At 28.4% G+C, this 57,671-nt stretch carries 48 protein-coding genes, 1 pseudogene, 1 riboswitch and 1 other annotated feature (2 of these 51 only partly in view); of the genes and pseudogenes, 8 read left to right on the top strand and 41 right to left on the bottom strand.

Translation table 11 applies throughout. The features are described from left to right. A protein-coding gene (gene clpB / locus psyc5s11_RS04885) for an ATP-dependent chaperone ClpB (RefSeq protein ID WP_224036514.1) crosses the window boundary here: on the bottom strand, nt 1–181 show its 5' portion. The gene continues 2,432 nt to the left of window position 1, outside the view; 181 of the gene's 2,613 nt are visible here — the first part of the coding sequence; it begins with the start codon at nt 179–181; its stop codon lies off the left edge, out of view. A 305-nt stretch (nt 182–486) separates the two neighbouring features. Between clpB and psyc5s11_RS04880 the strand changes: the two genes are divergently transcribed. Continuing rightward, the gene (locus tag psyc5s11_RS04880) at nt 487–864 is read left to right on the top strand and encodes a CBS domain-containing protein (protein WP_224036513.1); all 378 of its coding nucleotides are present in this window, start codon (nt 487–489) and stop codon (nt 862–864) included. A 112-nt stretch (nt 865–976) separates the two neighbouring features. On the opposite strand, the gene psyc5s11_RS04875 is transcribed toward psyc5s11_RS04880, so the two are convergent. From psyc5s11_RS04875 to psyc5s11_RS04745, 27 genes and pseudogenes are all read right to left on the bottom strand, one after another. Then, nucleotides 977–2,242, bottom strand: a complete 1,266-nt coding sequence (locus psyc5s11_RS04875; RefSeq protein WP_224036512.1) for a helix-turn-helix transcriptional regulator — start codon at nt 2,240–2,242, stop codon at nt 977–979. Nucleotides 2,243–2,262: 20 nt separating this feature from the next. Further along, nucleotides 2,263–3,564, bottom strand: coding sequence for a helix-turn-helix transcriptional regulator (locus psyc5s11_RS04870; protein WP_224036511.1), 1,302 nt, complete (start codon nt 3,562–3,564; stop codon nt 2,263–2,265). 289 nt (nt 3,565–3,853) lie between these two features. Next, the gene (locus psyc5s11_RS04865) at nt 3,854–4,027 is read right to left on the bottom strand and encodes a YtxH domain-containing protein (protein ID WP_224036510.1); all 174 of its coding nucleotides are present in this window, start codon (nt 4,025–4,027) and stop codon (nt 3,854–3,856) included. A 196-nt stretch (nt 4,028–4,223) separates the two neighbouring features. Beyond that, nucleotides 4,224–5,186, bottom strand: a complete 963-nt coding sequence (locus psyc5s11_RS04860; protein WP_224036509.1) for a ribonuclease H1 domain-containing protein — start codon at nt 5,184–5,186, stop codon at nt 4,224–4,226. A 65-nt stretch (nt 5,187–5,251) separates the two neighbouring features. Beyond that, nucleotides 5,252–6,214 carry a YkvA family protein gene (locus psyc5s11_RS04855; protein ID WP_224036508.1) on the bottom strand — a complete coding sequence of 321 codons (963 nt, stop codon included), beginning with the start codon at nt 6,212–6,214 and terminating at the stop codon, nt 5,252–5,254. A 220-nt stretch (nt 6,215–6,434) separates the two neighbouring features. Continuing rightward, a complete protein-coding gene (locus tag psyc5s11_RS04850; protein ID WP_224036507.1) occupies nt 6,435–7,274 on the bottom strand; it encodes a MetQ/NlpA family ABC transporter substrate-binding protein in 840 nt (279 codons plus the stop codon). An 11-nt stretch (nt 7,275–7,285) separates the two neighbouring features. Then, on the bottom strand, nt 7,286–7,924 hold the full coding sequence (locus psyc5s11_RS04845; RefSeq protein ID WP_224036506.1) for a methionine ABC transporter permease: 639 nt from the start codon (nt 7,922–7,924) through the stop codon (nt 7,286–7,288). Further along, nucleotides 7,924–8,886 (bottom strand): methionine ABC transporter ATP-binding protein, encoded by a 963-nt coding sequence (locus psyc5s11_RS04840; protein WP_224036505.1) that lies wholly within the window; start codon nt 8,884–8,886, stop codon nt 7,924–7,926. The genes psyc5s11_RS04845 and psyc5s11_RS04840 overlap by 1 nt, the downstream gene beginning before the upstream one ends. A 94-nt stretch (nt 8,887–8,980) precedes the next feature. After that, nucleotides 8,981–9,096, bottom strand: a riboswitch (SAM riboswitch). Nucleotides 9,097–9,445: 349 nt separating this feature from the next. Next, the gene (locus psyc5s11_RS04835) at nt 9,446–11,362 is read right to left on the bottom strand and encodes a 5'-nucleotidase C-terminal domain-containing protein (protein ID WP_224036504.1); all 1,917 of its coding nucleotides are present in this window, start codon (nt 11,360–11,362) and stop codon (nt 9,446–9,448) included. Between the two features lie 60 nt (nt 11,363–11,422). Beyond that, nucleotides 11,423–13,072: pseudogene (locus psyc5s11_RS04830) on the bottom strand (bifunctional metallophosphatase/5'-nucleotidase); the annotation flags it as partial. A 441-nt stretch (nt 13,073–13,513) separates the two neighbouring features. After that, complete coding sequence (gene smpB, locus psyc5s11_RS04825) at nt 13,514–13,981, bottom strand: SsrA-binding protein SmpB (protein ID WP_224036503.1); 468 nt, start codon at nt 13,979–13,981, stop codon at nt 13,514–13,516. A gap of 173 nt (nt 13,982–14,154) precedes the next feature. Then, a complete protein-coding gene (gene rnr / locus psyc5s11_RS04820) occupies nt 14,155–16,365 on the bottom strand; it encodes a ribonuclease R (protein ID WP_224036502.1) in 2,211 nt (736 codons plus the stop codon). A gap of 318 nt (nt 16,366–16,683) precedes the next feature. Further along, the gene (secG, locus tag psyc5s11_RS04815) at nt 16,684–16,917 is read right to left on the bottom strand and encodes a preprotein translocase subunit SecG (RefSeq protein WP_224036501.1); all 234 of its coding nucleotides are present in this window, start codon (nt 16,915–16,917) and stop codon (nt 16,684–16,686) included. A 343-nt stretch (nt 16,918–17,260) separates the two neighbouring features. Next, nucleotides 17,261–18,553, bottom strand: coding sequence for a phosphopyruvate hydratase (gene eno / locus psyc5s11_RS04810; RefSeq protein WP_224036500.1), 1,293 nt, complete (start codon nt 18,551–18,553; stop codon nt 17,261–17,263). A gap of 352 nt (nt 18,554–18,905) precedes the next feature. Continuing rightward, nucleotides 18,906–19,505 (bottom strand): protein kinase family protein, encoded by a 600-nt coding sequence (locus psyc5s11_RS04805; RefSeq protein ID WP_224036499.1) that lies wholly within the window; start codon nt 19,503–19,505, stop codon nt 18,906–18,908. 554 nt (nt 19,506–20,059) lie between these two features. Continuing rightward, complete coding sequence (gpmI, locus tag psyc5s11_RS04800; protein WP_224036498.1) at nt 20,060–21,586, bottom strand: 2,3-bisphosphoglycerate-independent phosphoglycerate mutase; 1,527 nt, start codon at nt 21,584–21,586, stop codon at nt 20,060–20,062. A gap of 262 nt (nt 21,587–21,848) precedes the next feature. Next, nucleotides 21,849–22,595: a triose-phosphate isomerase gene (gene tpiA / locus psyc5s11_RS04795; RefSeq protein ID WP_224036497.1), complete on the bottom strand. Its 747-nt coding sequence runs from the start codon at nt 22,593–22,595 to the stop codon at nt 21,849–21,851. 217 nt (nt 22,596–22,812) lie between these two features. Next, nucleotides 22,813–23,991 carry a phosphoglycerate kinase gene (locus psyc5s11_RS04790; protein WP_224036496.1) on the bottom strand — a complete coding sequence of 393 codons (1,179 nt, stop codon included), beginning with the start codon at nt 23,989–23,991 and terminating at the stop codon, nt 22,813–22,815. A gap of 140 nt (nt 23,992–24,131) precedes the next feature. Continuing rightward, nucleotides 24,132–25,133 (bottom strand): type I glyceraldehyde-3-phosphate dehydrogenase, encoded by a 1,002-nt coding sequence (gap, locus tag psyc5s11_RS04785; RefSeq protein WP_224036495.1) that lies wholly within the window; start codon nt 25,131–25,133, stop codon nt 24,132–24,134. A 51-nt stretch (nt 25,134–25,184) separates the two neighbouring features. Continuing rightward, on the bottom strand, nt 25,185–26,264 hold the full coding sequence (locus psyc5s11_RS04780) for a sugar-binding transcriptional regulator (RefSeq protein ID WP_224036494.1): 1,080 nt from the start codon (nt 26,262–26,264) through the stop codon (nt 25,185–25,187). A 389-nt stretch (nt 26,265–26,653) separates the two neighbouring features. Then, complete coding sequence (gene rpoN, locus psyc5s11_RS04775) at nt 26,654–28,048, bottom strand: RNA polymerase factor sigma-54 (RefSeq protein WP_224036493.1); 1,395 nt, start codon at nt 28,046–28,048, stop codon at nt 26,654–26,656. Nucleotides 28,049–28,437: 389 nt separating this feature from the next. After that, nucleotides 28,438–29,274, bottom strand: coding sequence for a DegV family protein (locus psyc5s11_RS04770; RefSeq protein WP_224036492.1), 837 nt, complete (start codon nt 29,272–29,274; stop codon nt 28,438–28,440). 20 nt (nt 29,275–29,294) lie between these two features. Continuing rightward, complete coding sequence (locus psyc5s11_RS04765) at nt 29,295–29,756, bottom strand: tRNA (cytidine(34)-2'-O)-methyltransferase (protein ID WP_224036491.1); 462 nt, start codon at nt 29,754–29,756, stop codon at nt 29,295–29,297. Between the two features lie 334 nt (nt 29,757–30,090). Then, nucleotides 30,091–31,608 carry a VanW family protein gene (locus psyc5s11_RS04760; RefSeq protein ID WP_224036490.1) on the bottom strand — a complete coding sequence of 506 codons (1,518 nt, stop codon included), beginning with the start codon at nt 31,606–31,608 and terminating at the stop codon, nt 30,091–30,093. Nucleotides 31,609–31,954: 346 nt separating this feature from the next. Further along, on the bottom strand, nt 31,955–32,896 hold the full coding sequence (locus psyc5s11_RS04755; protein WP_224036489.1) for a glycoside hydrolase family 25 protein: 942 nt from the start codon (nt 32,894–32,896) through the stop codon (nt 31,955–31,957). A gap of 79 nt (nt 32,897–32,975) precedes the next feature. After that, nucleotides 32,976–34,490 (bottom strand): ATP-binding protein, encoded by a 1,515-nt coding sequence (locus psyc5s11_RS04750; protein ID WP_375542004.1) that lies wholly within the window; start codon nt 34,488–34,490, stop codon nt 32,976–32,978. Then, nucleotides 34,474–35,187 carry a response regulator transcription factor gene (locus psyc5s11_RS04745; protein ID WP_224036487.1) on the bottom strand — a complete coding sequence of 238 codons (714 nt, stop codon included), beginning with the start codon at nt 35,185–35,187 and terminating at the stop codon, nt 34,474–34,476. The genes psyc5s11_RS04750 and psyc5s11_RS04745 overlap by 17 nt, the downstream gene beginning before the upstream one ends. 550 nt (nt 35,188–35,737) lie before the next feature. Here psyc5s11_RS04745 and psyc5s11_RS04740 point away from each other — a divergent pair. Then, nucleotides 35,738–37,156 carry a sensor histidine kinase gene (locus psyc5s11_RS04740; RefSeq protein ID WP_224036486.1) on the top strand — a complete coding sequence of 473 codons (1,419 nt, stop codon included), beginning with the start codon at nt 35,738–35,740 and terminating at the stop codon, nt 37,154–37,156. Nucleotides 37,157–37,669: 513 nt separating this feature from the next. After that, nucleotides 37,670–39,238, top strand: coding sequence for a MutS-related protein (locus psyc5s11_RS04735; protein WP_224038121.1), 1,569 nt, complete (start codon nt 37,670–37,672; stop codon nt 39,236–39,238). Between the two features lie 188 nt (nt 39,239–39,426). On the opposite strand, the gene psyc5s11_RS04730 is transcribed toward psyc5s11_RS04735, so the two are convergent. Then, nucleotides 39,427–41,346 (bottom strand): ABC-F family ATP-binding cassette domain-containing protein, encoded by a 1,920-nt coding sequence (locus psyc5s11_RS04730; RefSeq protein WP_224036485.1) that lies wholly within the window; start codon nt 41,344–41,346, stop codon nt 39,427–39,429. Nucleotides 41,347–41,688: 342 nt separating this feature from the next. Between psyc5s11_RS04730 and psyc5s11_RS04725 the strand changes: the two genes are divergently transcribed. Next, nucleotides 41,689–42,303 carry a TetR/AcrR family transcriptional regulator gene (locus psyc5s11_RS04725; protein WP_224036484.1) on the top strand — a complete coding sequence of 205 codons (615 nt, stop codon included), beginning with the start codon at nt 41,689–41,691 and terminating at the stop codon, nt 42,301–42,303. Nucleotides 42,304–42,478: 175 nt separating this feature from the next. Here psyc5s11_RS04725 and psyc5s11_RS04720 read toward each other — a convergent pair whose 3' ends face one another. Next, the gene (locus psyc5s11_RS04720) at nt 42,479–42,955 is read right to left on the bottom strand and encodes a hypothetical protein (RefSeq protein ID WP_224036483.1); all 477 of its coding nucleotides are present in this window, start codon (nt 42,953–42,955) and stop codon (nt 42,479–42,481) included. 228 nt (nt 42,956–43,183) lie between these two features. Between psyc5s11_RS04720 and psyc5s11_RS04715 the strand changes: the two genes are divergently transcribed. Next, complete coding sequence (locus tag psyc5s11_RS04715; protein ID WP_224036482.1) at nt 43,184–44,488, top strand: aminotransferase class V-fold PLP-dependent enzyme; 1,305 nt, start codon at nt 43,184–43,186, stop codon at nt 44,486–44,488. A gap of 144 nt (nt 44,489–44,632) precedes the next feature. Here the strand turns inward: psyc5s11_RS04715 and psyc5s11_RS04710 are convergent, their stop codons facing one another. Next, nucleotides 44,633–45,850 carry a 6-phosphofructokinase gene (locus psyc5s11_RS04710; RefSeq protein ID WP_224036481.1) on the bottom strand — a complete coding sequence of 406 codons (1,218 nt, stop codon included), beginning with the start codon at nt 45,848–45,850 and terminating at the stop codon, nt 44,633–44,635. 189 nt (nt 45,851–46,039) lie between these two features. Between psyc5s11_RS04710 and psyc5s11_RS04705 the strand changes: the two genes are divergently transcribed. After that, nucleotides 46,040–46,591 (top strand): manganese efflux pump MntP, encoded by a 552-nt coding sequence (locus psyc5s11_RS04705; RefSeq protein ID WP_224036480.1) that lies wholly within the window; start codon nt 46,040–46,042, stop codon nt 46,589–46,591. Between the two features lie 58 nt (nt 46,592–46,649). After that, nucleotides 46,650–47,063 (top strand): Fur family transcriptional regulator, encoded by a 414-nt coding sequence (locus psyc5s11_RS04700; protein WP_224036479.1) that lies wholly within the window; start codon nt 46,650–46,652, stop codon nt 47,061–47,063. Nucleotides 47,064–47,175: 112 nt separating this feature from the next. On the opposite strand, the gene psyc5s11_RS04695 is transcribed toward psyc5s11_RS04700, so the two are convergent. The 10 genes from psyc5s11_RS04695 to psyc5s11_RS04650 all read right to left on the bottom strand — a co-directional run bounded on the left by psyc5s11_RS04695 (nt 47,176) and on the right by psyc5s11_RS04650 (nt 56,988). Beyond that, nucleotides 47,176–47,523 (bottom strand): DUF6483 family protein, encoded by a 348-nt coding sequence (locus psyc5s11_RS04695; RefSeq protein ID WP_224036478.1) that lies wholly within the window; start codon nt 47,521–47,523, stop codon nt 47,176–47,178. A gap of 70 nt (nt 47,524–47,593) precedes the next feature. Then, nucleotides 47,594–48,310, bottom strand: coding sequence for an ABC transporter permease (locus tag psyc5s11_RS04690; RefSeq protein WP_224036477.1), 717 nt, complete (start codon nt 48,308–48,310; stop codon nt 47,594–47,596). Then, a complete protein-coding gene (locus psyc5s11_RS04685) occupies nt 48,310–49,155 on the bottom strand; it encodes an ABC transporter ATP-binding protein (protein WP_224036476.1) in 846 nt (281 codons plus the stop codon). The genes psyc5s11_RS04690 and psyc5s11_RS04685 overlap by 1 nt, the downstream gene beginning before the upstream one ends. A gap of 276 nt (nt 49,156–49,431) precedes the next feature. Further along, on the bottom strand, nt 49,432–50,448 hold the full coding sequence (locus psyc5s11_RS04680; protein ID WP_224036475.1) for a LytTR family transcriptional regulator DNA-binding domain-containing protein: 1,017 nt from the start codon (nt 50,446–50,448) through the stop codon (nt 49,432–49,434). Nucleotides 50,449–50,814: 366 nt separating this feature from the next. After that, nucleotides 50,815–51,720: a D-alanine--D-alanine ligase gene (locus tag psyc5s11_RS04675; protein ID WP_224036474.1), complete on the bottom strand. Its 906-nt coding sequence runs from the start codon at nt 51,718–51,720 to the stop codon at nt 50,815–50,817. A gap of 190 nt (nt 51,721–51,910) precedes the next feature. Continuing rightward, nucleotides 51,911–52,546 (bottom strand): endonuclease III, encoded by a 636-nt coding sequence (gene nth / locus psyc5s11_RS04670; RefSeq protein ID WP_224036473.1) that lies wholly within the window; start codon nt 52,544–52,546, stop codon nt 51,911–51,913. 41 nt (nt 52,547–52,587) lie between these two features. Continuing rightward, a complete protein-coding gene (locus psyc5s11_RS04665; protein WP_224036472.1) occupies nt 52,588–53,292 on the bottom strand; it encodes a lysophospholipid acyltransferase family protein in 705 nt (234 codons plus the stop codon). Nucleotides 53,293–53,690: 398 nt separating this feature from the next. Next, entirely contained in the window at nt 53,691–54,281 is a 591-nt protein-coding gene (epsC, locus tag psyc5s11_RS04660) for a serine O-acetyltransferase EpsC (protein ID WP_224036471.1), read from the bottom strand. Nucleotides 54,282–54,328: 47 nt separating this feature from the next. Beyond that, on the bottom strand, nt 54,329–55,240 hold the full coding sequence (gene cysK, locus psyc5s11_RS04655) for a cysteine synthase A (RefSeq protein WP_224036470.1): 912 nt from the start codon (nt 55,238–55,240) through the stop codon (nt 54,329–54,331). Between the two features lie 104 nt (nt 55,241–55,344). Continuing rightward, nucleotides 55,345–55,627 (bottom strand) — a binding site (T-box leader). A gap of 110 nt (nt 55,628–55,737) precedes the next feature. Next, nucleotides 55,738–56,988 (bottom strand): magnesium transporter MgtE N-terminal domain-containing protein, encoded by a 1,251-nt coding sequence (locus psyc5s11_RS04650; protein WP_224036469.1) that lies wholly within the window; start codon nt 56,986–56,988, stop codon nt 55,738–55,740. Nucleotides 56,989–57,632: 644 nt separating this feature from the next. Between psyc5s11_RS04650 and psyc5s11_RS04645 the strand changes: the two genes are divergently transcribed. Further along, a protein-coding gene (locus psyc5s11_RS04645) for a YgiQ family radical SAM protein (RefSeq protein ID WP_224036468.1) crosses the window boundary here: on the top strand, nt 57,633–57,671 show its start. 2,016 nt of this gene lie beyond the right edge of the window; the window shows 39 of its 2,055 coding nt (coding positions 1–39); the start codon lies at nt 57,633–57,635; the stop codon falls past the right edge of the window.

The following is a 57,671-nucleotide window of genomic DNA, read 5'->3' as shown; positions in this document are numbered from 1 at the left end:
TTATACTCTTTATTGAGATACCCATCTTAGTGAAAATATTTGGTACCAATCCATCATCTTGTTCCACAAGAGCAGAAAAAAGATGCATTAAATCAATTTGTTGATGATTAAATTTAACTGCTGTGACATTTGCATCATTTAATGCTTGTTGTACTCTTAATGTCATTTTATCAATATTCATACTTGTTCCTCCTCACATTTATAGCTCTATTTACTTTTTTATTAAGCTCTTGGTTATGCTTAATGAGTCCTTAATTATATAATAATACATAGGTCAAAGAAAGTCAAAGTGTATTTGACTTTTATATATAATTTTTTATTAATTAATATGTATTTTATAAATTACATATTAATTTCATATATATATAAACTCCTGTTTAAAAACTTGTTGTTTTGTAGTAAAATGTTAGTATAATTATCTATTTGCTTTCCATTTTTAAATTATTATAGATTGAAAATACTAAACTTTTTAAAAGAGGTGATTTTATGAAAATAAATTCTATTATTAAACAAAGTTTTCATACTATTAATGTGAATGATCCAATAGATAAAGCTCTAGATATGATGGATAAATTTGATATTAATGGTATGCCAGTAGTAAATGACAAAGACGCCTTAGTCGGAATGATTGTTAAAGCTGATATATATAGATTTATGATTCACCCTGGTCATTATGTTAGTTGCCCTGTTGAATGGGTTATGTCTAAAGAAGTAATACTTGCTCAATCTGATGAAGATTTATTGGTTGTAGCTAATAGATTACGAAAAAATGATATTATCTCTATGCCTATAGTTGAAAATGATAATATTGTAGGTGTCATAAGTATTGAAGATTTATTAGATTATTTTATCAATATAGATTAAAGACTTTAGGCACAATCAAAACATGAATAAAAAAAATAGAAGGATACTTGTTTTTACTTTTTCAAACAAATATCCTTCTATTTTCATATCTTCTTATTTAGCTTAGTAGTTACTATATTTTCTTATCTACTGCCAATGCTAAATTAAAATACTTTAATGAATCTGTAGCCATTCCAAGGTTATAATAAAGATTTCCCATATCTATATATCTATTTTTTCTTTCATCTCTTGTACCAAATTTAAATAATGAATCTAACGATAAATTCATATATTTTTCTGCTTCAGCATACTTGTCCATTTTTTGAAGAATCATTCCTTTTAGGTAATATGATTTTTCAATTAGCTTTATATTGTCTGTAATAATCGCCATATTTAATGCTTCTTCTGTAATTTTATAAGCTATTTCATATTCTACATTATCAATTAATATTCTAGTACAATAATTTAAGAATTCTACATTTTTTTCTATATTGTCTTGTGGGAATATTTTAATTCCATTTTCTATTTCTGCAATTGCCTTTTCCTTTTCGCCTACCTCAAAATAATATTTTCCATAGTTTCCATGTGATAATGCTAATGAAATAGGATTATGTTTTTGATATTCAAATGCTTTCTTTTTATATTCCTCTGCATAATCTTTCTTCAACTTAATACATACAGTAGCATAAATATGATATATTTTACCTTTACTCTCATCTGTTTTAAGTTTATCAACATATCCTATAATGTCTGATAAAATACTATATGCTTCTTCTGTTTTTCCTAGATTCTGATAACCTAATGCTTCATTATAACCTATTAAGCAATATTCCGCTTTATCAAATTTTTCTTTCTTTTGTTGACACATTTCTCTAAGCTTACTGTAATATGATATAGCCTCTATATATTCTCCATTTTGTGAAAGATATATTGCCATATCTTTGAAATATGTAACTGTATTTTCTTCTGTATTATTTCTTTGAAATAAATCATAGTATTGAGAAACTATCAATTGAATATTTTCCGCCTTATTTTCTTCCACATAATAATAAAATAATATATGTATTAATTTAAATGCTAAATCATAGTATTTATATTTTAGTGCATAACTTAAATTATCTTTCAGCTTACTTTCCGAATCATTATCACATGAAATATTCTTTTTTATCGTTTCTAAATTATTTAATATTTGTTCATAAACATCTTCTATTAAATAATTAAAATCTATTTCAATTTTTTCTGATATATATTTAAGCAACTCCTTATCTGCCTTAATTTTGCCATTTTCTATACAACTCATTTTAGCAATAGAAATTTTATTTTCGCATAGTTGCTTTAATGTAATTCCTTTGAATATTCTAGCCCTTTTTATTTTTTCGCCAGTAGATAGTATTTCCAATTATATCACCCATTTACCTCTTAATTTTTTAATTTTTCTGCCTCATTAAATAATTGTATTCCTTGATTCAAATAGTATGAGGCTTCCTCTTCTTCCTTCTTATCTATAAAGTATTTTCCAACTCTCATAGCTAATTCACCGGCTTTAGCTAGTCTTCCACTATTTTTTGCCAACATATATGTATCAATTAATACGCTCTCTGCTTGTTCCATTTTTTCATCAATATTAAATATAGTATATTTAATTAATTTACATTCAATTTTTCTGTCAATATCATTTTCTTCAATACTGTTTTCAATATTTTTTAATAACTTACTACATTCTTCAGTATTTTTCAATTTTAAATGATTTTTACAAATATCTATCAATATATCATTTATATAGCCCACATGATTTTGAGCACTAACACTTTTTGATATTTCATAATGCTTAAGTGATTCTTCCAAATGCCCTAATTCATAGAATAATCTTCCTAAATTATGTTCTATATTAACTATACCTTTGTTATATTGTATTTTTTTATAAACTTCCAACGTTTTCTTTGAATACTTTATAGCATTTGGCAAATCACCCTTTTTATTAAAATCTTCAGCTAAACAAAATAAGTTTTTTGCATAATCCTCATCATTATATATTTGTTCAAATCTACTCTTTGCTAGATATGAATATTTTAATGCTAAATCTAACTCTTCTATATTATAATATGTTCTAGCCATATTATAATGTATTTCACCCATTAGAAAATCATCTACAATATTATTATCTAAATATACTTTTTCAGCTTGTTTCAAATAACTGCTAGCTGAATGATATGCTTTTAGTTCTAAAGCTACATTAGTTAAATGTAAAAAAGTTTTTATTATTTTTTCATAATTATTATTTTTAATAAAAATTACATTTGCCGACAAAAAAATCTTTTGTGCCATCGGAAAATCTGTCTTATACATATATGATTTTGCTGTTATGAAATATATAATTGCTTTTCTATATTCTAAGTTATATTTTTCACAATAATATAAAGCATTATCAATATATCTTTGTCCTTTTTCATAATCACCTTGCAATATACATGATTCTCCTACTTGTTCATAATAAAGACTAATTTTTTCTGCTTGGCTTTCTTCTGATTCCATTAAATATTCGACAGTTGTATTTAATGCATCTGCTAAATATTCTAATAAGTCAACTGAGGGGTTTGAGCGCCCCGATTCAACTAAGCTTATTTGTCCTGGAGTTATTCTGTCTTTAGCCAAATCTTTTAAGGTCATATTTAATTGTTTTCTTTTTCTTTTAATTTTTTCTCCTAATGATAGAATTTCCATTTCTTCAATCCTTCTCTATTCAACAAATTATTTAATTAAGTTAATATAATTTCCTTAATTATAACATAAATTCATAAAAAACTGCATAAAAATATAAATGCTCCCCAAATTTTATATAATTTAATTTTTTTATCCATTTTTACACTAAAAATTATAAGCTCAAAATATTTTCTTACATTATTTGTACATAAATTAAAAAGATATGAAATTAATTATTAAAAAATTTATTTCATATCTTCTCATATTAAATTAAATTCAAAATTTTATGAAAACGTTAATAAGACAATATTTATCTCATCCAATCTTGCATGCCACTATAAGTAGCTTCAGCCATATTTCTCATTTTTCTTCCTGCTCTTTTCATTGTTCTTTGAGTACTTCTGTCATACATTGGCATCATAGCCATTTCAACAGCTACTCCAATTAAAATTCCTGCCATCATTCCTTTTGAAAATCTTTGCATAATTAACACCTCTTTAATATTAATTTATTTTCTAAATATAGATTGTGCAGAAATTAAAAAGTTATCCAAGTTAATTTTTTCTACATTTATTATCTATTTCAAACTTAGGAATCTGAAAGAAAATAAATAATAACTAAATGTGCTAGTTATAAACATTCAAAAAATAATAATTCAGCATTCTAGGCAATTTTTTGCCTTATTTATTATGACTTAGTAAATATAAAATAAAGCTTTCTTTTTGCTTACTTAGTAGTTTTGAAATCACCTTTTTTCCTTCTTTGTAATTAGTTTTATATAAATTTACAATTTGTTCAAATCTAAATTCATCATCAATTTGATCATTTTCATTTGTTGTTTTATCAATTTCTATAACATCTATACTCTCATCAATAAATTTATTCTCACCACTTATTATTATATTATTAGCACAATTAGGCGCTATGCTTAAAATTTCAGCTTTCACTTCATTATTAGCAACTTCTATAATATTTTTATTAAGCCATTTTTGAACTATTTTATCAGAAGTTATGCCTAAACATTGCTTACATTTTTCATCCACAAGTTCGTTAAATAAATCTCCTGTATGACTGTCCACTTTAACAAATATAACTTCAATTCCAGAACTCATTAATTTTTGCATTTTATCATAATATTCCATAGATGACTCTTCTTTCCTATCCCAAGCACCAGTTGCATGATGTGCTATGCCTTCATAATCATGAAATAAAACTATCTTTGTCCTATTATTGCTTGAAGCATATTCAACAGCTCTAACAGCGCCCTTAAGCTCTCCTGCAACTTGTCTTACATTCTTTTCTGATGTATCCTTCGCAGCATTACTTTCTATGTATTCTACAACATTATTACTAACACAAACTACACCATAAGAATATCTTCCATCAGAAGAATTATAACTACCATCGACATAAGCATGAAGGCAATCTTTAGGATACTTGTTATCACTTTTTTTAAGCATTCTATTTCCTTCATTTAGATATGCCTTTGCATCATCAATACTTTCAAAGCTCTTATATTTAGCTCCTTTTACGCCTTTTACATATTTTAAACATTCGTCCCAAGTATTAACTATAATATTTTCTACTTTCTTATTGTTCTTAACATCAAATCCACATTGTATTGCATAAACTTTCTTTGCCATTGCTTTGTTCCTTTCTTCTTCAGATCCTTATTCATCTATATTATATCCAAATATCACAAGTTATTTTACAATGTAGACAATTCTCTCACTACATCACATAATTTACTTACATTTCTAGCCCCTGTAAAATCAACTAAATATTCAACTCCATTTTTTAATACTAAAAGTAACTCATTTTTACCTTGCCAATTTTCTATTATTATGGCTAATGGCACATCTGCAAGAACTTTGTTTAAAGCAAAAAATGCAACTCCAATATCATCAATTGCGCCTATAAATGGTATGCTACTCGGTATTATATCTGTAGGAATTGCTATGTATGCAATAGCTGCTGACATTATTAACTTAGTTTTCAAAGGTACTCTTTTATCTCTAAGTAATCTATAAATTAGAGAAATTACATCTGGTAATATAAATATATATTCTTTATATTCCTTAACGCTTCTTGGTAGCTTGTCCTCTAAAATCTCTCTTCCTCTAGAATAATTGTCTTGAGTCTTATTTACAATTTCTAATTCAGCTATATTGTCTTCATTTTCTTCCTTAACTTCTTCTGCTTCAACTTTCTTTATTAATTCTCCGGCTATTGAAATATTAACATTACTAGCTTCAACCCATAATTCTGATCTCTTCATAAAAATCTCGGTAATATTTAGCTCGACATAAGGCACACCTTTAAGTAACGTATTTATATTAATTATTACTTTATCCTTTTGGCTCTCTATTCCATATTCCTTGAATGCTTTTGCTAGCTGCTTTAGTGCAAAACTTCTTAGAATTCTAAAAATTCCAAGATTTAGAATTTTAGCTTTAACAATTCTAGCTACAATTATATTATGAGCACACTCGATTAATTCTACTTTTACAAAAAAATCTATCTTTATTCCCTTTTTAAGACTTCCTTCTAATATTATTCCATCTTCAATAAATACATTATTTAAAATCAATCCATCAACTTTAACAAACTCATTAATAATACTTAATATGTCACTCCCAACTAACTTAACATTAACCTCTGATATGTTCATAACTCATTCTCCTTTTAAGAAAAATTCTACTTTTTTATATTTAAACATCTTAATACTGTTGTTTACAATTAAAAACATTATTTGCCTAATTATAATTAAAAGTATACATTATTTTTATCAAATGATAAAGCTAAAGAAAAAATCCCTTACAAGCATTTGATGTACTTGTAAAGGATATTTTACCTAATTAAATTACATATATTTTTTATTCTATATTTCATTAAAATACTGGAATTACTGCTCCACTATATTCCTTTTCTATGAATGCTTTAACTTCTGGTGAAGTCAATGCTTTATATAAAGCTTGAATTTTTTCTTGTTTTTCATTACCTTCTTTTACAACAACTATATTTGCATAAGGCTTAGCAGCTTCTGAATTCTTATCTTCAATTATAATTGCATCTTTTGTTGGATTGAATTTAGCATCTATTGCATAGTTACCATTTATTACAGCTGCATCAACATCATCTATTGCTCTTGGAACTGCTGCCGCTTCTAATTCGCTAAACTTTAAGTTTTTTGAATTTCCACCATCTTGTATTATATCCTTTGGTGTAACTAATTCACCATCTTTAATTTTTATTATTCCCTTACCTGCGAGTAGTTTTAATGCTCTAGCTTCATTTGATGGATCATTAGGAATAGCAATTGTAGCTCCATCTTTAAGTTCATCTAGGCTCTTAATTTTCTTGGAATATAACCCCATTGGCTCTAAGTGAACAGCTCCTACTGAAACTAATTTAAATCCTTTTGATTCATTTTGTTCCTTCAAATAAGGCATGTGTTGGAAGAAATTCGCATCCAACGACCCCTCTGATACCGCAGTATTAGGTTGAACATAATCATTGAATTCAGTTATTTCTACTGTATATCCTTCTTTTTCAAGTAATGGTTTAGCTATTTCTACTATTTCCTTATGTGGTTTTGGTGTTACTCCAATTTTTATTACCTTGTCATTTTTAGAATCTTTACTTCCTGTATTAGTTCCAGACCCACAACCTACTAATCCGAGTGCCACTATTCCTGCTAAAACTACTGATAAAATTGATTTCTTTTTCATATTTTTTCCCCCTATTTTGATAATTTATTATAAAAATAATTTCCTAAAAATTGTAGTCCTTGTACTACTATAATTAAAATAATACACGTTACTATCATTACATCTGTTTGGAATCTTTGGTATCCATAGCTTATTGCAACTTGACCAAGTCCTCCACCTCCAATAGCCCCTGCCATTGCTGAATATCCAACAATACTTATTATTGTTAAAGTTATTCCTGACATTATTGAAGGAACTGCTTCTTTAAGCATGACCTTAAATATAATTTGAAGATTTGATGCTCCAAAAGATCTTGCTGCTTCAATCACACCTTTATCAACTTCTCTTAATGATGCTTCTATAACTCTTGCAACAAAAGGTGCTGCTGCAATTGTAAGTGGAACCATAGCTGCTTCTGTACCTATAGATTTGCCAGCAATTAATCTAGTTAAAGGTATAATTATTACCATCAATATAATAAATGGAAAACTTCTTAATGTATTAACTATAAAATCTAAAATATTATAAATAATTTTATTTGGCTTTAATCCATCATTGGCAGTAATTGTTAATATAATTGCAGGTATAAATCCTAAAATAACTGCAAAAGTAGTTGATACAAAAACCATTTCTAACGTTTCTATTAAAGCTTTTCCTATTATCTCATTCATTATTCAATCACCTCCAATAGAATATCCTTACTTTCAAGGTATTTTATAACCTTATCCTTATCTTCTTCTTTTATATTTATTACAAGTCCCCCTAGTATGTCCTCTCTAAATTTTTCAAGTTTTCCCCAAACTATTGAAAAATCTATTTCAAGTTCTCTAGCCATTTTAGTTATAAGTGCATTTTCTGAAGAATTGCTTGGAAAAAATAATTTAATATTAACTCCATCATCTGGTAACAGTTCATCTTCTTCCCCTAAAAACTTTTTTAATGAAGTTCCAGGTTTTAAAAATAAATCTTCTGCTTTTCCTTCTGCCTTTATTTCTCCTCCATCTAATAAAGCAACCCTTTCACAAACTTCTTTTATAACTTCCATTTGGTGGGTAACTACTACTATTGTTATACCTAATTCTTTATTGATTTTAGAAAGTAAGGCTAAAATATCTTTTGTTATTTTAGGATCTAATGCTGATGTTGCTTCATCACAAAGTAATATTTTAGGATCTAATGAAAGCGCTCTTGCTATGGCTACTCTTTGTTTCTGCCCTCCACTTAGTTCTGATGGCTTGCTTAATCTTTTGTCTTCTAACCCAACTAACTTAAGTAAATCTAACACCTTCTCTTCTATTTCACTTTTATTGTAGCCCCATATATCAAGAGGAAGTGCAATATTATCAAAAACATTTTTTCTTTTCATAAGATTAAAGTTTTGAAAAATCATTCCTAAATCTTTTCTAAATTCCCTAAGACTTCTACCTGTTAATGAAGAAACTTCTTTCCCCATTACATTAATAGATCCTCCATTATACGATTCAAGTCCATTTATACATCTAAGCAGTGTAGATTTCCCTGCTCCACTATGTCCTATTATCCCATAAATTTCGCCTTCTTTAATGCTTATTGATACATCTTTTATAACTTGTGTTTCACCAAAACTTTTAATTACGTTTTTAATTTCTATCAAAACACTTTTCCTCCTTTGACATTGTTTCCAGATAACTAAAATAAAAGCGCTAGAGAATAAATCTCTAGCGCTTAATACACTATACAAATTTATCTTCTCATCTGTCAGCTAAAGCTGCTGGAATTAGCACCATACAAATATCGATAAAATAACCAACATTTCGGTTGCCGGGTTTCACAGGGCCAGTCCCTCCACCACTCTTGATAAGATACACGATTATTTAATTTAGTTTCTGACATGATTATATAAGCATTTTTTTCATTTGTCAATATCTAAAAAATAACCATAAATTTCTCAATCCTTAGTATTGTCATCGGATTAGTTTTATTATATATACTTATTAATAATATTGCAAGTATTTTTATAAATTATTATGATTATCATAATTTATCTTAAGTTTTGCGTACAGAAACGTTATTTAAGCCTGAAAACTTCATCTCAATATTCTTGATTCCATATGTTTATATCAATTCCATTTCACATTAAAAACTTAATTTCATAGAAAAAGAGATGCTATTATATAGCACCTCTTAATCCTACAATACAATTTTTCTATTTTTTAAGCTATCCATTCTCCATTTGAGCCTAATGCGTATCCATCAGCTGTAATGGTATTGGAAGCCATTGAACCATCTCCGTTTAAGTAGTACCAATTGTTATTAGTATTTACCCAACAACCAGTAGACATACTTCCGTCATCATTTAGGAAATACCATTTTCCATCCACTTGATTCCACATTATTTGCATTACTCCTGTTGAATCCATTAGATACCATTTCCCATTGATTTCATTCCATCCACTAACAGCTTTTCCATCTTTCATATATTTCCAAGTTTGTCCTTCATTTTTCCAAGTTCCTATGCTACTTGTTACTTGATTAACCATTCTTTTAACATCTACATTTGATATTGTGTTTTTATCATTTTTATCTTTATTAGATTTACACCAATCTATAAAAGTATCTCTTATTACAACATGAGTATCATTTGCAATATTTAATCCACCGCATTTTCTAAATGCAGTAAATGAATCTCCACCTTGAGCTACAAAATCTGGAACTGCTACAGATAATCTTTCAGTATCATTAATTGCTGTTCCGTCTTCTCTTATTATAGACTTAACTCTTTGCCCCTCTGTAAGACTTGAGTCATAAGTAAACTTAATTCCAGATACTTGTAACCCCTTACTTTTATCTGCAACTGCTTGCTCTAAAACTTCTTTTAATTGAGCCTTTGTCATATTTAATTTATAAATTGTATTATCAAAAGGCATAAATTGCCACATTGTACCTACTGTAATATCGCCTTGTTGTATATCTATTCTAAGTCCTCCATTATTTTGAAAACCAACATCAGCATTAACTGCACTTCTTGTAATATCAGATGCCCAATTACCCAAAACTGATGAACCATATGGAGATTCATCTAATGTTCTTGTTAAAATTTTATCTTTATTATATCCTATAACTACCTTTGTCATTGGATCTATTTCCTTATTAGCCTCATCTACAATCTTATTAATAGAACTATCTGCTTGTGGATTACTAGCTTTATATCCATTCTCATTATCTAAAGCTATATAGCTAGCTGTAAGACTTGGTACATCGAATATAATTTTCTTGTCACTAGTGATTTTAAATTTAGCATCTATATATCCCTTACCATTAGAAGCTGCAATATAAACTGGAATATTAGTGGTTTTAGCTATTGTAGCAGTTTTAGTATGACTATGTCCGCCAAACACTGCATCTACATTTTTAAGATTATTGGCTAAATCAAATAATGGTCCTGTAGCATTATCACCTTTATCTCCCTCATGTACTAACGCTATTGTAACATCTGCCAATTTATCTTGCTTGATTTGTGCTGCAACCGAATTAATTTCATTTGCAAGGTCCTTAAATTCAAAATCTTTTACATATTTAGGTGTTACACTAGTTTCTGTTTCACGTGTTATTCCACCAATAATTGCAATTCTTAAGCCATCTTTAGTTATAATTTTATATGGTTCAAATACTCTCTTACCAGTTTCTTTACTATAAAGATTACTACAAACTATTGAATAAGTTGCATCTTTCATAGTTGTATTTATAGTTGTATCTAATCCCCAATCAAATTCATGATTTCCAAGGGTTGTTATTTCCATGCCAATTTGTGACATAACTTTTTGAACTGGAACCCCTTTCATAATGTTGGATACTGCAGAACCTTGATATAAATCTCCGCCCCCAAAAATTAGTGTTCTATCAGAATTAGATTTTTTTACATTACCTATTCTATCTGCTAAAACTCCTGCAACTGGATTTCCTGATGAATCTTTCAATGTTCCATGAAAATCTGTTATCTCAATAATATCAAAAGTTTTTTCATTCTCTGCAGCATATCCCATTACTGGAAAAGCTGTAAATAATGTAATTGCTAAAAACAAGCTAGTTAATAAAGCTATATTTTTTTTAGCTCTTAATAAGTTTTTCATTATAAATCCCCCCTAAATTGATTATTATCATGATATACATGAACTTTTTATAGGTCTAAACTACTTTTTTTGTGTATTACCTGTTACTATGTTCCAGTTATTTGAACATTCTGGTTTAATTTCTCCATGCTTTTGAATATAATTTGTCATCAAGCTTCTTACTTGTCCATCATCTCCAAGAGCTTTACCTGAGTCATAAGTTACAATGCTTGGATCAGTACTACTTAATCCTATAGCTTTCATGAAGCCTCCACCACCATTGTATCTATAGTTATTAATTGCAACTGTAAATTGATCTGAATCTTTTACTTCTATACCATTAACTTTTAAATTCTTTATTCTATTTCCTGAAATTACTTTTCCTGTTGTCTTATCAACTGTACATGCTGGTTGTGTTAAGTCTATATCATATGTGGTACCATATAATTGGTCCAAATTGTAATCCGGAACATTTAGTATTGAATCTTTAGCTACTGTTGTATTACCACCTGTTGTTTGAGCATAATATCTAGCCGAATATTCCATCCAATCTTTTACTTGCTTACCGCTCATCTTTACTCCATATAAGAAGTTTTCAAATACATAAACTGACATCATATTTTTAATTGTAATATCACCTTTTGGTATATATGCACTTGAACTTAAAGGAGCTGCAATTGATAATTGTGTACCTGCGCTTTCCTTTTGAACCTTATTAATTAACTCCATAATTGCTGTAGGATTATTTGTTTGTCCGCTTCCTGTAAATTCTCCAGTTGAAGTTCCAATCTTTGTGTCTACATATTTTAATGTTGTATCTTCATAAGGTTTAATTAAACTAACTATTTCTTGGTCTTCTGGTATAGTCTTATCAATATCAACATTCTTTGTTGCTATTCCAGAAAGCTTTCCATTAGCATCAATATTTATATCAACTTGTGCAAGACCTGTAGCTCCTTTAGTTGATTCAACTATTGGAACAATCTTACCTTCTGGGTTCTTTTTAGTTAAGTCATTTGTTTTTGTGTGAGCATGACCTGCAATAATTGCATCTATACCACTAACTTGTGTTGCTATTGCATTAACTTCATTTTCAGGCAACACATCTGCCGCAGTTTCTTGACCACTATGTGCTGAAACTATAACAACATCTGCACCCTTACTTTTTACTTCTTTAACCCATTTTTTTGCTTCATCTACAAGATCATTAAATTGTAAACCATCATAATGTTTTTTATCTTCCCAGCTAGGTATACATTTATTTTCTAATCCTATAACTGCAACCTTTACTTCTTTATCATTAACCTTAAAACTCTTTATTATATAAGGATCAACAAAATTTGTTGCATCTTTCTTATATATATTAGCTCCAAGTACTGATATTCCTTCTGACTTATAATCTTTAATTACTCTATTTAATACGTCTAAACCATAATTAAATTCATGATTACCTAATGTCCATGAGTCATATTTCATAGCACCCATTACTTTTGCTGTAGGATACTCTGTTTTTGTATCTAAAATGTCATAATAATATGAAAGTGGAGTTCCTTGAATAGTATCTCCATTGTCAATTAACATAACATTCTTATTATTTTGTCTTACACTTTTAACATATGATGAAACTTTAGCTAACCCTTGATCCTTTGCTGGTGCTTTCCCTGTTCCATAATCATAATTTAAAACTGTGCCGTGTACATCAGTAGTTGCAAGTAATGTTATAGTATTACTTCCATCTGCTGCATATCCCCTAACTGGAACAGCTGTAAATAATGTTATGGCTAAAGATAAGCTAGTTAAAAAAGCCATACTTTTTTTTGCTCTTAATAAATTTTTCATTATAATCCCCCTTATATTATCATGTTATAAATATGTTTCCATAATATGAATTGTATACCATTACTTCTTAAAATTCTATACTTTTTATATGTTTTTTGCTAATATTTCTATTGATTGTAAATATTCGTATAGCTATAAAAAAGTCTTGTATTCAAAATACTACCAAAATAATAACTTTAAATAAAAAACTACCTAGGAAATTATTTTCACAAATTTCCCAGGCAGTTTATTTTTTACATACGGCATATGAAAGAAAATAGTAAGTCTAATATAACACTATACTTTTGTGCATTAAATTTGTTTAACATTGAAATCCTAATGAAATTTTATTGGCTATTGATATTTCTCTTTCATTGCTCTATCTATATTTCTTTTCGCATCTTTTTCCAGCATAGAATCTCTCTTATCATAGTTTTTCTTACCTTTACATACTCCAAGTGCAACTTTAACCTTGCCTTCTTTTAAATAAAGTGATAATGGTATTAAAGTATACCCATCTTGAGATACTAAACCATCAAGTCTTTTTATTTGATCTTTATGAAGTAGTAATTTTCTTTCTCTTATAGGATCAACATTAAATATATTGCCTTGTTCATAAGGACTTATATGCATACCTTTTATAAATATTTCACCATTTGAAATATCTGCATAACACTCTTTAAGATTAACTCTACCTTTTCTTATAGATTTAACTTCGGTTCCAACTAACACTAGTCCAGTTTCCATTGCTTCTTCCACAAAATAATCATGTCTTGCTTTTCTATTTTCTGCTAAGGAATTTTCATTCTTTTTTCTTGCCATTTTAATCACCCACTTAATTCAGTTAACAGTTAACAATTAGCAGTTAACAGTTTATGTTAATAAAATTATATTACACCTATCTTTTTAAATCAACAAATGTATACTAAATAAAATAACAAACTGAAAATTAAATTTAGGTGGAGTATTAAAGTCCACCTAAAAGCTTCACTTTATTATTCTACTTCGTCTATTTCATTTTTTAATTTTTCTGTACTATTTTTTGGTATCTTTACTTCTTCGTCTTCATCTCTTTTAGGTTCTTGCGTAATTTTAAAGAATATTTCTCTATTTGCTATATCTACATTTACACATTCCACTTTTACTTTCGCTCCAAGTTTATAAATCTTCTTAGTTCTCTCACCCATTAAACTAAGGTTAGCTTCATTAAATATATAATAATCATCATCTAAATCAGTAATATGAACTAAACCTTCAATTGTATTTGGTAATTCAACAAATAGTCCAAAAGTTGTAACTGAAGATATAACTCCTTCAAATTCTTCTCCAATTTTATCTTCCATATATTCAGCTTTTTTAAGATCATCAACTTCTCTTTCCGCATCTTGCGCTTTTCTTTCCATTTCTGATGATTGCTTAGCTGCATACCCTACTATACTTTTCAATTTATTTATTCTCTTTTCATCTATCTCTCCATGCAAATGTTCTTTTATTATTCTATGAATTTGCAAGTCTGGATATCTTCTTATTGGAGAAGTAAAGTGACAATAATACTCTGCTGCAAGGCCAAAGTGACCAGTACATTCTGGTGCATATCTTGCTTGCATCATAGAACGTAGCAATAATGTACTTACAACAGTTTCTTCATTTTTTCCTTTAACTTGTTCTAGAACGTCTTGGAAACTCTTTGGACGTATTTCCTCTGTCCATTGAACTGTATATCCTAAATTATAAACAAATTCTTTAAACTTAGCCAATTTCTCCTCATTTGGATTCTCATGTATTCTATATACAAAAGGTACATGAGTCCCAAACATATGCTCTGCAACTGTTTCATTAGCAGCTAACATAAATTCTTCTATCATTCTATTAGATATTTCACGATCATAAGGTTTAATTTCAATTGGTTTTCCAAGGTCATTTAATGTTATTTTTGCTTCTGCTATTTCAAAATCAATAGCACCTCTTTTTGTTCTCTTTCTTCTTAATATACTACAAAGTTCTTCCATATTCTTAAAGTCGTCATAAAGATAATCATATCTCTTTATTAATTCCTCATCATTATCCTTTAAAATCTTTGTAACATCTGTATATGTCATTCTTTCATTAGTTTTAATAATAGATTCTACTATTTCATGTTCCACTATTTTTCCTTTAGGATCTATTTCCATAAAACAAGTTAATGTTAATCTATCTACTTTAGGATTCAAAGAACATATACCATTAGATAATTTTCTAGGTAACATTGGAACCACTCTATCTATTAAATAAACCGAAGTTGCTCTTTTTAATGCTTCTTTGTCTAGAGGGTTATTTTCTTTTACATAATTAGTTACATCCGCAATGTGAACCCCTAGTTTAAAGTTTCCATTGCTTAATTTTTCAATAGATACCGCGTCATCTAAATCCTTCGCATCTTCTCCATCTATTGTAACCATCTTTAAATCTCTTAAATCTCGTCTACCTTTATATTCTTTTTCATCTATTTCCTCGGAAATACCCTCAGCGAAATTCAACACTTTATCACTAAATTCTTCAGGAAGTCCAAGTTTCTTTATAATCATTAAGATATCTATTCCTCTATCGCCTTTTCTCCCTAGAACTTCCGTTATAACACCCTCTGCCTTTCTTTTTTCATCTGGCCATTTAGTTAATTTTACTGTAACAACATCTCCATCACTCGCACCATTTCTATCCTTCTTTGAAATAAACACATCTTTAGATAATCTAGTATCTTCTGAAACTACAAATCCGAAGTTCTGGCAATCTTGATATATACCTACTATATTAGTTGTATTTCTTTCAAGAACTTCAACTACTTCGCCTTCTCTTTTCTTTGTATTTGTATCTTCCCTAGTTACTTTAACAGATATTTTATCTCCATTCATAGCGCCATTCATAGCAGTACTTTGAATAAATACATCCTTTTGACCTTCTTCGTCTGGAATTAAAAATCCAAATCCCTTTGCATGTGCTTGAAGTTTTCCTATAACTAATCCTTCTTCTTCAACACTGCTCTCAGCTATCATATATTTATTTTTCTTTGTTCTCATAATAAGACCTTCATTTTCCATCACTTTTAAAGTCTTTTTAAAAGCATTATATTCATTTCTCTTTATATTAAATACAGCAACCAATTCTTCAATATCCATTGGTTTATACTCAGATTCTTTCATAAAATTTACTAAAGTTTTCTTAATTCCCATAATACTACCTCCATTATACAATTTACTATGTATTATTACTTTATATCTATATACTACCACATTAATGTTCTGCAACATAGATTTTATCTTATTATATTATTGACATATATATATTATTTTATGTACAACTATTATTTGTTGACTTTAAAATATTTATTTACAACTAGTTGAATTTTTAAACCACCCAACAAATTCGATATGCTCATCACGCAAAAAAGTGCCTCTCAATCAATTCTACCCATTGAGGCACAACATTTCATTTTTATAAATACTATTAAACAACAAAAAAAGCTACTTAAATAAAGTAGCTCAAATTTATTATTTTACTAAATTTAATACAATCGAATTTATTGCAAAAAGTGCCATAAACATAACTGTTAATCTTACAAGAATTACTTCTTTTGTTCTTGATTTATTTTTTGAAAAGAATGTTTCTTGTGTACTTCCTTGTATTAAACCACTTAAAGCATCAGATTTACTAGGTTGCATAAAAATTGATACAATAACACCTAATCCAAGTAACACCTCAAAGACTAATAATATATTTTGCATAGATAACACCTCCTAGAATGATCAATAACATCAATCTAAATAATATCACATTTGTCGATTCATTACAACTTTCTACAGTAAAAATTTCATTCTATTACAATGAAAACTTATATATATAAAAAATAGTTGATAATACATAACCTATACTATCAACTACATTTTTAAATTATTTTATTTTTTAATTAAATTCAACTGTAATGTAAAATCCCTCCTAAAAAGTTTCACTTTATCTGATGTCTAGTCGTTCTAAAGCTCTCATCCTTCGGATGATAGCTAAGAACGTCACAACCCTAGATAAGTTCAACTAAATTTAGCTGTAATGTAAAATTCCACCTAAAAAGTTTCACTTTATGTTAAAGAAAGCTTTCTTACCTCTATATTCAGCTACATCATCTAATTCTTCTTCTATTCTTAATAATTGATTATATTTTGCAACTCTTTCAGATCTAGCTGGTGCACCAGTCTTTATTTGACCTGCATTTACAGCTACAACTAAATCAGCTATTGTTGTATCTTCTGTTTCACCTGACCTATGAGAAACAACTGCTGTATATCCAGCTCTATTTGCCATTTCTATAGCATTCAAAGTTTCTGTTAATGTACCTATTTGATTTAACTTAATAAGAATCGAGTTAGCTACTCCAAGTTCAATACCCTTTTCAAGTCTTTCAGTATTAGTAACAAATAAATCATCACCAACTAACTGAATTTTCTTTCCTAGTCTTTCAGTAAGTAGTTTCCATCCATCCCAATCTTCCTCATCCATGCCATCTTCTATTGAAATAATTGGATATTTATCAACCCATTCTTCAAAGAAATCAACCATCTCAGCAGATGTTAATGTTCTTCCTTCATTTTCTAATACATACTTACCATCTTTATAATATTCTGATGAAGCTGCATCAATTGCAATAAATATTTCTTCACCTGCTTTATATCCAGCTTTTCCTATTGCTTCAATTATAACATCAAGTGCTTCTGCATTTGACTTTAAGTTTGGAGCAAATCCACCTTCATCACCAATACCAGTTGAATATCCTTTATCCTTTAAAATTTTCTTTAATGTGTGATAAACTTCAGCACACATTCTTACAGCTTCACTAAATGTTGGTGCTCCAGCTGGCATAATCATAAATTCTTGTAAATCTACAGAGTTATCAGCATGTGATCCTCCATTTATTATATTCATCATAGGAACTGGTAATACTTTTGCATTTACTCCGCCTATGTATCTATATAAAGGCATATTCAACGAATTGGCAGCTGCGTTTGCAACAGCTAATGATACTCCTAAAATAGCGTTAGCGCCTAATTTTTCTTTGTTATTAGTTCCATCTAATTCAATAAGCATCTTATCAATATAAGTTTGTTCATATACATTAGTTCCTATTAATTCTTCTGCAATAGTATCATTTACATTCTTAACTGCATTTAAAACGCCTTTTCCTAGAAATTTATCTTTATCGCCATCTCGGAGTTCTACAGCTTCATACATTCCAGTTGATGCACCTGATGGTACTGCTGCTCTTCCCATAGTTCCATCTTCTAAATATACTTCTACCTCTACTGTAGGAAAACACCTTGAGTCTAAAATTTGCCTTGCAACTACGTCTACGATTTCTAAATAATCTTTCATTTAATATTACCTCCTCATTTTATAATTATATTGAGAATTATTCTCAATATAATTATAATACATAATATTCAAATTTAAAAGCTTTTTTTTCATTTACCATAATATTATTAGTAAATTATCAAATGAATATTCATATTAATATAGAATATTCATATGATTTAAAATTATATAGATACCTGCACTGCAAGTTTTGCTTATATGTATCATTGATTTCTATACCCAACATGCTTAGGATCATAAACAAACAGAAAAATTGATACATATTTTTTCCGTAGGAATAAACATGTATCAATTTAGTGGGTTATCCACATAAGTAAGATTTCTACTGTGGATATATATTTAATCTTTATTTCTATTCTATTCTAGATAAATTTGACCTTTCACAATACCTTTTAAATTTCAATTCCCATGATATTGTTATCTTTGAATCTATTTTTCTTATACCATTAAAAAATTCTTCTAATACTCCAATTCTATTTAATCCTTTCATTAAATGCCTTGGATGATCAACTTTTCTAGTATATGCTTTTTTAGGGTCTATTATCATAATCTTTTCATTATCTGATACATAAATATCTTTGCATCTAATATCTATTTTTTTAAATTCAAGCCTTTTAAATTCTAATAGTAAATCATATATATTTTCGATTAATCTTTGACTCAGCCCATTTTTCTTTATATATTTGTCAAGTCTGTTGCCTTCTACCATGTCTCTTATGACATAGAATTTCCCCCTTTTATACAAATGCGGAAAATATTTAGATCCATTAGTTTTAGCAAGAATATTTCCTTCATCATTACATACCTTTTTTCTCAAAAATATTTTAATAGCTTTTTTATTTGGTAATTCGTACACCACTCCATTATTCCCTTGCCCGAGATAATTAGCTTCTCTAAATAAATTTTCAGTAATTTCATCAAAATCAGCAGAGTATGCAAAATTTTTTTTCATATCATCAACCTTAAATCCTTTTTATAAATATATTAATCTAAGATTTAGTTTATGCAATTTTACTCAAATCATTCTTTAAAATCCTACAAGTTTTATTCCTTTAAAATTCTGTGGATTACTATTTTCAAATACATAAAAACTGCCCTAAAATAATTTTATAATTATTTTAAGGCAGTAATATTATATAGGCACATGAAAATAAATAACAAATCCAAAGTTGCGATGAATATTTTTTATCAAGCAAGGAGACAAATTGCCCTCATAGCAGGCCTATTAGGTCAATTTCTCGATGAGCAGATAAGTGAGAGCCCAAATTTTATATTTGGCTCTTCGAACTTAGTTAACAACCAAAGGGTGTTAATATCATTAAAAAATGATTTTGTGTGAATCGCTTACTCAAGAAGAGCGTAGCGAGTCGAGCTTCATTTATGATGGAAAATAGGCTGGCAAATGGACTTGTTATTTTTTGATTGTGCCTTAAGGCCTTTTGACTATGATAAATCCAATATTGTAATTTATGTTAGACTTATTATATTCTTTAATATGCCTTAAATTTATTTATTTACTACTAAATTGTCTCCAGTCATCTCAGCAGGTACTTCAAGACCTAATTGATTTAACATTGTTGGTGCAATATCAGCAAGTTTTCCATCATTTAACTTCTTATTTTCTGCATGATTTGATACCCAAACAAATGGTACTGGTTGTGTAGTATGAGCTGTGAATGGAGTTCCTGTTGAGAAATCTATCATAGTTTCAGCATTACCATGGTCTGCAGTAATAAACACACATCCATCCTTTTCTAATACCTTATTTACAACATTACCCACACATTCATCAACTGCTTCTATTGCTTTAACAGCTGCTTCAACAATTCCTGTATGACCAACCATATCTGGATTTGCAAAGTTTAAGATTATCATGTCATATTTATCACTATCTAATCTAGCTAATAATTCTTCTGTTACTTCATATGCACTCATTTCTGGCTTTAAGTCATAAGTTGCAACCTTTGGTGAAGGAATTACTATTCTATCTTCACCTGGATTTTCTTTTTCTACTCCTCCATTAAAGAAGAAAGTAACATGGGCATATTTTTCAGTTTCAGCAATCCTTAATTGATTTAACCCCTTACTACTTACATATTCTCCAAGAGTATTAGCTAAAGTTTGTGGAGTATATGCAACATTTACGCCTTCTAAAGTCTTATCATATTGAGTCATTGTTACAAAAGTAAGATTTAAAGTTTCTCTCTTAAATCCAGCAAATTCTTTATCGTTAATAGCTCTAGTTATTTCTCTAGCTCTATCTGGTCTAAAGTTAAAGAATATAACTGAATCTTCATTTTTAATTTTCCCACCTTCAATTATTACTGTTGGTAGAACAAATTCATCAGTTTTATTATCGTGATATGAATTTTCCATAGCTTCTACTGCGCTATTTGCAGTTTCACCTTTTCCTAAAACTAATGCATTATATGCAAGTTCAACTCTTTCCCATCTGTTATCTCTATCCATAGCATAATATCTACCACTTATAGTAGCAATCTTACCTACGCCTACTTCAGCCATAATTTTCTCAGTTTTTTCTACAAATTTTTTTCCTGATGAAGGTGGTACATCTCTTCCATCCATAAAGGCATGAAGATAAACATTTTGAACTCCTTCTTTTTTAGCAAATTCTAATAGTCCTCTTAAATGATCAATATGCGAGTGAACCCCACCGTCTGATAAAAGTCCCATTAAGTGCAAAGCTGATCCACTTTTCTTTGCATTATCCATAGCTATCTTAAGAGCTTCATTTTCAAAGAAATCTCCATCTGAAATTGCTTTTGTAATTCTAGTTAATTCTTGGTATACTATTCTACCTGATCCAATATTTAAATGTCCAACTTCTGAATTACCCATTTGACCTTCTGGTAATCCAACTGGCATTCCACTTGCTTGTAATTGTGAAGTAGGATATTTTTCAAATAATTTATCTAAATTAGGCTTCTTTGCTAAAGTTACAGCATTTCCTTCTGATTTTGGTGCAATTCCAAAACCGTCTAATATCATTAACATAACAGGTTTTTTTGACATTTCCTATCCCTCCAAATTTCCTTAATTTTAGATCATAATATATTAATTTTACTTTTTATATACTATATTTCATCTATTAAATTATATTATTTTTTTGCATTTATTGCAACTTATAAACATTACAAGTGCTAAGTATAAACTAATTATATAAAATTCAGCTTAAACTAACTTTTATTGTATTGAAATACTTTTTTAAATGTTAATAAAAAAGCTATCTCGAAATGATTTATAATCATTTCAAGATAGCTTTTAAAAGATAATATTAATAATTAGCTATTGCAGAGAAATCAGCAGCAATTAAACTAGCTCCACCAACTAATGCTCCGTCTATATCAGACATTTCCATTTGAGCTTTAATTGTGTTTGGTTTAACTGATCCACCGTATTGGATTCTAACTTTATCAGCAACTTCTGATCCATACATTTCAGCAACCATAGCTCTTATAGCTTTAATTGTTTCATTTGCTTGTTCATCAGTAGCAGTTTTACCTGTTCCTATTGCCCAAATTGGTTCGTAAGCTATAACAAGTTTTTCTGCTTGATCATTCTTTAATCCAGCTATATCAACTTTGATTTGAGCTTCTATAACTGTATTTGTAGTTCCATTTTCTCTTTGTTCTAAAGATTCTCCACAACAAAGGATTGGAGTAATATTGTGTTCAAAAGCTTTTTTAACTTTTTTGTTTAATGCTTCATCGGTTTCATTGAAGTATTCTCTTCTTTCACTGTGACCTAAAACAACATAATCAATTTTCATGGCTTCTAACATACTTGGAGAAACTTCTCCTGTGAAAGCTCCATTTTCTTCAAAGTGCATGTTTTGTGCTGCAACCTTTATGTTTGATCCAGCTACTGCTTTTTTAACAGCATCTAAGCATACAAAAGTAGGACATACAACTACATCACATGTAGCATCCTTAACTAATGGCTTTAATTCTTCTACCATTTTAACTGCTTCTAGAGCAGTTTTGTTCATTTTCCAGTTTCCTGCAATAATCGCTTTTCTCATTATATTCACCTCATGCTTAAATTTTTATAAGAAGCTTCCGGCCGAAAGCTTCCTAAATTTCATAAAGATTTTCTTCTTATCTACTAATTAAATGATTTATTAATTATACTTTTATTAGTAATTACTATTTTGAATTTACTTACATTAAGTATACCAGTTATTATTATTATTATTATTATTCAAAAAATAATAACTAACACTATAATTAGGTTTACTACTACTTATTGTTTAATGCTGAAATCCCTGGTAATTCTTTACCTTCTAAGAATTCAAGTGATGCTCCACCACCAGTTGAAATATGAGTCATCTTATCTCCAAATCCCAAAATATTTACAGCTGCAGCTGAATCTCCACCACCTATAATAGTAGTAGCATCAGCATCTGCCATAGCCTTAGCTACTGCAATTGTACCCTTATTGAAGTTTTCGAATTCGAATACTCCCATTGGTCCATTCCAAATTACTGTCTTAGCATCTTTAATAGCATCAGCATATAAAACGTCTGTCTTTGGTCCGATGTCTAATCCCATGCTTCCAGCTGGAATGTTTTGGTCTTCTGTAACTACAGCTTCAACATCTTTGAATTCTGCAGCAATTCTGTGATCTACTGGTAATAAGAACTTAACGCCCTTTTCTTTAGCTTTTGCAATCATTTCTTTAGCATAGTCAAGTCTGTCTTCTTCAACTAAAGAAGTTCCAATTTCATATCCTTGAGCTTTTAAGAATGTATAAGCCATTCCACCACCAATGATTATTGTGTTAACTTTATCTAAAAGGTTATTGATAACAGCAATCTTATCTGAAACTTTTGCTCCACCTAAGATAGCAACAAAAGGTTTTACTGGACTTTCAACTGCATTTCCTAAGAATTTCAATTCTTTTTGAATTAAGTATCCACATACAGCAGTTTTAAGATAATCAGTTACTCCAACTGTTGAACAATGAGCTCTATGAGCTGTTCCAAATGCATCATTAACAAATACATCAGCTAATGAAGCTAATTCTTTAGAGAATTCTGGAAGATTCTTAGTTTCTTCTTTTCTACATCTAGTGTTTTCTAATAATACGATGTCTCCATCTTTCATGTCAGCAACAGCTTTTTTAGCGTTTTCACCAACAACTTCTTCATCTCTAGCAAAAATAACTTCTTTACCTAGCATTTCAGTTAATCTTACAGCTACTGGAGCTAATGATTTAGAAGCATCTTTTCCTAAATGTGAGCAAAGGATAACCTTTGCATTGTGTGCAACTAAATACTTTATTGTTGGAAGTGCTCCAGCTAATCTGTTTTCATCAGTTATAACACCATCTTTTAATGGTACATTAAAGTCACATCTAACTAAAACTTTCTTTCCGTTTACATCTATATCTTCAATTGTTTTTTTATTGAAATCCATTAAAATTCACCTCAAAAATTTATTTTAATTTTATCTGAATATTTTAAAATAGTCTGGCTTTATAGCCTTATACTACAAAACCAGACTTATTCTTTTTAACATAAATTTGCGCATTATGTTTAAAATTAGTTTAATTTAAATTACTTTAAGTTAGCAAAGTATCCTAAAGTTCTTACTAATTGGTTAGTGTATGACATTTCATTATCGTACCAAGAAGCTACTTTAACTAATTGTTCTCCATTAACTTCCATAACCTTAGTTTGAGTTCCATCGAATAATGATCCGAAGCTACTTCCGATAATATCACAAGAAACTATTGGATCTTCAGTATAACCAAATGATTCAGTTGCAGCAGCTTTCATAGCAGCATTAAGTTCATCTACAGTTACTTTCTTATCTAAAGTACAAACTAATTCAGTTAATGAACCAGTTATTGTTGGAACTCTTTGAGCTCCTCCATCTAATTTTCCAACTAATGCTGGAATAACTAATCCGATTGCTTTAGCAGCACCAGTTGAGTTAGGAATTATTGAAGCTGCAGCAGCTCTAGCTCTTCTTAAATCACCATTTCTGTGTGGAGCATCTAAAGTATTTTGATCGTTAGTATAAGAATGGATTGTAGTCATGAATCCTTTTTGTAATCCAAATTGATCGCTTAATACTTTAGCAAATGGAGCTAAACAGTTAGTAGTACATGAAGCACCTGAAATAACTGTATCTGATGCCTTTAATATTTCGTGATTTACATTAAATACTACTGTTGGTAGATCATTTCCTGCTGGAGCTGATATAACAACTTTTTTAGCACCTGCTTTAATATGAGCTGAAGCCTTTTCTTTTGTTGCAAAGAATCCAGTACATTCTAAAACGATATCTACTTTTAATTCTCCCCATGGTAAGTTTGCTGGGTTAGAATCAGCAGTTACTTTGATTTCCTTTCCGTTTACTACGAAAGCTCCTTCTTTAACTTCAACTGTTCCATCGAATCTACCTTGAGCTGAATCATATTTGAATAAGTGAGCTAACATTTTAGCATCTGTTAAATCATTGATTGCAACCACATTAAATTCAGGGTTTTTAATCATTAATCTTAAAGCCAATCTTCCTATTCTTCCAAAACCATTAATTGCTACGTTTACCATTACAATTACCTCCTAATATTTTTTCTTTTTTATAAAAATAAATTTTACAAACTACTTTAATAACTGAATTTTATTATCTAGCCTCTTTAGTATTCCATAGGCTGTTGCCTCATCTGTAACTAATACTCCATTTACGTCATTAAATTCAGTTGATATTATCGACTCAACTTTATTCTGCCCACCAGCCACTGCAATATGTGTTTTTATTTGTCTTGCTTCATTAATTTTGATTCCAACGGCGGTAGTTTCTGAGATTATTTCTGAGTCTTTGTTAAAATAACATCCAAATGCTTCTCCAACAGCTCCTTGATTAATTAAATTATCTATTTCAAGCTGCGGAACTCCTCTTTTTCTTGCCATCTGAACAGCATTACCTATACCATATATCAATATATCTGCTTTATGTATAGTATCTATTACTGCTTTAACAGCTTCTTCCTTAAGTAATGTATCTATTATATCTAAACTTAAGTTTTCTGAAATATGAAGCATTTTATAAGTACCATTTAGCTTTTTGGCTAAGGTAGCAGCTAAAGTATTTGCTTGAGTTTCAACCTTTTTACCCATTCCACCTCTTGCTGGTACTACTTGGATTTTTGATAAACTTGTTATTTTAGGAAATGCTTCTACAACTTCTTTTAATGTGCTTCCACCTGTTAAAGCTATAATAGAATTATCTTCTAAAACATCTTTTACATAATTTGCACAAGCTTTACCTAAATCCTTTAATACTAAAGGATTTTCTTCAATATCTCCTGGGACTATGATTACTTTTTTTAAATTAAGAAAAGATTCTATTTTCTTTTCAACTTCCGAAAGACCTTTTATTTCATGAATAAAATCATTTAATTTAAATATAATTTCTATTCCTTCACTTGTAACTGTCATTCCAGAAGTATTTATTTCAATTAATCCTTGTTCCTTTAAAAAACCTATTTCTGTTCTTGCTGTTCTTTCCCCAACATTTAACATTTCAGCAAGGACTCTTCTTCCTATTGGTTCATTATGACAAATTGTTCTGAGTACGTTATACCTTTTTTCTAATGTATTTACGAGCTCAGGAACTATCTTTTTCTGCAATTCTAATATTTCCTGCAACTCCAGCACTCCCTTGGTCACTAAGTGTCCCATATCATTTCATTATGTCCCACATCTATTATTATAAAACACCTTGATGAAATTTTAAAGGCTTTAGTGAAATTTTTTTTATAATATTTCAAAAATAACAAAAAAATCTATTAAAACTGGTTATTACAACTCTTTTTTTATAATATTTCACAATTATTTTCTTCTTAACTATATAAGTTGTGATTAATCCTTTATAGTGAATTATAAAATTTCAATCAATACCTAAATAACATGGATATTGGGATAAAATGTATTACAAAGTCATTAGTGCAACTTATATAGAACTGATTCAAAAAAAATTTTTAACTTTTATTATATGAAGAACCCAAATATAAATTAGGGTCCTCACTTTTCCTTTTGTTTTTTAATAATTTCACATTTTTCATTTATAACTAAAGTCTTTTTCTCATAGAAGAAGCTTTAATTCCTATTTCTTCTCTGTATTTAGCAACTGTTCTACGTGATATATTTATATTTTTCTCACCTAACATAGAACTTATTATTTGATCTGAAAGAGGTTTACCTTTATTCTCTTCGTCAATTATTCTCTTTATCTCATTTTTTATTTTTATAGTTGCCATATCATCATCATTATTATTTGAAGATACTCCACTTGCAAATAAGTCTTTTATTTTTACAGTTCCGTAATTTGTTAATACATACTTATCTTTAATTGCTCTGCTTACTGTAGAGTCATGAACTTCGAGTATTTCTGCAACTTCTTTTAACATTAAAGGTTTTATATATTGCTTACCAAATTTAAAGAAATCCTTTTGTTTATCAATTACGCATTCTAAAACCCTATGTAATGTATTCTTTCTTTGCTCTATTGATTTAATTAAAAACAATGCTTGATTTATTTTATCTTTAACATACGCATTTGTTTCTGAATCTTGATTATTTTGCAAGACATCTTTATAAGTTTTATTTATCATAAGTCTAGGTAAAACACTTTCATTCATTAAAATAAAAAATTCACCATCTATGTTTTTTATTTCAGCATCTGGAATTATGTAATTAACTTCTTCCCCTGTATAAAATCCGCGTGATGGTTTAGGCTCTAATTTCTTAATTAAATCTCCATATCTCTGTGCTTCCCTTGGTGATATGTTAAGATCCTTTCCAACTACTTCATATTTGTTATCTGCAACATTTTCTAAATGATTTAAAATCATTTGCTCTATTATGTTATCTAAAATATTCAACTTTAAACTCTGAATAAGCAGGCATTCTTTGATATTTCTAGCTCCTATACCATATGGTTCCAATGATTGAACTAATTTTAAAGCTTTTTCAACTTCTTCTTCTGATATATTTAATTCTTCTGCAAGTTCTTCTATTGATATTTCTAAATAGCCTCTATTATCTAATGATTCAACAATATATTGGCAGATAGTTAGCGTATATTGATCTATATTCACTTCAACTAATTGTTCCTGCAAATAATCCTTTAGTGATAACTTTTTTTCAATGAAATTTAGTGGCGAAATATCTTCTCCAGAGTAACTTTTTTCTGATCTATCTTTATAATTGTCAGAATATAATTCTTCAACTATTTTCTTATGATCATATCTATCTTCTGTCTGCATTTCTTCATTTGCTTGTGCATCATCATATGAAATTATTTCCTCATTCATTTCTAAAACAGGATTTTCAGAATACTCATTGTCAATATATTCCCTTAAATCATGAAGAGACATTTGTAAAAGCTTTATTGATTGTTGCATATTTTGCGTTAATATTAATCTCTGTTCTTGCGTCATCTTCATCCTATAATCCAAATTCATAAATATCCCCCCTTATGACTATGTATTACGTTTTAGTTAAACGTATTCATTACGCTGATGATTTTATAATTAACAATCTTTTATATAGTATACCCCGTCTTACCTTTATAATGCAAGTTTACTCCACTAATTTCAATCATGAAAAACATACATTATGTATTATCTCCAGAGTAATTTCAATTAATCTTCAAGTACCTAAACATATTCAAAAATAACAAGCCTCTGCATTAGTATATTGTGCTCTATACTATGTTAGCATGTCCCCTAATTTATTAACGCAAAATATATATTCCATCTTTTAGCTTGTTATTTTCTATCATGTACCTTAATTAATATTACCACAACAAAAAAAATCAAAGCATGTCTTTAATTCTTATTGTCTCGTAACATTATTTGTTTAAAAATACTAATCCACAACATCCTGGTCCTGAATGTATACTTACAGTTGACCCAACTGGACATTCAACAAAATTAACTTTATTGTTTTTCATATGTTCTCTAAGTGCTTCTTTAATTTCAATATTATTTACATCAATTAATATAACTGGTACTTCCTCATCTAAATGTGCATTTTCTAAATCACTAATAATCTTTTTAATTGATTTTTTATTTCCTCTAAGTTTATCTTTTACAGCCATAAGACCATCTTTTATTTCCAGAATTAACTTTATTCCAAGCATACCACCAACTATACCAGCTGTTTTAGAAATTCTTCCACCTCTAACAAGATACTCTAAAGAATCAAAATAAATTGAAACCCTTATTTTTTCTCTAATAATATTTAGTTCCTCTTGCATTTTTGCAATCTTATATCCTTTTTCTTTAAGCTTAGCTGCTTTTATAACTAGAATTCCAAGTGCTGCTGTAACATTTTGAGAATCAACAACAACTATATCTTGAGTTTCTAGTGCTTCCTTTGCTATGCATGCTGATTGATATGTTCCACTCATTGCAGAAGACATATGAATTGATATAATTTTATATCCTTCACTTAAGTTTTTCTTATATGATTCAATAAACCTATTTGGAATTACTTGAGCTGTAGTTGGAAGTACATCATCCTTTTCTATTCTTTCAAATACTTTCTGGGGATTTATTTCAACTCCATCTAAATAACTTTCTTCGCCAAAGTTTATTAATAATGGTAATACTTCTATATCATACTTCTCATATAATTCTTTAGATAAATCAGCAGTACTATCTGTTATGATTTTTATCTTTTCCATATATCTTCATTCCTCTTCACTTATTTCATATTAGGAAATCCCATTTGTCTTAAAGCTTCATAAGCTACTATAGCTGCTGTATTTGACAAATTCAAACTTCTAGTACTTGATTTTATCATCGGAACTCTAAGTCCAGTATGTCTATTATGCACATCTTCTGGAACCCCACTAGATTCTTTTCCAAACATTATAAAATCGCCCTCTTCAAATGCAATTTCATCAAAATGAGTTCCACCATGAGTAGTTGCTAAAAATATTCTTTTATCTCCGTATTTATTTATAAAATCTTCATAGCTTTCATGTATTTCCAATTCTAAATCTTTCCAATAATCTAAACCTGCTCTTCTAACTTGTTTATCACTTATTTCAAATCCTAATGGTTTTATTAAATGCAATTTACTATCTGTAAGAACGCAAGTTCTCGCAATATTACCTGTATTTTGAGGTATTTCTGGGTTATATAATACTATATTTAAATTCAAAATTTCACCCTCTTCTATTTTTGTCAAAAAAATCAGTCCACTTTTATTTTAAAATTATACTATACGGTTCATAACAAGTCAAAATAATCATTATCTACTTACTTATATATAATAAAAAAATATCACATCAGTATGATAGACTATTTTTTAAGGCAAAAACCTCTTTAGTTGGGTATATCCCCACTTGTTGCTACTGCATCCACCTTAAGAAGATATTGTGCCCTTGTGAGTATTAGCTTTCCCTAGTTGGTATAATTCCAACTAAATTTAGGTGGAGTCTTAAAAACTCCACCCGAAAAATATCCCTTTATATCATGTCATTAGTATTTTCATTTTATTGTGCTGGTTTTACTGTTGGTGGTGGTATTACTGCTGGTGCTGACGCTGTAGCAGATGGTTTTTCCGTTGTTACCGGTGCTGCTGGTGAGGGAGTTACTGATGCAGCTGGTTTTGTTCCTTTTTTAACCACTATTCCAACACTTGCATAATTATCTGTTGATACAACATCTCTTTTTATTTCTACTCCATTTTCATAAGTGATTTGATAGGATTTTGCTTTATATCCCGTCATCCCGGTGCCTTCGCTGACTTCTTTTCCTTCTGGTAAAGTAATATCCGGTACTACCTTAGTTTCAGGTGGTATAGTTTCAGTAATTTCATTTGCCATATCATATGTTTTCCCGTTTAATGCAGAAGTATCTCCATATATATTATAAGTCATTACTTTACCTATAGTACTTCCTTGAATAAAAATAGGGAAATCATAAGTATTTTTAAACTTGTAATCTAAATAACCATAAGAAACTGTTGCATCAAGGCCCGGCTGAGCATAGCCTACTACCATAGAGTGATTTGTTCTTTCAACAGATCTTAAATTAGATTTCATTGCTGCCCTATAAATAGTAGTAGATACTTGACATATACCACCACCAATTCCTGGTTCCACCTTATTCCCTACATATGTTCCAGCTTCTTGATATCCTCTTTCAACTGTTCTTGGTCCTACAATATCGTTGAAACTAAATGTCTCTCCTGGCATAACCACAGTTCCATTTATTGCTGCAGTTGCTATTTCTATATTATTACTTCTTCCTGCTGCTGATGTACCATAGCTTGATGAAAAAGTACCCATTACATTCTTTATTTTCGATAAGTCTTCTTTAGTTACTCTTGGTTTTGTTGTTTCTAAATCAACTGTTACGTTATCCTTAGAATCAAGTTCCCCATTTATGTTGTCTTTTAATTGATTATCTAACTTGTCTAAATTTATTGTTTTTCCTTCTATTCCAGCTTTAACAACTATTTTATCTTTTTCTATGCTAATAGTAGCATCCTTAGCTGATTGTGTAACATCTTTTTGTAATTTTTCTTCATATGCTTTTAACTTTTCTTCATCATAAGAAAATCCTAATGAAATCTGATTCTTTTCATTATCTGAATTTTTTATCGCTCTGTATTTCTTGAAAATTCCACTTTCTTTTCCAAATTTATAAGCTTGTTCTACTGTTCCATCTATATCACATTTTGGCATTATATCTGAATAAATAAGTTCGTATTGCTTGTCCCCTGCAATTATAGATAATTTTTTATTACCTATAGCTGCCTCAAATGTTTCAGTAAGCTTATTTTTTGCTTCTTCTTTAGTCATACCTCCAAGATCCACATCTTGTACAGTTACCCCAGGATATATCTTATTATCCCACTCCTTAACTACACCTTTTATTGATAATGAATATGCAGATAATGCTGCAGCTACTATTACTACAAATGCTACTATTGCTATCCTAATATTCTTTTGTTTTTTAGCAGTCTTCCTGGAAGCTTGTGCTCTTTTGCCAGTTCCCTTTTCCACTCGTTCTTCTCCTTTCAAGGAATTAATTAGTATTTTAATAATCTAAAATTATATGTTTTATTATTTCTTTTAGTTACCTCATTGGTAAAATTATGATTTTACTAAATTTTCATCAATATTTTTATTATATCATATTCAAACTGAAATATGATAGTAATATTATTATATCCAATATCAAATATGAATCAGATTTTAGATATCAAAAAATAACACTCCAATATATGATTTGTATTTTTTCCATATTGGAATATTAGATCCACTAATAGTGCTATCAATGAATTCACTCAATACAGTATGGTCAGAATAAAAACATATATTGAATAGTTATTTTTTTATAATACCTTATTTATAAATTCACTTTTGCGCGTGTTTTTGATGTTTCTCCGTCATAGTCAAAAGCTTCAATTGCCACTTCTATAGGCATATTCTTTTGAATCTTCAATTTATCTCTAGTTATTAAATAGTTTGTGGCATTTTCATCAACTGTACCTACCCATTCTTTATTTACAAAAATATTATATCCCAACAGATCTATATCTTTATTCCTATTCCAAGAAACTGATATGTTCCCACTTTCAAATCTTGCTTGCATCCCTGTGACAACATCAGGTTGAGTTAATAAATCTATATTATTTGGTCCCCAATTTGCATCAACAGGATTTCCAATTCCCGAAACAATTTGATCTTCACTATATTGCCATATTCTCCATCTAGTCCATCCTCCAACATTAGGAGGAATTCTTGGATTTTGAGGAATTTTTAAATACATAGCAATCCATAATATCATATCTTTTAAAGGATAACCACGTCCAGGAATATAGAAATTATCATAAAGTTCTATAAAATCTATTCCTGTATAAAGCATCAGTCTTCTTCTCGTTTTTCTCTCAAATCTTTTCCTAAATCTATCAATCCAATTAATTAATACTTTTGTAGTTATTGATTTATCTGTAGGCGCTTCTATATCTAGCACTGGAAATAAATCTCCATAATCTTTATTCCCAAAACCAGACTGCAATGTATTTATAAAATCATCACATTGCCTATCAGCATCTGTTAAATCATAAGATGGTAATCCAAAATGATATGCTCCAACTGGAATTCCATAATTTCTACTAGCAACTGCAAATTCTAGAAACTTTCTATCAATTCTATATCTTCCAGTTGCTGATCCAGAAGCTCTTAAATATAAAAAATCTATTTTCGTTGCCAGTATATCGAATTGAACATTTTGGGTATATTCATTTATGTCTACTCCAAAACGACTGTTAGGGTTGTTACCTTGCATATTTCCTCCAAAATAAAAAATACTTCTCTACTATAAATATTAATTTATCTTAAAAAAAGTACCTATAATTAATAAATAATTATAGGTTTAGTTGTACATAGAAACTTATATTATCGCCTATTGATTCAGCCCATATTTTGCCTTCATGCAATTCTACTATATTTTTGGATATTGCAAGTCCTAATCCTGATCCCCCTGTGTTAGTATTTCTTGATTCATCCAGTCTATAAAATCTATCAAATAGTTTTTCTGCTTTTTCTTTTGAAAGATGATCTCCTTTGTTTCTAAAAACTACAATTGCAGTATTATCTTTTTCATATAATCCTACTAATATTTCTCCTGGTTTATATGAATATTTTATTGCATTAGTAATTAAATTTTCAAATACTCGAAGCATTTTTAAGGTGTCTATTGAAACGGATATCTTTTCTGATTCAAACTTTCTATATACTGCCAATTCATTTTCATCAAATAATGGCATTAATTCCTCTATTAGTTGTGATAAAAACTCTGCTAAGTTGACTTTAGTTTTGGTTAATGTTATTCCATTGTTATTTAACTTAGTATATTCAAATAAATCCTCAATTAGCAGTTTTAGTCTTTCTGCTTTACTAAATGCTATATTTAAATATTCCTTCATTTCTGCTTCATCTTTATACCTATTCTGAATTACAAGTCCCATATATCCCATTACAGATGTTAGAGGAGTTCTTAAATCATGAGAAACATTCGTTATTAAATCTGTTTTTGTTTTTTCTGCGTCTCTTTCTGCATTAATTTTTTCGCCTATTTCCTTAGCCATATAATTTATATTGTAAGCTATATTCCTAATTTCATCAGTACCTTTCTCTTGTATTCTATAGTTTAAATTTCCACTTGCTATTATTTTAAGACCAATTGCAATTTCATCCAAATACTTCATCTTTTTATTTGTTATAATTACAAAAGAAACTATAAATACTATAACTGCAAGAATCAATGCTAATGATGAGTTTGAGGTATTAATTGTAGCATATGTTATTGTCGCTTCAGGTATTCTTGAATATATTAAATAAATTCTATCATTGCCCACTTTTAATGGCATTATATAGTTTTTTTCTTTAACGTCTCCGGACTTTTCGTAATTTACCTTAGCCATAGCATTTTTTAGTGCACTATAAATATCTATATTTTCTTCGGCTACATTTTTAGTTTTATATAATACTTTTCCATCCAAATCTGTTATGTAACTTTTATCTCCACTTGCTACATTTTCTAAAATACTGCTAATTTTACTTTTATCCTTTAAATCCAGATTTTCTTGTGCTTCTATTTGCTTGGCTAAATCATTAGCTGATCTTTCAATAGAATCATAATCATAGGTTATCTTTGGCTCATTGTATTCCCTTTTTAAAATATTATTTGTAAAACTATAGAAAATAAATGATATCAAAAAACATATTCCAATAACCATCATAAGTTCAAACCTAATACTCTTTTCAATCTTTTTCTTAATATTACTCACTAAATCTTCTATTCGTTGTAATATCTTTGAATCTGATATATTATTATTAAAATTTTTATGATTATCAAATTTTTTATTTTTCAATTTTATATCCTACCCCCCAAACAGTTTTTATAAATCTTGGATTTCTTGGATTTTCCTCAGTTTTTTCTCTTATCTTTCTTATATGAACCATAACAGTATTATCTGATGTCATAAATTCTTGATTCCAAACACTCTCATAAATATTTTCTATTGAAAATACTTTTCCACGACTTTGCCCAAGTAATGCTAAAATATCAAATTCAGTTGGAGTAAGTTTTAATAAATTATCGCCGAGTATCACTTCGTGAGTCTCTAAATTTATAACTAAATCATCTATATGTATTGCATTATTATCTTCCGCTAATACATCTACTTTTTTACTAAACTTATGAAATCTTCTAAGTTGAGATTTTACCCTTGCTACAAGTTCTAATGGATTAAATGGTTTTGTTAAATAATCATCAGCTCCCATATTAAGTCCTAAGATCTTATCTATATCCTCACTTTTAGCTGATAACATTATTATTGGCATTTCTCTCATCTCTCTGATTTTTAAACAAGCCTCAACTCCATTTAAATTAGGCATCATAACATCTAAAATTATTAAATCCACATCATTTTCTTCAAGCAACTTAATTGCTTCAAGTCCATCACAAGCTTGCATTGTATCATATCCATCACTCTTAAGATATATATCAACTAAATCCCTTATTTCCTTTTCATCATCAACAATTAAAATAGTTCCCTTTTCCAAAAAAGCCATCTCCTATCTCATATTTTTTATTTTGACTTAATAACTTCTATACCAAATATTATTTCTAACATTATTAATTTTATAATTATAAAAACTTATAAGAAAATTTTCTAACTAACATTTACTATAATTCAATTTTAACTCAAATACCTTAATAAAATCATTAAAAGTTCTTAATATTTTCTAAATTCTACTTCTACCGTTAATAATATAGATACCCACAGTTGAAATCATACTTATACTACATTGAAATAAAAAGTACTCTGTTGTTCCAGTTGCTAGCGAATAAGGATGTGGATTTCTGATATTATAAGTGCTCCCATTTATGATTGTCCCTTAGACACTCTAAGGATAAGCGTAAATGTAATAACTATATAATAATACACAAATTGTAGATATAGTGAACTAGTTGATAAATAGTGTTCTTAAAAAATAAGCAATACATTTTTTTACAAAATATGCTATAATAAGAATATATTTATCAGCATTAAGTTAAAAGAATAATTTATAATAACATAATAACGAAATTAAATTGAAAGCATTGGAGGAAACTAAAACTATGATTGGAAATATTAATTGCGATATTGATATAGATTCACTTGAAATAAAAGATGTTATTGATATTAAACTGCTACAAAAATTTCAGGATAACTTTGCCGAAAGTATGGGCATTGCAAGTATAACTGTAGATAAAAGTGGGAATCCAGTGACTACCCCAAGCTCTTATACAAGTTTTTGTATTGATTTTGTACATAGCACTACCATAGGTGATAATAGATGTGCAGAGTGTCATAGAAAAGGTGGAGAGGAAGCTGCACGGACAGGTAAACCTTATATTTATACTTGCCATGCTGGACTAATTGATTTTGCAGCTCCTATTTTAATAGAGGGTAAACAAATTGGAACTATCTTAGGTGGACAAGTTTTAACAAAAAGTCCTGAAAAATCAAGGTATATGCAAATAGCAAAAGAAATAGACGTAGATGAGGATAAATTAGTTGAGTCAGTAGAGAAAATTAAAATTCTTACAGAAAAAAATGTAGCAGCAGCAGCAGAAGTATTATTTATAGTTGCAAATGCACTTTCAAAAATAGGCTACGAAGAACTAAAACTTAAGATGATTTCTAAAAGCTTAGAGATTGAGGTGCTAAAGAAAGATTTGTTACTAGAAGAATCTAATAAATATAATCAATTAAAGACTCAATTTTTTTCAACTATATCACATGAATTAAAGACTCCTATTAATATTATCTCCAGTTCTTTACAGTTACTAGAAAAACTCTACAAAGATAGTTCATTTACATTTACTGCTGAAACATTTTCAAAATATTCAAAGGTAATGAAACAAAACTGTCATAGATTAATTAGGGTAATTAATAATGTTGTAGATATGAATAAAATAGAAGTAGGCTTTTTGAGTCTGCACTTAAAAAATAACAATATTGTTAAAGTTATTGAAGATATTACATTATCAATAGTTGAATATGCAAGGTTAAAAAACATTAATATTGTTTTTGATACGGAAATAGAAGAAAAAATAACTGCATTTGATGAAGAACAATTTGAAAGAATTATGTTGAATTTATTATCAAATTCAATCAAGTTTACTAAGCCAGGCGGAAACATAGATGTCACTATATGTGATAAAAAAGAGCATATATTTATTTCAGTGAAAGATACTGGAGATGGTATTCCACAGGATATGCTTGAAAAAATATTTAATACTTTCACACAAGTAGATGCTTCATTCAGAAGACATGCTGAAGGTAGTGGTATTGGCTTATCACTTGTAAAATCCCTTGTGAAAATGCATGAAGGGGAAATTAGTGTAATAAGTCAATTGGGTGTTGGTAGTCAGTTTACAATTAAGCTACCTGTCAAGCTTATTGACAGTGAATCTAACGCACATAAAGATAGAGATCTTAATTATCATGTGGAAAATACTAAAATTGAGTTTTCTGATATATATTTTGACTAATATTAATACACTTGTAATCTGGTTAAATAATATAAATCAAACCAAAAGTAAAGGATACTCATTGTTCACAATTGAGTACCCTTTATTTCTTTGATAGATATGTAAAATTCAATGTTTCACATTAAGTATTTTTCTATTTCAATACTTCTAATTATTTATTTTTAATTAGCAGAGTTATTTAGAGAATTATTAGACGGGAATCCTTATTGTAATAACTATGTAGTAATACAAATTTTGTGCATATTTAATGAAGCAGCCAATAAATAATTTCTTAAAAATTGAATAATACTTCTATTGTAAGATATGGTATAATACGAATAAATTGCATACAATTAAGTAAGAATATCAAAATTCACTCTAATTATAAATATTAGAGTAATAAAATAGGTGGTTAATATTATGGATTTTAAAGATATAGTTTTAACAGTAGGATTAATATTAATAATAATTATTGTTAATAAGTTTTTTCCTCTAAATAAGTTAAGCTTAAAGAAGTATTTAGGCTATATAAATATGAATGAAAATATGATTAAAGACTACATAAAAAGAGAATTAAAAGTGATTAAGGATAGAAAAAGGTATTTTGATAATATACGCGTATTATTTGATTTATCAAAAAAGAATAAATACACTATAGATAATCAAACTTGGGATGATTTAATTATGAATGATATTTTTACTGAAATAGATAGAACTTATTCTAGTGCTGGAGAAGCTGTACTTTACACAATACTCAGAAATCCAATGATGGATGAAGATAAAATAAATAAAAGAGGTAATTTGATTAATTTATTTAAGAAAGATTTAAATTTAACTATAAAATTAAGATGTATATTTTTTAAGTTAGGATTTGATAATAAAAATAGATTGATAGAAACTATAAATGGTTTGCTTTCTGTAAACAAAACAAAATTTTACATATATTCATTTTTGGGAATTTTACCTATAATTTTAATTTTAAGTGCTATTTTATTTAGACAAGCTTATTTTATGGCAATACTCCTTTTTTATGTATCTGTAATAGTAGAAGTTCACAATAAAGAAACTGCAAATATAAAAGCTTTAGGACTTATATATTTAAGAGATTTAATAACTGGAGCTAAGAATTTAACAAAGATTAAAAATGATGAATTAAAACCATATATAGAAGAAATTAAAGTATTATTAAACCAATTAAAAGATATAGATAAGGCTACTTTTTTACTAAAAGTATTGAATTCTTTTGGTGGATTATTAGAAATGTTTGCAATTCCTTTTCTGATTGAGGAATCAACCTATTATAGGATAAGTGGAAAACTAATTGAAAAAAAAGATATTATACTTAGATTATATTATTTAGTTGGAGAATTAGATGCTTTATCTTCAATTTCAATTTATGAAGAATGTAATAAAGAAAATTGTAGTAGCCCTAAATTTGTTGCTGAAACTTCATTAAAAATAAGGGATGGCATTCATCCTTTATTAAAGAATCCAATTGAAAATTCTATTGAAATTTATAATAATGGAATAGTATTAACAGGAACAAATATGTCAGGTAAATCTACATTTTTGAGAATGATAAGTACTAATATACTTTTAGCACAAACATTTAATTTTGTTTTAGCTAAGGAATATGAAGCGAGTTTTTTTAATGTTGTCTCGTCAATAAGTCCTAAAGACGATATTACTAATGGAAAAAGCTTTTATCTAGCAGAAGCAGAATCAATTTTACGGATAATAGAAGCATTAAAAGATACTATACCAGTATTTTGTCCAATAGATGAAATTTTTAGAGGAACTAATCCTATAGAAAGAATATCTTCTTCAGCAGGAATTTTAAAGTATATCAACAATAAAGGAAAATCTATTTGTATAGTAGCTACACATGATAAAGAACTTTCAGATATACTTAAGGGAAATTATGATTTTTATTATTTTAGTGAAAATGTAGATGATAAAAATGGATTAAGCTTTGACTATAAAATAAAGAAAGGTATTTCCAAAACAAGAAATGCCATTAAAATTCTTGATTATATTGGATATCCTAAAGAAATAATAGAAGATTCATATAAAATAATAGAAAATATTCAAGGATACATCTAAATGGATACCCATAACAAAACTAGAGTTAAGTATATAAGCTACCTAAATGAAGGTCTTGCTTTTATGGTTACTGAGGCTCCATAAAAGCAAGACCTTCATTTCTATTGGAACTTGGTCACATGTATGTGTTTTCTTTCGAGAGTTTATCTCCACACTTTAAGTGATGCACAATACCTTTTCTGATAGTATTAGCTAGAAATTTCTTCCCACTCTTCATATAGTTTTTCTATAATTTCTTCAAGAATTTTTATTTCTTTATTTACTCTTCCACTTTCAACTGGATTTGAGTAAATTTCTTCTTTACAAAGTTCTTCTTGCAATTTTTTAAGAGCTTCTTCATTTGTACTTATGCTATTCTCTATAGTTTTAATATCATTTTGCTTGGCTTTAGCTTCTTTATCTAAAGCTTTTTTCTTTTTCTTTTCGTCATTTAATTGAGTTTTAGTTTTTCCTGAAGCTAAACCTTCATAAGCTTCAAATCTTTGAGGATTTTTTTTCTTTTCAGTATAATAGGTGTAATTACCAAGGTACTCATAAGTTCCATCCTCTTTTAATTCTAATATTCTATGAATTACTTTATTTAAAAAATATCTATCATGTGAAATTACAATTAATGTACCTTCATAACTTAAAATTGCGTCTTCAAGTGCTTCTCTAGAAGGAATATCTAAGTGATTTGTAGGTTCATCTAGAAGAAGCAAATTTGACTTTGATAACATTAATTTCAAAAGATTTACTCTACATCTTTCTCCACCACTTAATTTATTTATCTCTTTAAATACATCATCACCTCTAAATAAAAACGAACCAAGAAATCCCCTAAGCTCGCTTGTAGTTAATTCCGGGAAGTCATCCCACACCTCATCTAATACTGTTTTTTCTGGATTAAGATTGGTTTGTTCTTGATCATAATAACCAACATTAACATTTACACCTAATACTTTAACTCCAGAATCACTTTTTACTTTATCCATTATAATATTGAAAAGAGTAGTTTTTCCACGTCCATTTTCACCTATTAATGCAATTTTTTCTCCTCTTTTTAAATCAAAAGATAAACCCGAAAATAATTTCTTATCAACATAACTCTTAGCTAAATTTTCAATATGAAGTACATCATATCCACTTTTAACTGAAGGTTCAAATTTAATTTTAGATGCAGATTTTTCTTTATCAGGAGCATCTATAATCTCCATTTTATCAAGTGCTTTTTCTCTACTCTCAGCCCTTTTAATACTTTTTTCCCTATTAAATGATCTGAATTTTTCTATTATTGCTTCTTGTCTTTTAATTTCTGCTTGCTGCAGATTATAAGTTTTTAATTTAGTTTCACGATCCTTTTTCATTAAGTCTAAAGCTTTAGTATAAGGTGCATTGTAACAGTTAACATGACCATTTATAACTTCAAAAGTAGCTGTTGTTACAGAATCCAAGAAAAATCTATCATGTGAGATTACAACTACAGTACCTTTATAAGCTTTTAGATATTCTTCAAGCCATTCAATTGCTTCTAAATCTAAATGATTAGTCGGTTCGTCAAGTAATAATATATCTGGATTTAAAAGTAGTAGTTTACAAAGAGCTACTCTAGTTTTTTGTCCTCCACTTAAGGTTAAAATCAATTTATTAAAATCATTTTCTGTAAATCCAAGCCCTTTAATTACGCGAGATATTTCCCCTTTATATGTATAGCCCCCCCTATTTTCATAAATGTCTTGAGCTGTTCCATAATCTTTTATAATTTTTTCATGATACATCGCATTTTTTTCATCATAAGGCTCATTCATTTTTGCTTCTAAATCCAAAATTTTATTTTCTAATTTTATAAGGTCTTCAAAGACAAGTATCATTTCATCATAAATTGTGTTACCTGAATCTAATGCTAAATGTTGAGCAAGATATCCTAAAGACTTATTTTTATCTATAAAAACTTCTCCATCATCTTGAATGAGTTCTTTTGAAAGTATCTTAAATAATGTTGTTTTTCCCTCACCATTTGAACCTATTATACCAACCTTATCACCTTCATTAATTGAAAATGTTATATCCTTTAAAATAGTATCTATTCCATAACTTTTGCATATATTTTTACAACTTAAAACAATCATTTTTTATCCTCCAGTAGTTTAACTGAAAATCCAAAATATGCTCATAATTTATTTAAAATAATAATTCCAATATTGTCTCTTATTAAGAGAACTCTTATAATAAGCATAGTTCAACCTTGATTTTCTTTACTAATTATACTATTTTATTAAGGTTATATCAATTCAGCAACATTCAAATAACTAAATGTACCACTTTAACTACTCAATTTAAGTCGTTATTTCATATTGCTTAAGCAATACATGAAATTAAATTTGAAACAGTCATTTGTAAATAAACATATAATTTGGATTATTCTTCGTTTTGATTTATAATAAAGTGAAGTACTACTTGGGAGGCAAAAGATGACTTTACAGAATGACAAACTAAGCTTTACTACAAAAAAGAAACAATTAAAAGAAAAAGAGTTATTTTTAGCAGCATATAATTTGTTTCTTGAAAATGGCATAGAAAAAACATCTATAGATGATATAGCGAAAAATGCTGGAGTTGCAAAAGGTACTTTCTATTTATATTTTAATGATAAATACGACGTTTTAAATAAATTAATTCTTCAAAAAAGCAATGAAATAATAAAAGAAGCATTAGCTAAAACAAATGATTTAGGAATTGAAAATTTCAGGCAAAGAACATTATTCTTTATTGATTATATAGTTAACTATTTAAAATGTAATGTATCCTTACTGAAACTTATAAATAAAAATATATCTTGGGGATTATATAGAAAAGCTGTAATGACTCCACAGGAATATGAAGATGTTAAAAAGGTATTGGATATTTTTATTAAAAATTTAACTGATGACGGAATGGAAAAAGAAGAAGCTGAAATGACATTATTTATGATAATTGAATTAGTTGGTAGCGTGTGCTTTACAACTATTATCCTAAAGGAACCTACAGATATTGAAAGTATAAAACCAATTTTATTTAAGAAAATTTTAGCTATGCTAACGATTTAATATAACACTTACACCCACAAAAAATAATAATTGAATATGCCTTTATTAACATTCTATCCTCTTCAAGCTTGGATATCCATAACACTATTCTATTAATAGCAAAAATCTCTACAGATTTTGAATTGTTTTTTCAAAATCTGTAGAGGTTTTTATATATGGATATATACATATGCTATTAATGGTTCTTTTCTCTCTCACAATATGACAATGTTAATCTTATTAATCTCTTAACAATTACTCTTGCAATTGGACGTGGAATTCTATATGAATAAAGTGTTGCAAAAATTCCCGGATGACTTTTCTCAATTTTTGAATAAATTTTATTTACATCATTGTCAGAATGAACTCTTTCAAGATCTTCTGTTTCATCTAAATCTATGTCAAGTCCTCTTAAAGCATCAAAAGTAGTAGGTATTTCATCATTAACTATGTTTACATTTGTATTTCTATTAGTAGAATCCTCAAAATCATTAGAATAGTAGCACAACTTTGGAAGCCCGGCTTCCGAAGGAAATAAATCTAAATTTAGATTGTTTTTAACATTACTACTTAGATTATTACGAAACTTTTTATTAATAAATGAATGTGGAACAAATTTAATATCTTCATTATCTAAATTAACTTGAGACATATATTTTTGATCAGGGTTCATTTAATATTACCTCCTAGAAATAAATATTATTTACTACTTTTAATAATATTCAAAATAACTGTATATAGTACAAATTTCAGAAGAAAATATATTAATTAAGGAAGATAACTCGTATTCACGAGTTATCTAAGTTCGAGTACCCAAATATAAATTTGGACTCTCACTTATCACTTATAATGGAACAATAAATATCTTCTAGGAATAATATATATATTGGAGGAGATGCATATGAAGATAGAAAAGGAAAAAAACATCAAAGACTTATTTATTGGATTAGATGAAAAAGTTTGTGATTCAAATGGTCATTGCATAGATGGAATAAACTTTGATAATGCAGCTACAACTCCACCTATTAAGTCAAGTATTGAGTATATTGAAAAGTTAAGTAATACTTATGCTTCTATAGGAAGGGGTACAGGTCAAAAAGCAGAAATAACTACTGATTTGTATAAAGAATCTAAAAATTTTTTGATGGATTTTTTTAATATAAAAGATAAAGAAAAATATGTTGTTATTTATGTTAATAATACTACTGAAGGCATAAATAAATTAGCAAAAACTCTTATAAAACAACCAAATGAAATAATATTAACTTCAAGAATGGAGCATCACTCAAACGATTTACCATGGAGAAATAGAGCAAAAGTTGAATATATTGAAGTGGATGAAAATGGCAGGCTTATAATTGCAGAATTAGAAGAAAAACTAAAGAAGAATTACGGTAGGGTAAAGTATGTATCTCTTACGGGAGCCTCTAATGTAACAGGTTATATTAATGATATTCATTTTATAGCTAAACTAGTTCATAAGTATGATGCTAAATTAATTGTAGATGGTGCACAACTTGTGCCACATAGAAGAATTAATATTAGTGGAAATACAGATGATGAACAAATCGATTTTTTGGTATTTTCATCCCACAAAATTTATTCTCCTTTTGGAGTTGGAGTGATAATTGGATTAAAAGAAGATTTTGCAAATTCAAATCCAGATTATTTAGGTGGTGGTACTGTTGAGTTAGTTCTTGATAATGAAATCACATACCTTCCTCCACCAGAAAGAAATGAGGCCGGAACACAAAACTTTTTAGGAATAATGGCCTTGATTAATTCACTGAGGGTTATAAATACTATTGGATATGATTATATTGAAAAACAAGAAAATATACTTTTGACCCATACTTTAAATGGATTCAAGAGTATTCCCAAAATAATAAACTATGGTGATACACAAAATATAAGTGATAGACTTGGAATTACAACTTTTAATATAGAAAATATGTATCATCATGATGTCGCCGACATTTTAGCTAAAAAGAAAGGGATTTCTGTAAGACATGGGTGGTTTTGTGCTCATCCTTATTGCCGAAGACTTATGAATGTAAGTGAACAAGAATCTAAAGAATTTCTTGATAATCCCACAAAAAAAATGTTAGGAATGGTAAGAGTAAGCTTTGCACTATATAATTCAATTGATGAAGTTAATATGTTTTTAAATGTATTGGAAGATATTAGCCTCGGAAAAATCAAATAATACCTTTTTATTTTAAATTGACAATGAGCAATGAAAATTATCTAATTATAATTATTTCAGCTCTGACTTTATTAAAAATGCTATTAATTATTTTATGGAATGTAATGAATATTAAAGTTTCATTACATTCCATTTCAATTAAAATTATTGATTAAATACTTTATACTTCGGAAGATTTCCTTCAAAAGTTAAAGTAGGAAGATCCTTTATTAATGGTTCAAAATAAGAATATGCATCGTCTGTTACAAAATTGCCTTCTGAATTAATCCATTCTGTAGGAAAATATCTCACATTATTAGCTATTTTGTCAGCATCAACAACAGAATATACAACTTCATAAGGTTCATTACATTCTCTATTAATATTAACCATTTTACCAGTTTGACCAACAGATGCATATTTCAAAGCCATTTTTCCAACATTGTAAGCTTCTTTTAAGTCAGTATCTGAAGCACAATGCATTGCACAACGTTGAAGAATTCCAAGTTCTAAGGCTTTAACTCTATTTGTAAAACCCTCTTTTAGGATTAACATTCTTAAATAATTCGAAACGCCACCTAGTTGTGCATGTCCAAATTTATCTTCAGATACACACTGAAATTCAGAAACAAACTTTCCATTTTGATCTCTTATTCCCTCTGAAACTATTATGTAAACTTTATTTTGTTCTTTAAATTTTTGTTTAACATCTTTTATAAATTTTTCTTTATTAAATGCTACTTCTGGAAGGTAAATGAAATCTACTACTGGCTTATTATCAAGTTTTGCAAGACAAGCTGAAGCTGCAAGCCATCCAGTATCTCTTCCCATAGTTTCTAAAATAAATATTCCATTGTTGATATAAACCGAGGCATCTAAATATGTTTCAAGTGCTGTTGTTCCTATAAATTTCGCTGCACTACCAAAGCCAGGAGTATGGTCAGTAAATTTCAAATCATTATCTATAGTTTTAGGAATACCCATAAATGTTATATCAATATTATTAAGCTTTGCATATTTTGAAAGCTTTGCAATAGTATCCATAGAATCATTTCCACCAACATAAAAAAATGTTGTTATATCATATTCTCTAAGAATATTTATTAAATTTTCATATTCCTGGCTACAAGAATCTATATCTTTTAATTTATATCTACACGATCCAAGTCCAGAAGAGGGAGTAAATCTAAATTGATTTATCTCTTCATCCGAAATCAATGATAAATCAATTATGTTTTTATTTAATATGCCTTCAATACCATTTAAACCACCATATACTTTTTCAAAAGTCTTTAGCTCCTTATTGGCATTTAAAAGTCCTACTACACTGGAATTAATTACCGATGTTGGACCTCCTGATTGGGCTATTATACAATTTGACATGAAATTTCCTCCTTGTTTGTTATACTAAACACCTTATATGTGATATACTATTCAACCATAGTAATATGCTATTTATTAATATACAATAAAAAAAGTATTTAATAAAGACTTTTTTAAGTTTTTTTTGCATATATTTAAGAAAACTTTAATTATAATAAAATAAGTTTAATCTTTAGAGGTGAAAAGAATATGAATTTATATGATGTTGTAATAATAGGAATCGCATTAGCCATGGATGCTTTTGGAGTAACCTTAGGCATTGGAATAAACCCAATACTTAAGAAAGAACATAAACTAAAATTTGTACTATCTTTTGCATTTTTTCAATTTTTATTTACATATGCTGGTGGAAGTTTAGGATATTTATTCGACACGTATATTACTAATATCTCTTCTATTGCTGGTGGAATAATTATAGAAATTGTAGGAATACTTATTATAATAGATGGCTTTAAGCAAAGGGAAAAGGAACTCCTAATAAAAAATAGAACCTGTGTAATACTTGGAATATCAGTTAGCATAGATGCTTTAGTCATTGGCTTTACTGCATTTCATCAAGTTTGTAGTAACTTATTACTTTTTGTTAATTCAGTTTTAGTTGGACTAATAACACTTTTTATTTGTACCTTAGGTTTTTTTATTTGTAGATATATAAAAAAGATAAAATTTGTAACGACATATGCAAACTTTTTCGCGGGTATTGCACTCATATTTTTGGGATTTAAGATGATATTTTTTTAATAAAATTGTCTGTATGTGATATAATATATTTAATATTTAGTTGTTAGGGGATATGAAAATGGAACCAAAAGAAATTCTAAAAGAAAAGGCACTTAAAATTACTAAAGGAAGAATAGAAATCTTAAATATATTAACAAATTCAGAGAACAGTTTATCTGCTGAAAAAATATATCAAATTTATAGAGACAATAACATAAATATTAATTTAAGTACCATTTATAGAACATTGGAATTGTTTGAAGAAAAAGAAATTACAGAAAAAATAACTCTTAATGATGGAGTATTTTCATATAAAATTAAAGGTGAAACACATAGGCATCATTTAGAATGTGATATTTGCCATAAGGAAGTTGAAATTCCATGCCCTATGCTCCAAATTCAAGAAATGGTTCAAAATTCAACTGGTTTTACGCTTACAGATCATGACTTAGTCATGAAAGGTGTCTGTAAAGATTGTAAAAAGAAACAATAACATTGTAAATAAATAAGAGGGAGAGTCCCAATTTTGAGACTCTCCCTCTTATTCATTCCATATATTGCTGATGGAAATCCCGATTTAACTTCATTAAAATAATTCGGTAGACCTATAAATTAATTTTAAACCTTTTTATATCATCTAATCCTTGATAAATTTCTTTTCTTGGGAAATTCCTTTTATTCAATTCTTCATCACTTTTTTTGAGCAATGTATTATAAAATTCACTTGCAACTTCATATACTTCAGTTGAATTATTGTTTTCTAACTCATGAAAAATTAAATCTTCTGCTTTACTATAATCTCCCCTATGAAATGATTTATTGAAAATTATTTTGAATATATCTGTTGAACTAATTTGGTCAATATTAATCTTTTCACTCTTTTTTTCTTCTTTATTAAAAAGAACTTTTGCAAATGCCATTGCAAATTCTTCAATAAGTTTTTCAATATCCATAACACGCCACCTTAATTCTTTTAATAAAACAAATGATATTCTTAAGCAAAATTGAATATGACCTATGTTCCTAGTCTAATTTTTTCTTACTATAAATCCAAGTAAAAACTCCTGCTCCTATTATTATCCATGCTAAAATCACTGCTATATTATAAGCAAAGTTTATTCCAATAGCTTCATTAGTAAAAATTCTATTCATTAATATTTCTGCATTATAATTTGGTAAAAGTTCAGCTATCCTTCTAAAAACATCATTTATTCTTATAAAAAAAGGTATCATTAAAAAAATCATAAAAATAGGCATTCCAATAGTCCCTGTACTCATTTGATTTTCTGATATAATTCCTACTACTGCTCCAAATTCCATCATAGATATAACTACTAAAATTGTTACAATAATAAACCATCCTAAATATAAAAGCCCCATCCCCATAATAAAAAACATTAATATATTAGTTCCAAGTGAAATTAATAATATTATCATAGCTTTTCCAACTAAAAATTCTAATGGTGAAACTGCTGCTAACATTAATGTTCTCAATGTGTTTTTTTCCTTTTCCTCTGCTATTATCATTGCAGTTATGAACCCTGGCACTAGTACAAAATTCATATTTAAGCACACATTTAAAATAAATAATTTACCCTCTTGAGAACCTCCAAAAAGCTTTGAATACATGAAACACAGCATTATTGGAAGTACACACATAAATAACACATTAATATTTCTTGATAAGTCCTTTGCTTCTTTCTTAAATAATGCATTAACTCTTCTTATTGAAAAATCCATTATAGTTCCCTCCCTGTTAAATGCAGAAATATTTCTTCTAAATTCGGTTCCATAGAGTGTATCGATAAAACTTGTCCTTGTTTCATCCAACTCTCAATTTTTTCTGCACCTTCTTTATTGTTTTTTACAATAACTGAATTATTTTCACTTTTTAATTTAACTTGTATATCGTCACCTGCATATTTTAATTTTAGAGCTTCTGGATTTCCAATCTCAACTATTTCTCCTTCATTTAAAAAGGCTACTCTATCACAAAGTTTATCAGCTTCATCCATATTATGTGTAGTTAAAAATATAGTAGTACCTTCTTTGTTGAGTTTTCTAAGAAACCTATGAATTTCTAAAGTTGTTCCAGGATCTAACGCTGAAGTTGGTTCATCTAAGAATAATAGTTTTGGTTTATGAAGCACAGCTATTGCAAGCATTACTCTTTGCTTCATTCCCTTTGATAATTTCTTTACGATCTTATTTTTGAAATCTAGCATCTTCATATTTTCAAGTACATAATCAACATCCTTTTCATGCAATTTATTAATATTAGCAAATAACATGAGATTGTCTTTAACTGTAAGCCTTTCATACAAACCGCTATTATCAGTAAGTACACCAATATTCCTAAGAACCTTGCTTTCTTCAACATATATTTCCTTTCCAAGAACCATCACTTGTCCACTGGTAGGTATTAATTGTGATGTAAGAATCTTTATCGTAGTTGTTTTTCCTGCTCCACTTGGACCTAAAAATCCAAAAATTTCTCCTTCTTTAATATCAATGTTCAAATTTTTTACTACTGTACTTTTATTAAAATCTTTTCGCACTTTTTTCATAGAAATTATATTTTCCAAAATTGTTTTCCTCCTTTTAGAATCTTGTTATGACATTTACTAGAACAATATCTACTTTTCTAAATAAACATACCGCTCATATAAATTCAATATATTGTTTTAGTTGCTTCAACAATATAATTATCATATATTTCAAAGGAGCTAACTACAAAAATACCATGAAAGGAGTAAAAATAATGTTAAATGGTGCAATAAATACCCTGAAACAATGCAGCTCTAATGCATTATAATCATATCTTCTTCTGAATGGAGTATATATCGTGCTAAATGAAACACTTATATTTTTAAAATATCCTTCAATTCAGCTAATTTTCCCTTAGAGAGTGGGATAGAACTTTTTTGCTTATCATCTAATGTTAAACTATAACTATTTCTTGTCCAGGTTATTACTTCCCTTACTTTTTGAAGATTTACAATGTAAGATCTATGACATCTAAAGAAACCAAAACATTCTAAATTATTTTCAAGTTCTGTGAGTGTCATCATACAAGGAAACTTTTCTCCCCTTATATTTAAGTTACTTATTCCAGCTTCACTTTCTATATAATCTATTTCTATAGGATCAAATAATAAAATTCTTTCTTCTAGTTTTGCTGGAATTTTTTGAATTCTATGTAGATAATCTTTTTCTTCTTTATAATTTAATTCACTACGCTCATCATCTTTTTTATCTTCATTTTCTTTCAATCCATTTTCATCAATAATATAAGTTTTTCCTCCAATTAACATTGTGTCCTTAAAGGACATGGAAATACTTAATACTGCTGTTCCTTTAGAACATAATTCTTCAATATTCTCCAGTATTATTCTTATCCCCTCTTTATCCATATTAAATATTGGATCCTGACATATTAGTAGTTTAGGTTCTTTCAATATCTCCCTAGCAAAAGCAAGCATTTTTCTTTTAGAATAATTTAAAGTTTTTATTTTTTTATTAGCAATATCTAATAAGGAGAATTTTAGCATTATATCTTTATAATTAACCTTAGAATTAATTATGTCACTATAATATTTCATATACTCATCTACTGTAAGTCTCTCATAAAAACCTTCATCCCTAAATACTACGCCAATACTTTTTTTATTTTTCTTTATATACTCACTATGCTTTATATCCTCTATGTATATTTCACCTGTCCCTAGTATTTCTTTATCTAATATAAGTTTAATTAATACATCGCTAAGTTCGCTACTAGATTCTATACTTACTAAATTTCCTTTTTCAACTTTGAAATTAATATTATTTATTAAATTATCATTTTGCTTTTTATATAAATTTTTTATTTCTAACAATGTAATCTCTTCCCCTCAACCTTTTATATATAATATTCTTACTTAACACTTACTGACTTTAACTTTTATGTATTAGTTTGTCCACAAAATTATACCAACTATAATTCGCCTTGTCTAAATTTTCAATGCTAGTATCTTTTTGCCATATGGAAAAGTCATGCTTCTTTTAAATCCCACTCAGTATCTCCAACATATATTGAATTTTTATAGTCTATAAAATATCTATCTAATCCATGTGATTTAAAGTAGTTGGTGATTATTGAATCTATAATTGCTTATTCAAAATAAGAAAAATCCTCATAGCCATAAATAAATATTTATAACAATGAGGATTAATTTTTTATATTTAATAATAATATCTTAATATTATCTACTTATTTTCATTGAGTCTTCTATTATCATATCTATTAGCTTTGAAAAAACTATATTTAAAGCTGCTGCACTTTTAGGAATTAAACTATTTTTAGTCATACCTGGAAGTGTGTTTACTTCTAAGATATAAGGTATTCCTTGCTCTGTAACTATCATGTCAACTCTAGAATATACTTCACATTTTAGTGCTTTATAGGTTTCTAATGCCAACTTTTCTACTTCTTCATGCAATTTTTTTTCTAATTGTACTACAATCTCTTCTGCTCCACCATCTTGATATTTTGAAGCAAAGTCAAAAAATTCTGATTTTGGTTTTATAGCAATTACTGGCAACATTTTATCTCCATAAATAGGACATGTTATTTCATCACCTTTTATAAACTTTTCTATCATAACTTCATTGTCCCATTTGAAAGCCTCTGCTACACAGTCTTCAATGTCTTTTTCTTCTTTTACAATGAACGTAGCTACACTTGATCCACCATGAGTTGGCTTAACTACAACGGGATATCCAATTTTATTTATTTCATTAAAATCTATATTCTCATTTTTTCTTAAATTAATCCAAGGTGCAGTTCTGATTCCAGCAGCAATTAAAATAGATTTGGATACATCTTTGTCCATACACATAGCACTGCTTAAAGGTCCACAACCAGAGTATGGTATTCCGAGTGTTTGAAGTACTGCTTGAACATTTCCATCTTCCCCAAATTGACCATGTAATGCTAAAAGTGCAAAATCAATTCCTTTAGTTTTAGTTATTATATCTTCTTTTTTATCTATCACAACTTGTACCACTTCATACTTCTTCTTATCTATATTCTCAATTATAGAATTTCCACTTTTTAATGATATTTCTCTTTCTGATGAAATACCACCCATTATAACTCCAATTTTCATAGCTTGCCTCCAAATATTTTTTAATTCTAGCTAATAATAAACACTTCTAAATAATTATTAATTTAGTTTTATTATTATAGCCTATATTCATTTTAATAAATTAATAGAAACATTAAAAGAACCACTAAGTCTTTAAATACTCTTAACTGTGGCTCATTTAATCAATTCCTATTATTACATATAATTTCAACTACTTTAATTTAATCTTATTTTCATATCTACATAACTGACTTAAAGGACATTCCCCGCATTTGGGATTTCTAGCTATGCAACATCTTCTCCCATGAAATATTAAAAGATGGTGCATAAGTGTCCACTCTTTCTTAGGTAATTCTCCTCGTAATTGCATCTCTACGTCTAAAACATTTTCTGATTTTGCAAGTTCTAATCTATTGGAAACTCTAAACACATGAGTGTCTACAGCTATTGATTGCACATTAAATGCATTAGATAAAACAACATTCGCTGTTTTTCTACCTGCTCCAGCAAGTGACATTAGCTCTTCCATAGTCTTTGGAACTTCTCCATTAAATTTTTCTTTGAGCTGCCTAAACATGAGTATTAAATTTTTAGATTTATTTCTATATAATCCAATTTGCTTTATTCTTTCTTCAAGTTCATCACTTTTCAATGTCAAAAAAGCATCTAAATCTGGATAATCTCTAAATAAATCTTTTGTAACTTCATTTACTTTCTTGTCTGTTGTTTGAGCTGATAATATTGTAGCTACAAGTAATTGAAGTGGTGTCTCGTGATTTAATTCACATTTTGCATCAGGATATGTTTCTTTCAAAATATCTACAATTTTTTTTGTTCTTACTTTCATATATTTTGTAATCTCCTTATTATACCTCATATAGCATAAGCTTACTTATATACTCCCCTATACTTTTCAGGCAAAAGATTTGCTACACTTTTCATTAATATTTCCATACATTTATCATCATATTCATGCTTATCCTCATCTTTTTCTTTTATAGGAAATACAATTTTTTCGCCTATATTTACAGTAACATCTGCATGCTGCCATGTTTCTGATCCCATATCTCCCTTTTCACTTATAGGCAATAATTTATCAGTTCCTGCCATACCTATTGGGATTATATCTGCTTTTGCCATTCTAGCAAACATTAATACCCCTTTTTTACCTTCAATCATTGCACCCGTTCTACTTCTAGTACCCTCTGGAAATATTACAATATTTTCACCACTTTTTAAGGTTTTAACAACCTTTGTAATAGCATCTTTATCAGCTGAATTAGGCTTAATTGGTATATGCTTAACTATTTTAGCTCCTAATTGTGTTATTCTATTATCCGATAATTTTATTCCCATTACAAAATAGGGATCACTTTTTTCTTTTAATATTTTTGATAAAACCAATCCATCTGCATTACTTAAGTGATTACCTACAAATATTATTGGTTTTTTAGCCTTATCTATATTATCCATGCCACTAATTGTTATGTTTGCATACGTCTTAAGATAATTAGTAACTATTTTTTTAGCTACTTTTACAACTAATCCTTCTGGCAACATTTTTATAATTGTTATTGCAATTGGTGATAACATTTTTTTTCCAACCTTTCTTATAAAAACTATCTATTTGTATATTATATATTTTTTCATGTACCTATGCAATTCCTAAAAAATTCGCATCTATATATAGTAATATTTTTTTAATAATTTTCAATTTATTAATATTAAAATTTCAATTATATAATTTTAAACACTGAAAAAGATATGAACATTGAACTTGTTCATACCTTTCTCATATAATTATTAACCACTTTAGGCACAATCAAAAAAACAACAAGTCTATTTGCCAGCCTATTTTCCATCAGGCTACGTCGGAAAATTGACCTAATAGGCCCGCTATGAGGGCAATTTGTCTCCTTGCCTGATGAAAAATATTCATGGCAACTTTGGACTCGTTATTTATTTTCATGTGCCTTAATAAAAATACCATACTAAATAACCATATCATTAAATATTTTCTTTTTACGTCCTTTTATATCACTTATTTCAATTATAGTTGCTGCTTTTGTAGTTCTTACAATATTTTTAGCTGGACTTCCTACTGCAGTTGCTTTTGCTGGAACATTTTTTACTACTACAGCATTAGCCCCTATTTTAGCACCTTTTCCCACCGTAATAGGGCCAAGGACTTTTGCTCCTGTCCCTATTAATACATTATCCTCAATAGTTGGATGTCTTTTCCCTATATCTTTTCCTGTTCCCCCAAGGGTTACTCCATGATAAAGGGTCACGTTATCTCCAACCTCAGCAGTTTCTCCAATTACTACACCCATTCCATGGTCTACAAATAATCCTTTTCCTATTGTAGCTCCTGGATGAATTTCTATACCTGTAAAAAATCTGGCTAATTGTGAAATTAATCTTGCTAAGAAAAACCTGTTCTTCAAATAAAGAAAATGTGCTATTCTATATGATATTAATGCATGAATACATGGATATAATAGAAACACTTCTATTTTACTTTTAGCTGCTGGATCTTCATTTAAAACTCTTTCTAAATCATAATTTAATCTCTTAAACACAGCTTATTCTCCTTTTTCTAATAGTATTCAGTAGAATTGTAATACGATTAATCGTATAGTCCCATTGATATATATTTTTCGCCTCCATCTGGAGCAATAGCAAGTACCTTTTTACCTTTTCCAAGCTTTTTAGCAATTTGTATAGCGGCATATATTGCTGCTCCAGAAGATATTCCAACTAATACACCTTCAATTTCAGCAAATGCTTTTGCTGTTTTAAATGCATCATCATCTTTTACTTTTATTATTTCATCTACATATTCCTTTTCATAAACACTTGGAACAAAGCCAGCTCCAATCCCTTGAATTTTGTGTCCACCTGGATTTCCACCACTTAAAACTGGCGAATTAGCTGGTTCAACTGCAACTGCTTTAATACTCGGATTTTTCTTTTTTAAGTTTTTAGATATACCTATTACAGTTCCACCACTTCCAACTCCTGCTACAACTACATCTAAATCTGGTATATCTTTATATATTTCTTCTGCTGTTGTTGCATAATGTTTTTCTGGATTAGCTATATTTTCAAATTGTTGTGGAAGAAAATATCCTTCTTGTTTTCCTATTTCTTCTGCTTTTTCTATAGCACCTTTCATTCCTTTAGCACCTTCAGTTAATATAAGTTCTGCACCATAAGCCTTGATTAACTCTCTTCTTTCTTTGCTCATTGTTTCTGGCATTACTATAGTGACTTTATAGCCTTTCAATTTACCTACAAGTGCAAGCCCTATTCCTGTATTTCCACTTGTTGGTTCTACTATTGTTGTTCCTGGTTTTAAAAGACCTTCTCTTTCAGCTTTTTCAACCATTCCAAGAGCTGCTCTATCTTTAACACTTCCACCTGGATTAAATTTTTCAAGTTTAACAAATACATCTGCAATATTTTCATCATTAATTAAATTATTTACCTTTAAAATCGGTGTATTTCCGATTAATTCTAGTCCTCCATTATAAATCATATTATTTTCCTCCTTAAATTGTTATTCATTTTTTAATATTTTACATTTTATATTATTTTTTATACTTAATTTTTATAACAAAAAAACTTCATCTTCTATATAAATATAGAGACGAAGTAAAATTTCGTGGTTCCACTCTAATTGGATTAAGTAATTAATCCATCTCAGTTAGACATTTTAAAATGTCATATCACTATAACGGGTGAACCCGGAGAATCTTACCAAGGCATATGCACAAAATATAACAATAACTTGTTTTTTTGAATATCCCATATTCAGACTTCAACTCCAAAGGGCACTTTGCATAAATTTTTGATGAAAAGTTCTCAGCTACCTTTTCTCTCTGTAAACTTCCTTTATGTTACTTTCCTTTTTCATAGTTTTTAATTCTTAGTGTTTTGATAGGGTTTATATTAATATTATATTCCATACAGAAAAAAAGTCAACACTTTTTTTATAATTTGTCCATAAAAAAGTGTCCACTTTCTTTCGTTTTCCTAATTTTTCTTTTTCCAAAGAGGATATAAAAATTCATCTATTAAATCATGAATAATTACTATTCCTACCAATTTTTCCTCTTCATCTATTACTGGTACAGAATTCAAATCATATTTTGCTGCAACTTCAATAGCTTCATTTATTTTGTCATCATGCTTTACGCGCGATACTACTTCATCCATTATTTCTTTAATTTTTATATTAGCATCATTTATTATTAAATCTCTTAAAGAAATCATCCCTAGAATATGTTCTTCTTCATTTGTTATATATATATAATGAATAACTTCTTCATCTGGTTTCATTTCTTTTAACATTTCAATTGTCTCTCCAGCTGTAATGTCCAAATTAACAGATATGAATTCTTTACTCATTATACTACCAACTGTTTCATCTTCATATTGTAAAAGTTCCTTAACCTCATCTGCATCTTCTTTTTCTAGATTTATTAATATTTTTTCTCTTTCTTCTTCATCTAAATCATCTAATAAATCAGCAATTTCATCGTTAGGCATATTTTCTAATACATCAACAGTTTTACTATCTGATAATTCCTTAATTATAGTTCCTTTATATTCTGAATCTATTTCTTCTAACGTATCAGCTGCTAAATCTTCATCTAAAGATTCTAATACTTGTTTTCTGGAATTTGTATCTAAATTTTCTAATATATCTGCAAGATCGGCTGGATGCAACGTTGATAATTTTTTATATGGTTCAGTTAGTTTTAAATTATTATCAACCATTTCTAAGGATTCAACGTCATCCCACATTAAAACTTTATCTTCTAAATCTTTTCTCATAATTTTATAGCAAAACTTCATTATACCTGCTATTTTTAATCTTCTATATCTAGCTAAAGGACCTATTTCAACTCCAATAACTCTATATTCTCCTGCAATTTTTGCAATTCTCAAATCATTAACTCTAACAACTTGTTTTCCGTTTATATCAACTATCTTTTTATCTAACAGATTTTCTGAAAGAAGATAACTATATCTCATTGGAAGTATCTCTTTACTTCCCCTTGTTTTTATCTTGAATTTCCCATCTTTATTGGCAAATTCTATATACCTAAATTCATAATGAAATGTAACTCCATCTCTTTTTAGTTTATATCCAATTACTCTAGGATAACCTTCTTCTGTAGTTACATAAACATCTCTTAAATGACCTAAAACATCTCCAAATTCATCATAAACTTTTTTATCTATAATATTTGTATATAGAAATATAGATAATTCCATCATAATTATGTCCTCCTTACTTTCGCATAGAAAGAAAGTCTTTAAATAGAACTCATATTTCTAAATAACACTTACATTTACTTATATATTTTGAGTTAAATTTCAGATAAAAGACTTTTCTTCTGAATATATTTAGTTTTTACTGTATTGCATTTTATATTCTGAGGTCCAGCCTCCATCTTGTCCACCACCCTTAATTCAGTTAAAAGTTAACAATTAATAGTTAGAAATGAAATCTTTTGAGATTTCTTTAAATTACTACTGTCTTTAATTATTATATTACATTATATAGTCATGAAAAGGCAATAAGTTTTTATTACTTAATTAAACTCATCTGCAATTCTTGATTTTTCTAAAATCATTTTAGCACATATATCATCTCACTCACTTTTTCTACTCCTAGTACATAATTTATACTTATGCTTAATTTGTGAAAATTTAATACAAGAGCTTCTATATATTTATATGTGAAAAAGTTCTTGGTTGTGCTGACGCACTTCTTTTATCTGTGTATATTGTTTGTAAACTAATTATTGTTATGTTAAGATACTTTAAGGCACATTCAAATATACAGTATACATTTGATCTGTATTTTATGTGCATGAAACTAAACCTTAAAAAATTTAAAGAATTGGAGTTAATAATATATGAAACTTTGCAAGGAATTTTTACCTATTAGTAAAGAA

It is taken from the genome of Clostridium gelidum, assembly GCF_019977655.1.
GTDB classification, from domain to species: Bacteria; Bacillota; Clostridia; order Clostridiales; family Clostridiaceae; genus Clostridium; species Clostridium gelidum.
This window is presented reverse-complemented; position numbering and strand designations above follow the sequence as displayed.

Excerpts from the sequence above, each read along its gene's own strand:
- psyc5s11_RS04880 (WP_224036513.1), top strand. The coding sequence starts at position 487 with ATGAAAATAAATTCTATTATTAAACAAAGTTTTCATACTATTAATGTG.
- psyc5s11_RS04870 (WP_224036511.1), bottom strand. The coding sequence starts at position 3,564 with ATGGAAATTCTATCATTAGGAGAAAAAATTAAAAGAAAAAGAAAACAA.
- psyc5s11_RS04865 (WP_224036510.1), bottom strand. The coding sequence starts at position 4,027 with ATGCAAAGATTTTCAAAAGGAATGATGGCAGGAATTTTAATTGGAGTA.
- psyc5s11_RS04860 (WP_224036509.1), bottom strand. The coding sequence starts at position 5,186 with ATGGCAAAGAAAGTTTATGCAATACAATGTGGATTTGATGTTAAGAAC.
- psyc5s11_RS04855 (WP_224036508.1), bottom strand. The coding sequence starts at position 6,214 with ATGAACATATCAGAGGTTAATGTTAAGTTAGTTGGGAGTGACATATTA.
- psyc5s11_RS04850 (WP_224036507.1), bottom strand. The coding sequence starts at position 7,274 with ATGAAAAAGAAATCAATTTTATCAGTAGTTTTAGCAGGAATAGTGGCA.
- psyc5s11_RS04845 (WP_224036506.1), bottom strand. The coding sequence starts at position 7,924 with ATGAATGAGATAATAGGAAAAGCTTTAATAGAAACGTTAGAAATGGTT.
- psyc5s11_RS04835 (WP_224036504.1), bottom strand. The coding sequence starts at position 11,362 with ATGAAAAACTTATTAAGAGCTAAAAAAAATATAGCTTTATTAACTAGC.
- smpB (WP_224036503.1), bottom strand. The coding sequence starts at position 13,981 with ATGGCAAGAAAAAAGAATGAAAATTCCTTAGCAGAAAATAGAAAAGCA.
- rnr (WP_224036502.1), bottom strand. The coding sequence starts at position 16,365 with ATGGGAATTAAGAAAACTTTAGTAAATTTTATGAAAGAATCTGAGTAT.
- secG (WP_224036501.1), bottom strand. The coding sequence starts at position 16,917 with ATGCAAAATATATTATTAGTCTTTGAGGTGTTACTTGGATTAGGTGTT.
- eno (WP_224036500.1), bottom strand. The coding sequence starts at position 18,553 with ATGAAAGATTATTTAGAAATCGTAGACGTAGTTGCAAGGCAAATTTTA.
- psyc5s11_RS04805 (WP_224036499.1), bottom strand. The coding sequence starts at position 19,505 with ATGAAAAAAAATTTTGCATACTCTGCTGATTTTGATGAAATTACTGAA.
- gpmI (WP_224036498.1), bottom strand. The coding sequence starts at position 21,586 with ATGTCAAAAAAACCTGTTATGTTAATGATATTAGACGGTTTTGGAATT.
- tpiA (WP_224036497.1), bottom strand. The coding sequence starts at position 22,595 with ATGAGAAAAGCGATTATTGCAGGAAACTGGAAAATGAACAAAACTGCT.
- psyc5s11_RS04790 (WP_224036496.1), bottom strand. The coding sequence starts at position 23,991 with ATGGATTTCAATAAAAAAACAATTGAAGATATAGATGTAAACGGAAAG.
- gap (WP_224036495.1), bottom strand. The coding sequence starts at position 25,133 with ATGGTAAACGTAGCAATTAATGGTTTTGGAAGAATAGGAAGATTGGCT.
- psyc5s11_RS04780 (WP_224036494.1), bottom strand. The coding sequence starts at position 26,264 with ATGGGACACTTAGTGACCAAGGGAGTGCTGGAGTTGCAGGAAATATTA.
- rpoN (WP_224036493.1), bottom strand. The coding sequence starts at position 28,048 with ATGAATTTGGATTATAGGATGAAGATGACGCAAGAACAGAGATTAATA.
- psyc5s11_RS04770 (WP_224036492.1), bottom strand. The coding sequence starts at position 29,274 with ATGGAAAAGATAAAAATCATAACAGATAGTACTGCTGATTTATCTAAA.
- psyc5s11_RS04755 (WP_224036489.1), bottom strand. The coding sequence starts at position 32,896 with ATGCAAGGTAACAACCCTAACAGTCGTTTTGGAGTAGACATAAATGAA.
- psyc5s11_RS04745 (WP_224036487.1), bottom strand. The coding sequence starts at position 35,187 with ATGGCTTTTTTGGAAAAGGGAACTATTTTAATTGTTGATGATGAAAAG.
- psyc5s11_RS04740 (WP_224036486.1), top strand. The coding sequence starts at position 35,738 with ATGATTGGAAATATTAATTGCGATATTGATATAGATTCACTTGAAATA.
- psyc5s11_RS04735 (WP_224038121.1), top strand. The coding sequence starts at position 37,670 with ATGAATGAAAATATGATTAAAGACTACATAAAAAGAGAATTAAAAGTG.
- psyc5s11_RS04730 (WP_224036485.1), bottom strand. The coding sequence starts at position 41,346 with ATGATTGTTTTAAGTTGTAAAAATATATGCAAAAGTTATGGAATAGAT.
- psyc5s11_RS04725 (WP_224036484.1), top strand. The coding sequence starts at position 41,689 with ATGACTTTACAGAATGACAAACTAAGCTTTACTACAAAAAAGAAACAA.
- psyc5s11_RS04720 (WP_224036483.1), bottom strand. The coding sequence starts at position 42,955 with ATGAACCCTGATCAAAAATATATGTCTCAAGTTAATTTAGATAATGAA.
- psyc5s11_RS04715 (WP_224036482.1), top strand. The coding sequence starts at position 43,184 with ATGAAGATAGAAAAGGAAAAAAACATCAAAGACTTATTTATTGGATTA.
- psyc5s11_RS04710 (WP_224036481.1), bottom strand. The coding sequence starts at position 45,850 with ATGTCAAATTGTATAATAGCCCAATCAGGAGGTCCAACATCGGTAATT.
- psyc5s11_RS04705 (WP_224036480.1), top strand. The coding sequence starts at position 46,040 with ATGAATTTATATGATGTTGTAATAATAGGAATCGCATTAGCCATGGAT.
- psyc5s11_RS04700 (WP_224036479.1), top strand. The coding sequence starts at position 46,650 with ATGGAACCAAAAGAAATTCTAAAAGAAAAGGCACTTAAAATTACTAAA.
- psyc5s11_RS04695 (WP_224036478.1), bottom strand. The coding sequence starts at position 47,523 with ATGGATATTGAAAAACTTATTGAAGAATTTGCAATGGCATTTGCAAAA.
- psyc5s11_RS04690 (WP_224036477.1), bottom strand. The coding sequence starts at position 48,310 with ATGGATTTTTCAATAAGAAGAGTTAATGCATTATTTAAGAAAGAAGCA.
- psyc5s11_RS04675 (WP_224036474.1), bottom strand. The coding sequence starts at position 51,720 with ATGAAAATTGGAGTTATAATGGGTGGTATTTCATCAGAAAGAGAAATA.
- nth (WP_224036473.1), bottom strand. The coding sequence starts at position 52,546 with ATGAAAGTAAGAACAAAAAAAATTGTAGATATTTTGAAAGAAACATAT.
- psyc5s11_RS04665 (WP_224036472.1), bottom strand. The coding sequence starts at position 53,292 with ATGTTATCACCAATTGCAATAACAATTATAAAAATGTTGCCAGAAGGA.
- cysK (WP_224036470.1), bottom strand. The coding sequence starts at position 55,240 with ATGATTTATAATGGAGGACTAGAATTAATCGGAAATACACCGATTTTA.
- psyc5s11_RS04650 (WP_224036469.1), bottom strand. The coding sequence starts at position 56,988 with ATGATGGAATTATCTATATTTCTATATACAAATATTATAGATAAAAAA.